This window comes from Halobaculum sp. CBA1158, from assembly GCF_021431925.1.
Taxonomy (GTDB): domain Archaea; phylum Halobacteriota; class Halobacteria; order Halobacteriales; family Haloferacaceae; genus Halobaculum.
On record NZ_CP090371.1, the window covers coordinates 1,488,747 to 1,544,302 of the forward strand.

53 protein-coding genes and 3 tRNA genes (1 of these 56 only partly in view) are annotated in these 55,556 nt (G+C 69.2%); 31 read left to right on the top strand and 25 right to left on the bottom strand.

All coding sequences use genetic code 11. From position 1 onward, the window contains the following. The first annotated feature begins 305 nt into the window (after nt 1-305). Nucleotides 306-593 carry a GYD domain-containing protein gene (locus tag Hbl1158_RS07820; RefSeq protein ID WP_234296160.1) on the top strand — a complete coding sequence of 96 codons (288 nt, stop codon included), beginning with the start codon at nt 306-308 and terminating at the stop codon, nt 591-593. 43 nt (nt 594-636) lie between these two features. On the opposite strand, the gene Hbl1158_RS07825 is transcribed toward Hbl1158_RS07820, so the two are convergent. The 4 genes from Hbl1158_RS07825 to Hbl1158_RS07840 form a co-directional block, all read right to left on the bottom strand. Then, nucleotides 637-2,571: an ABC transporter ATP-binding protein gene (locus Hbl1158_RS07825; protein WP_234296161.1), complete on the bottom strand. Its 1,935-nt coding sequence runs from the start codon at nt 2,569-2,571 to the stop codon at nt 637-639. Between the two features lie 90 nt (nt 2,572-2,661). Next, nucleotides 2,662-3,585 (bottom strand): AEC family transporter, encoded by a 924-nt coding sequence (locus tag Hbl1158_RS07830; RefSeq protein ID WP_234296163.1) that lies wholly within the window; start codon nt 3,583-3,585, stop codon nt 2,662-2,664. Nucleotides 3,586-3,766: 181 nt separating this feature from the next. Continuing rightward, nucleotides 3,767-4,687 (bottom strand): hypothetical protein, encoded by a 921-nt coding sequence (locus tag Hbl1158_RS07835; RefSeq protein ID WP_234296165.1) that lies wholly within the window; start codon nt 4,685-4,687, stop codon nt 3,767-3,769. 29 nt (nt 4,688-4,716) lie between these two features. Continuing rightward, entirely contained in the window at nt 4,717-5,913 is a 1,197-nt protein-coding gene (locus Hbl1158_RS07840; protein WP_234296179.1) for an ABC transporter substrate-binding protein, read from the bottom strand. Between the two features lie 172 nt (nt 5,914-6,085). Between Hbl1158_RS07840 and Hbl1158_RS07845 the strand changes: the two genes are divergently transcribed. Both Hbl1158_RS07845 and trkA read left to right on the top strand, forming a co-directional pair. Further along, nucleotides 6,086-6,628, top strand: coding sequence for an SRPBCC family protein (locus tag Hbl1158_RS07845; protein ID WP_234296182.1), 543 nt, complete (start codon nt 6,086-6,088; stop codon nt 6,626-6,628). A 68-nt stretch (nt 6,629-6,696) separates the two neighbouring features. Beyond that, nucleotides 6,697-8,034: a Trk system potassium transporter TrkA gene (trkA, locus tag Hbl1158_RS07850; RefSeq protein WP_234296188.1), complete on the top strand. Its 1,338-nt coding sequence runs from the start codon at nt 6,697-6,699 to the stop codon at nt 8,032-8,034. Between the two features lie 33 nt (nt 8,035-8,067). On the opposite strand, the gene Hbl1158_RS07855 is transcribed toward trkA, so the two are convergent. The 3 genes from Hbl1158_RS07855 to Hbl1158_RS07865 all read right to left on the bottom strand — a co-directional run bounded on the left by Hbl1158_RS07855 (nt 8,068) and on the right by Hbl1158_RS07865 (nt 10,131). Continuing rightward, entirely contained in the window at nt 8,068-8,535 is a 468-nt protein-coding gene (locus Hbl1158_RS07855) for a transcriptional regulator (protein ID WP_234296190.1), read from the bottom strand. After that, the gene (locus Hbl1158_RS07860; RefSeq protein WP_234296192.1) at nt 8,516-8,824 is read right to left on the bottom strand and encodes a DUF6516 family protein; all 309 of its coding nucleotides are present in this window, start codon (nt 8,822-8,824) and stop codon (nt 8,516-8,518) included. Before Hbl1158_RS07860 ends, Hbl1158_RS07855 begins: the two co-directional genes overlap by 20 nt. Nucleotides 8,825-9,033: 209 nt before the next feature. Beyond that, a complete protein-coding gene (locus Hbl1158_RS07865; RefSeq protein ID WP_234296194.1) occupies nt 9,034-10,131 on the bottom strand; it encodes an iron transporter in 1,098 nt (365 codons plus the stop codon). 115 nt (nt 10,132-10,246) lie between these two features. On the opposite strand from Hbl1158_RS07865, the gene Hbl1158_RS07870 reads away from it, so the two are divergent. After that, nucleotides 10,247-10,534: a hypothetical protein gene (locus Hbl1158_RS07870; RefSeq protein WP_234296196.1), complete on the top strand. Its 288-nt coding sequence runs from the start codon at nt 10,247-10,249 to the stop codon at nt 10,532-10,534. Nucleotides 10,535-10,613: 79 nt separating this feature from the next. Here Hbl1158_RS07870 and Hbl1158_RS07875 read toward each other — a convergent pair whose 3' ends face one another. The 3 genes from Hbl1158_RS07875 to Hbl1158_RS07885 form a co-directional block, all read right to left on the bottom strand. Continuing rightward, complete coding sequence (locus Hbl1158_RS07875) at nt 10,614-11,978, bottom strand: Tat pathway signal protein (RefSeq protein ID WP_234296198.1); 1,365 nt, start codon at nt 11,976-11,978, stop codon at nt 10,614-10,616. A gap of 84 nt (nt 11,979-12,062) precedes the next feature. Beyond that, nucleotides 12,063-12,599 carry an ArsR family transcriptional regulator gene (locus Hbl1158_RS07880; protein ID WP_234296200.1) on the bottom strand — a complete coding sequence of 179 codons (537 nt, stop codon included), beginning with the start codon at nt 12,597-12,599 and terminating at the stop codon, nt 12,063-12,065. Further along, a complete protein-coding gene (locus tag Hbl1158_RS07885; protein ID WP_234296201.1) occupies nt 12,596-12,919 on the bottom strand; it encodes a hypothetical protein in 324 nt (107 codons plus the stop codon). Before Hbl1158_RS07885 ends, Hbl1158_RS07880 begins: the two co-directional genes overlap by 4 nt. A 138-nt stretch (nt 12,920-13,057) precedes the next feature. Here Hbl1158_RS07885 and Hbl1158_RS07890 point away from each other — a divergent pair, with 138 nt between their 5' ends. Further along, the gene (locus tag Hbl1158_RS07890; RefSeq protein WP_234296203.1) at nt 13,058-14,680 is read left to right on the top strand and encodes a TrkH family potassium uptake protein; all 1,623 of its coding nucleotides are present in this window, start codon (nt 13,058-13,060) and stop codon (nt 14,678-14,680) included. 24 nt (nt 14,681-14,704) lie between these two features. Here the strand turns inward: Hbl1158_RS07890 and gatA are convergent, their stop codons facing one another. Both gatA and gatC read right to left on the bottom strand, forming a co-directional pair. Continuing rightward, nucleotides 14,705-16,165 carry an Asp-tRNA(Asn)/Glu-tRNA(Gln) amidotransferase subunit GatA gene (gatA, locus tag Hbl1158_RS07895; protein WP_234296205.1) on the bottom strand — a complete coding sequence of 487 codons (1,461 nt, stop codon included), beginning with the start codon at nt 16,163-16,165 and terminating at the stop codon, nt 14,705-14,707. After that, the gene (gatC, locus tag Hbl1158_RS07900) at nt 16,162-16,479 is read right to left on the bottom strand and encodes an Asp-tRNA(Asn)/Glu-tRNA(Gln) amidotransferase subunit GatC (RefSeq protein ID WP_234296207.1); all 318 of its coding nucleotides are present in this window, start codon (nt 16,477-16,479) and stop codon (nt 16,162-16,164) included. The genes gatA and gatC overlap by 4 nt, the downstream gene beginning before the upstream one ends. A gap of 358 nt (nt 16,480-16,837) precedes the next feature. Here gatC and Hbl1158_RS07905 point away from each other — a divergent pair, with 358 nt between their 5' ends. The 3 genes from Hbl1158_RS07905 (at nt 16,838) to Hbl1158_RS07915 (ending at nt 20,528) form a co-directional block, all read left to right on the top strand. Then, nucleotides 16,838-17,815: a transcription initiation factor IIB gene (locus Hbl1158_RS07905; RefSeq protein WP_234296211.1), complete on the top strand. Its 978-nt coding sequence runs from the start codon at nt 16,838-16,840 to the stop codon at nt 17,813-17,815. Nucleotides 17,816-17,962: 147 nt separating this feature from the next. After that, entirely contained in the window at nt 17,963-18,463 is a 501-nt protein-coding gene (locus Hbl1158_RS07910; protein ID WP_234296213.1) for an NUDIX domain-containing protein, read from the top strand. A gap of 139 nt (nt 18,464-18,602) precedes the next feature. Next, entirely contained in the window at nt 18,603-20,528 is a 1,926-nt protein-coding gene (locus Hbl1158_RS07915; protein ID WP_234296215.1) for a methyl-accepting chemotaxis protein, read from the top strand. 18 nt (nt 20,529-20,546) lie between these two features. Here the strand turns inward: Hbl1158_RS07915 and Hbl1158_RS07920 are convergent, their stop codons facing one another. Next, nucleotides 20,547-21,803 (bottom strand): asparagine synthase-related protein, encoded by a 1,257-nt coding sequence (locus Hbl1158_RS07920; protein WP_234296216.1) that lies wholly within the window; start codon nt 21,801-21,803, stop codon nt 20,547-20,549. Between the two features lies 1 nt (nt 21,804). After that, nucleotides 21,805-22,488 (bottom strand): PHP domain-containing protein, encoded by a 684-nt coding sequence (locus Hbl1158_RS07925; protein WP_234296217.1) that lies wholly within the window; start codon nt 22,486-22,488, stop codon nt 21,805-21,807. Between the two features lie 127 nt (nt 22,489-22,615). Here Hbl1158_RS07925 and purL point away from each other — a divergent pair, with 127 nt between their 5' ends. Beyond that, on the top strand, nt 22,616-24,802 hold the full coding sequence (gene purL / locus Hbl1158_RS07930) for a phosphoribosylformylglycinamidine synthase subunit PurL (RefSeq protein WP_234296220.1): 2,187 nt from the start codon (nt 22,616-22,618) through the stop codon (nt 24,800-24,802). 16 nt (nt 24,803-24,818) lie between these two features. Here the strand turns inward: purL and Hbl1158_RS07935 are convergent, their stop codons facing one another. Further along, nucleotides 24,819-24,977, bottom strand: coding sequence for a hypothetical protein (locus tag Hbl1158_RS07935; protein WP_234296221.1), 159 nt, complete (start codon nt 24,975-24,977; stop codon nt 24,819-24,821). Between the two features lie 155 nt (nt 24,978-25,132). On the opposite strand from Hbl1158_RS07935, the gene Hbl1158_RS07940 reads away from it, so the two are divergent. Then, nucleotides 25,133-25,459, top strand: a complete 327-nt coding sequence (locus Hbl1158_RS07940) for a hypothetical protein (protein ID WP_234296222.1) — start codon at nt 25,133-25,135, stop codon at nt 25,457-25,459. 198 nt (nt 25,460-25,657) lie between these two features. Continuing rightward, nucleotides 25,658-26,485, top strand: coding sequence for an imidazole glycerol phosphate synthase subunit HisF (hisF, locus tag Hbl1158_RS07945; RefSeq protein WP_234296226.1), 828 nt, complete (start codon nt 25,658-25,660; stop codon nt 26,483-26,485). 90 nt (nt 26,486-26,575) lie between these two features. Here hisF and Hbl1158_RS07950 read toward each other — a convergent pair whose 3' ends face one another. Together Hbl1158_RS07950 and Hbl1158_RS07955 are read right to left on the bottom strand one after the other, a co-directional pair. Then, nucleotides 26,576-26,881: a DNA-directed RNA polymerase subunit L gene (locus tag Hbl1158_RS07950; protein ID WP_234296228.1), complete on the bottom strand. Its 306-nt coding sequence runs from the start codon at nt 26,879-26,881 to the stop codon at nt 26,576-26,578. Nucleotides 26,882-26,967: 86 nt separating this feature from the next. Further along, a complete protein-coding gene (locus tag Hbl1158_RS07955; RefSeq protein ID WP_234296230.1) occupies nt 26,968-27,999 on the bottom strand; it encodes an MBL fold metallo-hydrolase in 1,032 nt (343 codons plus the stop codon). Between the two features lie 338 nt (nt 28,000-28,337). On the opposite strand from Hbl1158_RS07955, the gene Hbl1158_RS07960 reads away from it, so the two are divergent. Beyond that, nucleotides 28,338-29,546 carry a PAS domain-containing sensor histidine kinase gene (locus Hbl1158_RS07960; RefSeq protein ID WP_234296232.1) on the top strand — a complete coding sequence of 403 codons (1,209 nt, stop codon included), beginning with the start codon at nt 28,338-28,340 and terminating at the stop codon, nt 29,544-29,546. 42 nt (nt 29,547-29,588) lie between these two features. On the opposite strand, the gene Hbl1158_RS07965 is transcribed toward Hbl1158_RS07960, so the two are convergent. Both Hbl1158_RS07965 and Hbl1158_RS07970 read right to left on the bottom strand, forming a co-directional pair. After that, nucleotides 29,589-30,239 (bottom strand): uracil-DNA glycosylase family protein, encoded by a 651-nt coding sequence (locus Hbl1158_RS07965; protein ID WP_234296233.1) that lies wholly within the window; start codon nt 30,237-30,239, stop codon nt 29,589-29,591. Between the two features lie 136 nt (nt 30,240-30,375). After that, nucleotides 30,376-30,849 (bottom strand): DUF5793 family protein, encoded by a 474-nt coding sequence (locus tag Hbl1158_RS07970; RefSeq protein WP_234296234.1) that lies wholly within the window; start codon nt 30,847-30,849, stop codon nt 30,376-30,378. 105 nt (nt 30,850-30,954) lie between these two features. Here Hbl1158_RS07970 and Hbl1158_RS07975 point away from each other — a divergent pair, with 105 nt between their 5' ends. The 6 genes from Hbl1158_RS07975 to Hbl1158_RS08000 all read left to right on the top strand — a co-directional run bounded on the left by Hbl1158_RS07975 (nt 30,955) and on the right by Hbl1158_RS08000 (nt 37,658). Continuing rightward, on the top strand, nt 30,955-31,488 hold the full coding sequence (locus Hbl1158_RS07975; protein ID WP_234296235.1) for a hypothetical protein: 534 nt from the start codon (nt 30,955-30,957) through the stop codon (nt 31,486-31,488). Nucleotides 31,489-31,670: 182 nt separating this feature from the next. After that, the gene (locus tag Hbl1158_RS07980; RefSeq protein ID WP_234296236.1) at nt 31,671-33,383 is read left to right on the top strand and encodes a type II/IV secretion system ATPase subunit; all 1,713 of its coding nucleotides are present in this window, start codon (nt 31,671-31,673) and stop codon (nt 33,381-33,383) included. Between the two features lie 3 nt (nt 33,384-33,386). Next, nucleotides 33,387-35,552: a type II secretion system F family protein gene (locus Hbl1158_RS07985; RefSeq protein WP_234296237.1), complete on the top strand. Its 2,166-nt coding sequence runs from the start codon at nt 33,387-33,389 to the stop codon at nt 35,550-35,552. Then, nucleotides 35,549-36,265: a class I SAM-dependent methyltransferase gene (locus tag Hbl1158_RS07990; protein WP_234296238.1), complete on the top strand. Its 717-nt coding sequence runs from the start codon at nt 35,549-35,551 to the stop codon at nt 36,263-36,265. The genes Hbl1158_RS07985 and Hbl1158_RS07990 overlap by 4 nt, the downstream gene beginning before the upstream one ends. Before the next feature lie 125 nt (nt 36,266-36,390). Further along, on the top strand, nt 36,391-37,500 hold the full coding sequence (locus tag Hbl1158_RS07995) for an NAD(P)/FAD-dependent oxidoreductase (protein WP_234296242.1): 1,110 nt from the start codon (nt 36,391-36,393) through the stop codon (nt 37,498-37,500). An 86-nt stretch (nt 37,501-37,586) separates the two neighbouring features. Further along, a tRNA-Gly gene (locus Hbl1158_RS08000) sits at nt 37,587-37,658 on the top strand. Between the two features lie 111 nt (nt 37,659-37,769). On the opposite strand, the gene Hbl1158_RS08005 is transcribed toward Hbl1158_RS08000, so the two are convergent. Together Hbl1158_RS08005 and Hbl1158_RS08010 are read right to left on the bottom strand one after the other, a co-directional pair. Then, complete coding sequence (locus tag Hbl1158_RS08005) at nt 37,770-39,074, bottom strand: MFS transporter (protein ID WP_234296244.1); 1,305 nt, start codon at nt 39,072-39,074, stop codon at nt 37,770-37,772. A 124-nt stretch (nt 39,075-39,198) separates the two neighbouring features. Beyond that, complete coding sequence (locus tag Hbl1158_RS08010; RefSeq protein ID WP_234296246.1) at nt 39,199-40,128, bottom strand: HD domain-containing protein; 930 nt, start codon at nt 40,126-40,128, stop codon at nt 39,199-39,201. Between the two features lie 244 nt (nt 40,129-40,372). Here Hbl1158_RS08010 and Hbl1158_RS08015 point away from each other — a divergent pair, with 244 nt between their 5' ends. The 9 genes from Hbl1158_RS08015 (at nt 40,373) to Hbl1158_RS08055 (ending at nt 49,877) form a co-directional block, all read left to right on the top strand. Further along, on the top strand, nt 40,373-40,675 hold the full coding sequence (locus Hbl1158_RS08015) for a twin-arginine translocase TatA/TatE family subunit (protein WP_234296247.1): 303 nt from the start codon (nt 40,373-40,375) through the stop codon (nt 40,673-40,675). A 48-nt stretch (nt 40,676-40,723) separates the two neighbouring features. Further along, nucleotides 40,724-40,796, top strand: a tRNA-Arg gene (locus Hbl1158_RS08020). A 492-nt stretch (nt 40,797-41,288) separates the two neighbouring features. Continuing rightward, nucleotides 41,289-44,393, top strand: a complete 3,105-nt coding sequence (locus tag Hbl1158_RS08025) for an ATPase, T2SS/T4P/T4SS family (protein ID WP_234296249.1) — start codon at nt 41,289-41,291, stop codon at nt 44,391-44,393. Then, nucleotides 44,394-46,457, top strand: a complete 2,064-nt coding sequence (locus tag Hbl1158_RS08030; protein WP_234296251.1) for a type II secretion system F family protein — start codon at nt 44,394-44,396, stop codon at nt 46,455-46,457. It abuts the gene before it with no gap. Beyond that, complete coding sequence (locus Hbl1158_RS08035) at nt 46,454-46,981, top strand: hypothetical protein (RefSeq protein ID WP_234296253.1); 528 nt, start codon at nt 46,454-46,456, stop codon at nt 46,979-46,981. The genes Hbl1158_RS08030 and Hbl1158_RS08035 overlap by 4 nt, the downstream gene beginning before the upstream one ends. 2 nt (nt 46,982-46,983) lie before the next feature. Beyond that, nucleotides 46,984-47,568, top strand: coding sequence for a hypothetical protein (locus Hbl1158_RS08040; RefSeq protein ID WP_234299495.1), 585 nt, complete (start codon nt 46,984-46,986; stop codon nt 47,566-47,568). Next, the gene (locus Hbl1158_RS08045) at nt 47,556-48,626 is read left to right on the top strand and encodes a hypothetical protein (protein WP_234296254.1); all 1,071 of its coding nucleotides are present in this window, start codon (nt 47,556-47,558) and stop codon (nt 48,624-48,626) included. Before Hbl1158_RS08040 ends, Hbl1158_RS08045 begins: the two co-directional genes overlap by 13 nt. Beyond that, on the top strand, nt 48,619-49,131 hold the full coding sequence (locus tag Hbl1158_RS08050) for a hypothetical protein (RefSeq protein ID WP_234296255.1): 513 nt from the start codon (nt 48,619-48,621) through the stop codon (nt 49,129-49,131). The genes Hbl1158_RS08045 and Hbl1158_RS08050 overlap by 8 nt, the downstream gene beginning before the upstream one ends. Further along, a complete protein-coding gene (locus Hbl1158_RS08055) occupies nt 49,128-49,877 on the top strand; it encodes a hypothetical protein (RefSeq protein WP_234296257.1) in 750 nt (249 codons plus the stop codon). The genes Hbl1158_RS08050 and Hbl1158_RS08055 overlap by 4 nt, the downstream gene beginning before the upstream one ends. 60 nt (nt 49,878-49,937) lie before the next feature. Here the strand turns inward: Hbl1158_RS08055 and Hbl1158_RS08060 are convergent, their stop codons facing one another. The 4 genes from Hbl1158_RS08060 to Hbl1158_RS08075 all read right to left on the bottom strand — a co-directional run bounded on the left by Hbl1158_RS08060 (nt 49,938) and on the right by Hbl1158_RS08075 (nt 52,925). After that, a complete protein-coding gene (locus Hbl1158_RS08060) occupies nt 49,938-51,674 on the bottom strand; it encodes a hypothetical protein (RefSeq protein ID WP_234296259.1) in 1,737 nt (578 codons plus the stop codon). A 155-nt stretch (nt 51,675-51,829) separates the two neighbouring features. Then, nucleotides 51,830-52,249 (bottom strand): type IV pilin N-terminal domain-containing protein, encoded by a 420-nt coding sequence (locus tag Hbl1158_RS08065; RefSeq protein WP_234296261.1) that lies wholly within the window; start codon nt 52,247-52,249, stop codon nt 51,830-51,832. Between the two features lie 6 nt (nt 52,250-52,255). Next, on the bottom strand, nt 52,256-52,648 hold the full coding sequence (locus tag Hbl1158_RS08070) for a type IV pilin N-terminal domain-containing protein (RefSeq protein ID WP_234296263.1): 393 nt from the start codon (nt 52,646-52,648) through the stop codon (nt 52,256-52,258). A 205-nt stretch (nt 52,649-52,853) separates the two neighbouring features. Next, nucleotides 52,854-52,925 (bottom strand) — tRNA-Ala (locus tag Hbl1158_RS08075). 302 nt (nt 52,926-53,227) lie between these two features. Between Hbl1158_RS08075 and Hbl1158_RS08080 the strand changes: the two genes are divergently transcribed. The 4 genes in view from Hbl1158_RS08080 to Hbl1158_RS08095 are tightly spaced (at most 30 nt apart) and all read left to right on the top strand, a layout consistent with a single transcriptional unit that may run on beyond the window. Then, on the top strand, nt 53,228-53,698 hold the full coding sequence (locus tag Hbl1158_RS08080) for a 30S ribosomal protein S15 (protein WP_234296265.1): 471 nt from the start codon (nt 53,228-53,230) through the stop codon (nt 53,696-53,698). 30 nt (nt 53,699-53,728) lie between these two features. Further along, nucleotides 53,729-54,895: an exonuclease RecJ gene (locus Hbl1158_RS08085; protein WP_234296267.1), complete on the top strand. Its 1,167-nt coding sequence runs from the start codon at nt 53,729-53,731 to the stop codon at nt 54,893-54,895. Continuing rightward, a complete protein-coding gene (locus Hbl1158_RS08090; RefSeq protein ID WP_234296268.1) occupies nt 54,892-55,317 on the top strand; it encodes a KEOPS complex subunit Pcc1 in 426 nt (141 codons plus the stop codon). Before Hbl1158_RS08085 ends, Hbl1158_RS08090 begins: the two co-directional genes overlap by 4 nt. Next, on the top strand, nt 55,314-55,556 hold the 5' portion of the coding sequence (locus Hbl1158_RS08095) for a 30S ribosomal protein S3ae (protein ID WP_234296269.1). 384 nt of this gene lie beyond the right edge of the window; 243 of the gene's 627 nt are visible here — the first part of the coding sequence; the start codon lies at nt 55,314-55,316; its stop codon lies beyond the right edge, outside the window. The genes Hbl1158_RS08090 and Hbl1158_RS08095 overlap by 4 nt, the downstream gene beginning before the upstream one ends.

The following is a 55,556-nucleotide window of genomic DNA, read 5'->3' on the forward strand; positions in this document are numbered from 1 at the left end:
GGTGGGGTAGGAGGGTTCGGGTGGTAAATCCTCGCCGTGTGGTCGTCCGCGCCGTTGCCCAGTCCTCGCCCGCGACGATCACCGTCGCAAGGTCCGCCCGATCGAGAACCACCACGGCGGTGGGTCGGCGACGCCTCCGTCACGACGGGCGCGTCGTACTCGGCGTCGGCGTCGAGCGTGGTGTCGGTCACGGTCGACGGCGCTGTTCGCGACGGCTACAGTTCCGCGATCGATCCACCGAGGCAGATTCCACCGACCGTGGGAGCGTGACAACGCCTTTCGGGACCGCGGTCCAACCGTGCGCCATGCCGACGTACACCGTACTCGCGGACGCGGACGAGGCGCAGTTCCAGAACCCACAGGAGTTGGTGTCGATCTGGGGCGGTATCCGCGAGGACATCGACCGACTCGGAGGCGAACTGGAGGATAGCTACGCGCTCGTCGGCGGCCACGACTTCATGCTCACCTTCGAGGTCGACGAGGAAGACGCCGCCCTCCAGATCGCGCTGGCCATCGAGGGGCGCGGGCTGGACACCGAGACGCTGCGGTCGATCCCGATCGATCGAATGGGCGACCTCGTCGAGGACGTCTGACCGCCGGCTCCGGCGGTCCTGGAGAACCCCGCGTCGTCCCGCTTCAGTCGTCGTCCGGGTTGCCGACGAGCGTCTCGGCCTGTCGCTCGCGGGCCCGCTGGACGAACTCCTCCGGCAGCGACTCGATCTCGCCGGCCTGCACGCCCCAGAGCTTCGCGTACAGCCCGTCGGCCGCAAGCAGTTCCTCGTGGCCGCCGCGCTCGACGACCTCGCCGCCCTCCAACACGAGCACCTCGTCGGCGTCCTTCACCGTCGACAGGCGGTGGGCGATGACGAACGTGGTGCGGTCCTCGGCGAGGCGGTCGAGGCTCCGCTGGATGAGCATCTCGGTCTCGGTGTCGACGGCGCTCGTCGCCTCATCGAGCACGAGCACGTCCGGGTCCTGAAGGACGACCCGGGCGATGGAGAGGCGCTGGCGCTGCCCGCCCGAGAGCTTCACGCCGCGCTCGCCGATCCGGGTGTCGTAGCCGTCCGGGAGGTTCTCGATGAACTCGTGGGCCTCCGCGGCCGTCGCGGCCTCTCGGACCGCCTCGTCGTCGGCGTCGAATCGGCCGTATCGGATGTTCTCGGCGACCGTCCCGTCGAAGAGGTACGTGTCCTGGCTCACGTAGCCGATCGACTCCCGGAGCGAGCGCACGGTCACGTCGCGCACGTCGTGGCCGTCGATCCGAACCGCGCCCTCGTCCACGTCGTACAGCCGCAAGAGGAGCTTCAGCAGGGTCGACTTGCCCGCGCCGGTCGGTCCCACGAGCGCGACCGTCTCGCCGGCGTCGACCGAGAAGTCCACGTCCCGCAACACCGGTTCGTCCTCGTCCTCGTAGGCGAAGTCGACGTGGTCGTACGCGACATCGCCGTCGACGGCGGTCAGTTCGACGGCGTCCGCGTCGTCCGTGATCCGCGCGGGGATGTCCTGGAGGCCGAACACGCGCTCGCAGGACGCCTTCGCGTTCTCGTACTGCGAGACGATGTTCGACACCTCCGCCAGCGGCGTGACGAACCGCTGGGTGAGAAACAGGAACGAGACGAACGTCCCGGAGGTGAGCCCCCCCGTCAGCGGTCCCGGGGCGGTACCGGTGACGATCCACAGTCCGCCGACGACGAACGTCGTGACGAAGGAGATACCCGCGAACAGCTCCATCCCCGGCCGGTACACGTAGTTGAGCCGGAGCATCGCGAGCGTCTTCCGGAAGTACGAGTAGGAGGTGTCGGCGACGCGGTCGGTCTCGTACTCCTCCGTGCCCGTGGTCTTGACCAACTGCATCCCGCCCAGCGAGTTCTCCAGGCGGGTGTTGAGGTCGGCGACCGCCTCGCGCTGTGCGGCGTACCGGGGCTCGACGGCCTTCATGAACCAGTAGGTGAACAGCAGCATTCCGGGCACGGCGACGAGCGTGACCAGCGCCAGTTGGGCGTTCTCGATGAACAGGAACAGCCCGATGCCGAGCAGCATGACCCCGAGTCTGACGGAGTTCTGGAGCGCGTCGTCGAGGAACCGCTCGAGGTTCGTCGCGTCGTTGTTGAGGACCGACATGACCTCGCCGGTCTGCTTGTCGTCGAAGAACCACATGTCGAGGTCCTGCATCTTGGCGTAGGAGTCCGTCCGCACGTCGTGCATCACCCGGTGAGCGAAGTTGTTCGCGGCGACGCCGTACACCCACGTCAGCGCGGCCGACACGGCGAACGCGGCGACGATCAGCCCCGCGGAGAACCAGAACTGCGTCTCGTCGGGGGCGTTCGTCGGCAGCCACGCGTCCGGCACCAGCGACAGCCTGTACGGCTCGCCTCCGGTGAACGCGGCGTCGATGGCCGCGCCGAGCACGATCGGCGGCAGGAGGCTCGACACCCGGGCGATGACGTTCGCGGTCATCCCGACGACCAGCCACGGCCACTTGTCGAGCCCGTACTCGGTGAAGAGCCGGTACAACGGGCGCTCGACGCGGTCGCGGTAGACGTCGAACGCGCTCTCCTCCTCGACGCTCATTACGAATCGAAACCGCCGGGGGAGACTTAGTCGGACCGGTGTCGACCGACCGTCACGCGCCCGATCGTCCAGACGGAGCCGGGTCGAACCTCACCCGCCGACTCCGACCAACCACAGCACGGGCACCAGCGTCGCCACCGACGCGACCGTCGTCGCGAAGACGGTGACCGAGGCGAGGTCCGGGTCGCCCCCGAGGGCCGTCGCGTACACGAACGTGGAGACGGCCGTGGGCATCGCGAACATGACGACGCCCGTCCGGACCGTCGCGGCGTCGCCGCCCAGGGCCGTGAACACCGCGAGCGCGACGACCGGCATGGCCAGCAGCTTCACGGCGGCGACGGTCCCGAGCGTCGGCAGGTCGAGGTCGGTGGCCTCCAGCGACAGCGACGCGCCGACGCCGAGCAGCGCGACCGGGAGCGCGAGATCCGCCAACACGCCGAGCCCGGAGACGGCGAGCCCCGGCGGGCTCCAGCCGACGGCCGCCGAGAGGAGTCCCGCAGCGAGCGCCGCCAGCACCGGGTTTCCGGCGAGGCCGCGAAGCTCGCCGACGAGGTCCGTGTCGCCGCCGTTGATGACGCCCAGCAGCGTGACCGTCGCGGGCACCTGCACCAGCGCGCCGGTGCCGAGGACGACACTCGCCTTCCCGGCCTCGACCGCGCCGGCTCCGAACGTGGCGGCGACGATCGGCAGCCCGAGGAAGCCGAGATTCGTGTGGTACGACTGCACGACCGCGACGCTTCGCACGGCCGCCGGCTTCCGCCGACGATGGACGAGCAGGCTCACGGCGACGCCGACGGCGACGACGACGACCACGCCGCCGACGAGGCCGACGGACAGCACGTCACCCAGGGGCTGGGCGAACGTCGAGGTGTACACGAGCGCCGGGAGCGCGACGAGGAAGGCGGCGTCCGTGAGCGCGTCGCGTCGCGACGGCGTCAGCAGTCCGACGCGGCGGCCGGCGACGCCGGCGGCGAGGAGAACGAGCATGTACGCGAGGTTCGAGGCGACGGACACGGGGTTCGGTCGAAGTCGTCGCCCCCGGCGGTTGACGGTTGCGTTCGCGGCGAGCGAGCGTGGTGGCGGTGTCGTCGCGGGCGCGGTCTCATCGTCGACGCGGTGGCGGCGGCGTCGCCGTCTCGTCGCCGTCGCGGTCACGACTCGGACGGCGTCGCGAGACCGGCGAGACCGCGACGACCTACGACCTCGGAGTGACCCCGGTGAGTCCCGTCGGCTCGGTCACGCCGTTGGCCGTGAGTGCGAGCCGCCAGGTGCCGGCTTCGGGGCGACCGGCCGTCTCGATCGACAGCGACCGGACCGACGCGCGCCGAAACAGCGCGACGACGACCGGGAGAGTCACCACGCGGTCGCGGTCGGCGAGCGGGTATCCCTCCAGGGTCACTCGCCAGGTCCGCGCGTCGGCGTCGGCGTCGACGGCCGGCGACGTGACGGCGTACGAGCCGACCATCCCGATCGATCCCAACGCCGAGAGCACGCCCGCGACGGGGTCGGTCTCGTCGCGCGGGGGGGCCGGCATCCGCTCGCCCGCCCCGCGCAGCACCTCGGCGACCGCGTCGGCGTCGAGGCGGGCCGAAAGCTCGTCGGCGATGCTCCCCAACAGCCTGACGCAGAGCTCGTCGGGATCGTCCACCGCCTCGGCCGAGTCGAGGTATCGGTCCATGATCGCGTCCTGCAACTCCGTGTGTGTGGAGTCCGCGATCGACTCGAAGACGACGCCCGCGACCGTGTGACAGAAGTCGATCGACGACGCCGGCGGGCGGGCGTCGGCCGTCGAGACGTTCGTCGTCCCCGACGGTCGCGGTGCGACTCCGGGGTCGTCCGCGGTGGTCGGCTCGGCCGGCGGCGGCGTCGGGTCGGCGACCGCCTCGCAGGCGACGATATCGTACACCGGCACCTGCGGGTCGTAGCGTCGTAACGTCGCGCGGTACTGCTCGGTGCTTCGGACGGCAGCGCGCGCTGTCGGTCGGTCCGGAAACCCGAGTCCGTCCGCCGGCACCGGGCGCTCGCCGGTGCGCGCGCAGACCAGCCGGTAGTCGCCGTCGGGGTCGGCGAGCGATTCGATGTGGCGTCTCAGGTCGCCGAGGGCGGTTCCGATCATGGTGGTGGCAGGTCGGTCGACGGGCGGAGTTACACGTCGCCGCGGATCGCCGCGGACAGCTCCGCCCGCGAGAACAGCTCACCCGAGAACCGCTCGGGGAAGTACAGCGTCGCGAACCGCTCGAGGTTGAACAGGTGCTGGATCGGGCCCTGATAGATGGGACCGCCGCGGAACACTCGCCCCTCCTGCACCGCGGTGAGCTCCGAGGCAACCTCGTGGTCCTCCATGAACGAGACGACGGTGTCGCGGAACTCCGCCTCGGTCTTCGCCTCGTGTCCCCGCAGGAGGATCGAGTCGGGGTCCACCGACAGCATCGTCTCGTAGTCGATCTGTCCTCGCTCGTTCGTCGACAGCCCCGAGACGCCGGAGCCCGAGAGCGCGTCGGCGATCCCGAGGTCCCGGAACTGCTTTTTGTTCGTTCCGCGGTCCGAGAGCCGGTACGGGTAGAACCGCTCGGGGTCGTCGCCCGCGCCGAAACACAGCAGGGCGTTCGGCCGGTCGTCGGCGCTCGGGAGGCTCGCGCTCACCGTCGCGACGGCGTCGTCGTGTACCGCCTTCACCGCCTCGTAGCGGTCCTCCCGTCGGAACACCTGCGCGACCTTCTCGAACGCCTCGTACAGCGTGTAGTACCGGTACTCGTGCCAGCCGTCGGTGCGTCGGAATATCGTGTTGGCGACGAACGGTCCCACGTCCTCGGCGACGCCGTCCACGTCGGACTGCTCCAGTCCGAAGCCGTTGTTGACGAGCCATTGCGGGTCGATCAGGTGCACGTCGCTGTCCAGCTCGTAGAACAGCTCCCGGTCGACGGCGAACGAGTCGCCGAGCAACTGCGTCGGCTCGGCGGCGACCGAGACGCCGTCGAGCTCGTCGTAGTGATCGGTGTAGAACCGCGCCGCGTTCCCGACCGCAAGCAGGTCCTCGCCCTTCCCGAGAGCGACCGCCATGTCCGCGTAGCCCGACTCGTAGACGGAGAACGTCTCGGGCACCTCCTGAAACGTCACGTCGCCGGCGGGTGCCATCGTCACGGTGTAGCTGGTGTCCTCCGGCGTGGCCGTCCCGGTCGCCGTCGACTCGGGCGTCGATTCCCCGGAGGTGTCGGTCTCGGTCGGGTCGTCGCCGCCGCTTTGTCCCGAACAGCCCGCGAGGAGACCGCCCGCGACGAGCGCGCTTCCGTACTTCACGTAGTCACGTCGCGTGAACCGATCGGTCGGATCAGGATCCGTCATCGGGTTTCGGTTCGCCTAAACGAATAAAAGCGATCCGGAATTTAGGCGAGCCGAAACATGATTACTCTGCAACACGGCATCGACACCTGCCGCGTCGCTCCCCGTCGGTCGCGACGGACGGCTCGAACCCCCGAGACCGAATCCTTACGTCCTGGCCGTCGAATCCGTTGGCATGGACGAACTCGTCGTCTCGACGGACGTGTACGTCGCACCGACGGAGGCGTACGAGTTTCTCATCGAGTTCCCCCGGTACGAGCGCTACACGGAGTACCTCGAACGGGTGTCGCGCACGCACGGCGACGGCGGGCCGGGATCGCGGTACGCGCTCCGGTTCGCGTGGTGGAAGCTCTCGTACACCGCCCGCTCGGAGGTGACCGACGTCGACCCGCCGACGCGGATCGACTGGCGGATCCTGAAGGACATCGACGCACGCGGCGCGTGGGTGATCGAGGGGTACGACGACCTCCCCGCCGAGGCTCCAGCCGACGCGACGGCGGCCTGTCGGGTGACCCTTGAGATCCGCTTCGACGCCGACTCGGCGGACTCTTCGGCGGTGTCGCTCCCGCCGCTGGTGTCGTTCGGCGGGATCCTCGACCGGGTGAAGGGGCTGGTGGAGGAGGAGGCCGAGCGTGTGGTCAGGCGGGCGGTCGCCGACCTGGAGGGAAGCGAGCGCGAGGTGACGCTGACCGTCCGGTCCGACGGGGACTCGCTGTAACGGCGCGACTCCGGAACGCTCATTCCGTTCGGTCGAACACACGCGAGCATGACCGAGGTGGCCCCGCCGTGCGCGTCGTGATCATCGGGGCGGGACAGGTCGGCGAGAGCATCGCTGCGGACCTCGAGGATGGACACGAGGTCGTGATCGTCGAGCGCGACGCCGACCGGTGTGACGAGCTGACCTACTCGCTGGACGTGTTGACCATCAACGGGGACGGAACCGCCGTCTCGACCCTCGAGGAGGCCGGGATAGGAGACGCGGACATGGTGATCGCCTCCACCGACGACGACGAGACGAACATCGTCGCCTGCTCGACGGCGAAGGCCGTCAGCGACGCGTTCACCATCGCGCGGATCAAGAACACCGAGTACCTCAGGACGTGGGAGCGGTCGCGCTCGGCGTTCGGCATCGATTTCATGGTGTGTACGAACCTCCTCACCGCCGAGTCGATCGTCCGCGTCATCGGCCTGCCGGCCGCTCGCGACGTCGACCTCTTCGCCGACGGCGAGGTACAGATGGCCGAGTTCGAGGTGAGCGAGGGGAGCGCCCTCGTCGGAGAGACGGTCAGCGAGGCCGACCGCTTCGACTCGCTCACGTTCGCGTCGATCCTGCGCGACGACGAGGTCGTCATCCCGCGCGGGGAGACGCGCATCGAGGTCGGCGACCGCGCGGTCGTCATCGGTTCGCCCGGAAGCGTTCGGGGGTTCGCCGCCGACGTGGCACCCGACGAGCACGTCGGCACCGGCGAGGAGGTCGTGATCGTCGGCGGCTCTGAGATCGGCTATCACGCCGCCCGCCTGCTCGGCGAGCGTGGCTTCTCGCCCCGGCTGATCGAACGCGACCCTGACCGCGCCCGCGACATCGCCGAGGAGCTCCCCGAGACGTTCGTCATGGAGTCCGACGCCACCGACATCGGCTTCCTCGAGCGCGAGCACATCGGCGACGCCGACGTGCTCATCGCCGCGCTCGACTCCGACGAGAAGAACCTCCTGTCGTGTCTGCTGGCCACCCGCCTCGGCGTCGAACGAACCGTCGCGATCGTCGACCAGACCGCATACGTCGACATCTTCGAGACGGTCGGCGTCGACGTGGGCGTCAGTCCGCGGGCGGTCGTCGCCGAGGAGATATCCCGGTTCACTCGGGAGGGGAGCGCCGAGAACGTCGCGCTCATCGAGGACGACCGCGCGGAGGTGCTGGAGGTCGAAGTCACCGAGGAGTCGCTGCTCGCGAACCGGCCGATCAGCGAGTCGATCCACGACTTCCCGGACTGCCTCGTCATCGGAGCGATCACCCGCGAGGGGGAACTCGTCACCCCGCGGGGCGACACCGTGATCCGCCCCGACGACCACGTCGTCGTCTTCTTCGAGGAGAGCGTCGTCGACGAGGTCACGGGGAAGCTATGACGCTCTTCCCGTCGGTCACCGTGGGGGGAGACATCATGCCGATGCGGCCGACTCCGATCCGTCGCCGCGCGGCAGGCCGAACTCGACTTCGATCCTGACTGTGTCGTAGGGAACGTACGGCTTCTTCGCGCGGCCGCCCTCCTCGAAGTGAACGATGCCGTGATCGGCCAGCAGGTACAGATCGTCGTGCACGTCGTGCACGTCACGGTCGAGCCGGTCGGCCAGCGCGCGGATGCTCTCGGGCGGATGCTCCATCACCTCCTCAAGCAGTTCCATCCGGCGGTCTGTGAGCAGTTGACGGAGCCTCGAACGGTCCTCGAAGTTGACGACGTGGGGAACCTCCTCGCCTTGCTCCCACCGTTCTGCGCGCTCAATAGCCGCCGTCTGTGCCTGCTCGGCTGGGAGCGACGTGATGCGGAGGGTCGAGGGGTACTCGATCTCCTCCGGGTCGGTCGTGAACTCGTCGTGTGTGGGTTCGGTGTCAGTCGGTTCGTCGCTCATAGATCTCGTTCACCTCGGTTTGGAAGTCGTCGATCAGATCGGAGACCCCCGTGAACTCCAGTTCCGTGATGTCGTCCTCGGGTGAGTGACGATGGTGCCGGCCGACGTCCAGGTGGTACGGCGAGTTGTCGTACCGCAAGATCGTGTCGCCGTCAGCGTCCATGTACTGGAAGCTGTACTTCACCCCTTGCGGGAAGTTATCGCTCATCGGGACCTGCCACGCGACCATCTCGTACCGACTCCCGTCCGATCTCTCGTCACGGTCTCGGTACACGACCGTCGCGGGCATCGTCTCCTATGTTGGGAAAGAATCACAACAAACATAACTCTTACCGTTGGGATGGAACCTCAACAGTCTCGGCCGGTCAACCGAGTTTCGCGTGGACCACCGAGTCCGTGTAGAAGCTGCGGATAACGGACGCAAAACAGCCATCGAATCCACGAAGTGAACGCTCACAGATCGAACCGCTCCGGGCGAGGTGTACCGGCATCCCGCCGCTACTCGACCGTCAGTATCCGCTCGGGCATGCCGCCCAGCAGCCCGCCGAAGGCCGTCTCGTACCCCTCATGTCGGGCGATCTGCGGCCACACGGTCGGCGTCAGCGTCAGTTCGTCGCCCGACTCGACGCTCGCGCCCGCCAGCGCCGCGCCGTAGTGATACGAGAGGTCCGGGTCGAGCGTCCGCGTCAGTTCGCCCGAGAACACCGTCTCGCCGTCGCGCTCGTGGGTCGCCTCCAGCCCCATCGCGGGGATGAGCATCCGGTTATACGGCGTCCGCGCCGACACCGCGAGGTACGGGCCCTCGTCGTCGACCCCCGCGGGCGGCTCGTCCATCACGGTTGCGACGAGCACGGCGTCGTTGCTGTTCACCTCGCCGAGCACCTCGCCGGGGAGCGCCTCGACCGCCGGCGCGGTCCCGTCGGGGACCATGTCCATCTCCATGCGGTCGACAGCGCCGGCCTCGCCGGCGTCCGCGAGCGTCCGAAATGAGATGTCGTCGCGGTCGGACTGGCTGTACTCCATCTCGACGGGGATGTCAGCGGGGTCGCCGAAGCGGTCCCGGTAGGCGTCCGTTCGACGGGTGCGAACCCCGCCGACTGAGACGTTCACGGTGTAGGTCCCGTCGCCCTCGAGCCCGAAGTTCGCGCCGTAGTGGACGCCCATCGGCTGAGAGAGCATCGGGTAGATCACCTCCTGGGAGACGAGCGAGCCGTCGCGTTCGATCTCGACGGACAGCCCCGTCTCGGGGAGCACCTGCCCGGTGTCGGCGTCCCAGACGCTCGCCATCAGGTGCACGTCGTCGCCCTCGGCCACGTCGGTTCGCTCGACCGCCTCGCCGTTGACGTTCCAGAAGCGGTGGGCGTACGAGTAGAACACGCCGACCCGGTAGTCGCCGGACTCGGCCATCCCGCCCATCGCCATTCCCTCGACGTGCGTCGGGAGGTACACGCCGTCCGGACGGTCCTCGACGATCGGCGGCTCGCCGGCGATCCCCTCCTCGGAGCTGAGATCGAAGCCGAGACAGCCCGCGAGCCCGCCGGTCCCAGCGACCGCGCCGGCCGCGCCGGCGCTAGCGAGGAACGTTCGTCTGTCCATACCTCGGTTCGGGACCGCCCACGAAAGGGGGTTCTGGTACGCCAGTCGAACGCCGGAGGCGACCGCGAGCGATGTGCCGAAACCGAGTTATGCGACCGCCGCCTCGAGTCGATCGATGAGTCGGATCTCGGCCGCAGTCGTCGTCGGCTGGCTGCTCGCGTGGCTGCCGGGCGGTGCGCTCGCACACCCCGGCCACCCGGGCGGGACGCCGACGCCCACGGGTCCGATCGCCGGCGCGTCGCCGACGGGACTGGGCGTCGCCGTCGCCGGGGGCATCGTGCTCACCGGGGCGCTGTTGCTCGCGAACGAGAACGTCCTCACCGACCGTGCGCGGAGCGCCGGCGTCGGCGTCGGCGCGGCGCTCGTGGCGGCCGGGATCGTGCTCGCGTTCGTCCGCGTCTGACGCCGCCGCGAGCCCGGACACCGCTCCCGTCGCCGGCGACGACGCCGAGCGCCTCGACGCGGTCGTCGCGCCCGTCGAGTCACCCTTCGCTTCCGTCGGGCGTCGGCAGCGCACGGAGGCCCCGCGGCGGGACGAGGAAGTAGCCGCGGTGGCGGAGGAAGATGTACTCGAGGATGCCGTTGTTGACCCGCTGGCGGACCGCCGGGGTCGCGTCCGTGGCGTCCACGCCGTTCATCGCCCGACGGACGGCTTCGAACTGGTCGATCGACCGCTGGAGCGACGGGAAGTGCAGGCTCGCGATGTCGTCGTCGGCCGACTCGAAGTGGCGGCGGAGCAGGAGGGGGGTTCCCTCCTCGTCGCGGTTGGCGCGGGCGGCCTTCTGGGCGTGGCCGACGCGACCGTACTCCTCGGCGTCCTCGACGACCGTGTCGAGAAAGCGGTCGATCCCGGAGTCGTCGCCGAGGTTCGTCCCGACGCCCTCCACGAGGTTCTCCTCGGCGTGCCCCGGCGAGAACATCTCCGTCACCTGCTGCTCGAAGCTCTGCTCGCCGTACCAGTCGGCGAGGCGCTGTCGCCAGTTGCCCATCGACTCGGTGGTGCCCTCCGCGAACGGCCCCTCGCCGATGGCGACGGCGTCCTCGGTCGCCTGGTTGCCCCTGAAGCCGGCGGCGAAGCCCATGAACAGCGGGGCGTCCTCCGGCACGGGGTTGGGCTCCGGTACGCCCGCGAGGTCGTCGGCCTCCTCGTGGGGCATCCCTGGGTCGAAGAAGCCCGTCCGGCGGTCGTCCTCGGTCAGCGCGTCGGTCAGCGCCGACGGGAAGTCGACGCCGTTGGCCTCGCTCGCCTCCCCCGTGAGCGCCTCCTCCGCGGCGAGCACGGCGTCGGGGCGGTCAGAGGCGAGGTGGACGAGCACGTCCTGGGTGTCGAACTCGGGCGTCTCGTAGTCCGCAAGCGGCGTCGGCTCCGGAAGCGACACGTCCTCTGGGACCGACAGCTCTGCCTCGAAGCGGTCGAAGTACGCCGGCGAGTAGCCGACCGTGTGAAGCAGCCCCTCGTGGCTCCACTCGTACGCCTCGTCGAGCGCGTCGAGGGCCTCGCGGACGGCCTCGCGCTCGGAGTCGCTCGGCGGACCGTCCTCCGGGAGCGAGAGGTACAACAGGGTCTGGTGACGGGGAAGCTGCCAGTTTCCGGCGTCGTCGGTACGCACGAAGTCGTTCCAGGCGTACTGACGGTCGGGATGGGCGTCGGGGCCGTCGCCCCCGGGGACCGGATCGGGGTCGTCGAGTCGGTCGAGACACGCCGAGAGCCCGGCCGCGCCGCCGACGGCAACGGCGGCCTTCAGCGCGTCGCGTCGAGTCACGCCGTCGACGGCGCGTTCGCGGGAGTCGCGGGGGTCGCGACTCTCGCCTGCGTCGCCGGCAGCCTCGCCGTCCGCGTCGGTCATACCGCGACTAGCGGCGTGGCGGCCAAGGGGGTTGTGGTGCGGGCGTCGAACGCGGCGACGCGCTCGCGTCGCCGTGATCTCGCGTTACTCCAAGACCGCGTCCACCAGCCGGGTGAACCGGTCGAGCAGCCGGTCGGGGAGAGACGGCTCGATCCGCCGAAGCGACCGCGCGGCCGCCTCGGCGTCGACGAGCGCGAGCGTGACGCGACCGCGCGGGCCGCGCCGCTTCTCGACGACATCGGCGTCCACGAGTCCGTCGAGGTGGTGCTCTAACGTGCTGCGGGCGACGCCGACCGCGTCCGCGACCGCGTCGGGACGGGCCGGTCCATCGAGAAGTTCGACGACCGCGTCGCGGGCGGTCTCACGCCGAAACAGCGCCACCCGTCGCCGCTCTTCGGGGTCGATCGATGGGTCGAAGTAGTGCGTGCGTCCGGACACCGCCTCGCCGACGACGCGCTCGGCGCGCGCGAGCCGGCGGAGGTGGTACTGGGCCTGGCCGGGAGCCAGGTCGAGCCGGCGGACGAGTTCGTTGAAGTGGATCCCCGGATGCGCCCGGACGAACGCGGCGATGCGGTCGCGGGTGGAGGGGTCCCGGCGCTCGACGTTGCCTCCGCCGGTCACGATGTCGCCTCCGTCCGGATCGTTCGCGCGTAGTACACGGCCCCGAGCACCAGCCCCGCCATCACCACGTCGAGGAGGTGCTCGCCGAAGTGGTGCGCCTCCGCGCCGACGAGACCGACGGCCGTGGCGGTCGCCAGGCCCGCCCGCGCGACGAGCGTCCCGAGCGCCAGCGCGACGAGCAGGTACGACCGCGAGCGCCGGCGGGCGAACGCGGCGAGCGCGAGGCCGAGCAGTCCCGCTCCGGCGACGCCGCCGGCGACGACGACCAGGGCGTACGCGACGCCGTGTGCGCCGGGAGCCACGTGGAGCGGGCCGATCATACCCGGAGGTGGAGAGCCGCAGACTTCAGCGTTGCGCGAGCGGGTCGCCGGGAACGACGGCCCCGCCCGCCCGAGAACGACGGTCCCGTTAGCGGGAGAGCGATAACTTAAACACCCGAGCGCTCGCTCGCTCCGGGAGTGAGAGTCCGCGTCGAGTACCGAGCGAGCCTGAGCCTCGTCGGGAGCGTCGTGAAGTACCTCTCGATACCCCTGATCGCGCCGCTTCTCGTCTCGCTGTACTACGGCGAATCGATCGCGCCGTTCGTCGCGACGATCGCCGTCGCGGTCGCGGTCGGAACCGGGCTCGAACGCCTCGACTCTGATCCCGAGATCGAGGCTCGCGAGGGCTTTCTGATGGTCGCGCTCACGTGGTTCGCCGTCGCCCTCGTCGGCGCGGTGCCGTACCTGATCGAGGCGCACGGGATCCCCGGTGTCGTTCCCGCGGCCGCGCCCGACTCGACGCTCGCGAACCCGGTGAACGCGCTGTTCGAGGCGATGTCCGGATTCACGACGACCGGCGCGACCGTGCTCGGCGACATCTCCTTCGAGACGCACTCGCGGGGGATCATGCTGTGGCGACAGCTCACTCAATGGCTCGGCGGCATGGGGATCGTCGTCCTCGCGGTCGCGATCCTCCCGCAGCTGTCCGCCGGGGGCGCGCAGTTGATGGACGCCGAAGCCCCCGGCCCCGGCATCGAGAAGCTCACCCCGCAGATCGCCGAGACGGCGCGTCTGCTGTGGGGCGTGTACGCCGGAATCACCGCCCTGGAGATCGGGGTGCTGTACGGCATGCACCTCGTCGGCCCGGCGATCGGGATGCCGGAGTTGGCCCCGAACATGACCCTCTACAACGCCGTCTCCCACGGCCTGACGACGATGCCGACCGGGGGGTTCTCCCCCGAGGCGCGCAGCATCGAGGCGTTCTCGGCGGCCGTCCAGTGGGTGATCGTCCCGTTCATGGTCGCCGCCGGCGTCAACTTCGCGCTGTTTTGGAGCGTGCTCGCGGGCGACCCTCGGCGGCTCCTCGATGACGTAGAGTTTCGGACCTACGCCGGAGCGATGGGCGTGCTGGCGGCGGTGATCGCTGGACTGCTGTTCACGGGGAACTTCGTCGCCGCCGCCCCGGCGGGAGAGACGTACGACGCGGCCTACCTCGCGGAGGTCACCGCCGCCGTCGCCGGGAACCCGGAGCCGTCGCTGCGCCACGCCGTGTTCCAGACGGTCTCGATCGTGACGACGACGGGGTACGCGAGCATCGACTTCAACACCTGGAGCGCCCCCGCGCAGTACGCGCTGTTTTTCGCCATGTTCATCGGTGGCTCGGCCGGGTCGACCGGCGGGGGGATCAAGGTCATTCGGTGGGTCGTGATCCTGAAATCGATCCGGCGGGAGCTGTTCACGACCGCGCACCCCGAGGCGGTCCGGCCGGTCCGCCTGAACGGGCGCGCGCTCGACGAGCGGGGCGTCAGGGGGATCTTCGCGTTCACCGTCCTGTACATCGTGCTGTTCCTGGTGTCGACGCTCGTGTTGTTCCTCGACGCCACGAGGACTCCGGGGGCGATCACGGTGCTCGAGACGATGAGCGCTGTCGCCGCAACGCTCGGCAACGTCGGTCCGGGGTTCGGCGTCGTGGGTCCGATGGGGAGTTACCTGGGGTTCACCGACGCCAGCAGGCTGTACATGGTGTTCCTGATGTGGATCGGCCGCCTGGAGATCATCCCCGTGCTCGTCTGTTTCACGCCGGAGTACTGGCGGCGCTGAACGCGAGGTGCCGGAGGCGGAGGCTCACTCTTCGACGGCGCTGGCGGCCCGAACGATCGCCTCCTCGCCGAAGGCGGGACCGACGAACTGCATCCCGACCGGGAGCCCCTCGGTCTCCCCCGCGGGCACGGAGACGGCGGGGAGGTTCGCGAGGTTCACCGGGACGGTGTTCGCGTCCATGAGGTACAGCGACAGCGGGTCGTCGAGGCTCTCGCCGCGCTCGGGCGGAAGCACCGGCATCGTCGGCGTCGCGAGCACGTCCGCCTCGGCGAGCGCCTCGTCGAAGTCGCGTTTCACCCACGCCCGGGCGTCCTGGGCCTTCTTGTAGTACTTGTCGTGGTAGCCGGCCGACAGCGCGTACGTTCCCAGCAGGATCCGGCGTTTGACCTCCTCGCCGAACCCTTCCTCGCGGACGCGGGCGAACGCCTCGTTCCAGTTCCCGTCGCCGTCTGCGCCCCCGTCCGTGCCGTCTCCGTCGTCGCCGGCGGGACCGTACCTGACGCCGTCGAAGCGCGCGAGGTTCGAGGACGCCTCGGACATCGCGATCACGTAGTACGCCTGGACCGCGTGCTCGACCGACGGGAGCGACACCTCGACGGTCTCGACGCCCTGCGACTCCAAGTCCGCGAGCGCGTTCTCGAACACGTCGACGACGGCGTCGTCGGCACCGTCGACCAGTTCGGTCGGGACGCCGACGGTCATGCCGTCTACGTCGCCGTCGGCTGCCTCGGCGTACGTCGTCGCCTCCGCGGGGTGGGTGTCGTCGGGAACGTCGGCGGCGGCCGCGTCGGCCAGGCCGCCGTCGGCGGCGTCGTAGCGGGTGGTGGCGTCGCGCTCGTCCGGACCGGCGATCACGTCGAGGAACGCGGCCGCCTCCTCGACCGTCCGGGCGAACGGGCCGATCTGTTCGAGCGAGTTGGCGTACGCGACGAGGCCGTACCGCGAGACGAGGCCGTAGGTCGGCTTGATGCCGACGACGCCGCAGAAGGCGGCGGGGTTGCGAACGGAGCCGCCGGTGTCGGAGCCGAGCGCGAGGTCCGCCTCGCCTGCGGCGACGGCGGCCGCGGAGCCCCCCGAGGAGCCGCCGGGGACGCGGTCGGGGTCGACGGGGTTTCTCGTCGGGCCGAACGCCGACGTCTCGGTCGTCCCGCCCATCCCGAACTCGTCCATGTTCGTCTTCCCGACGACCGTCGCGCCGGCGTCGAGCAGGCGGTCGACGACGGTCGCGTCGTACGGCGGGACGTACTCGGCGAGCATCTCCGAGCCGCACGTCGTTCGGACTCCCGCCGTGGAGATGTTGTCCTTCACGGCGACGGTCGACCCCGAGAGCGGGCCGTCGGCGTCGCGCTCGATGCGGTCGCGGGTGACGAACGCGTTGAACTCGTCGACGTACTCCCCGTCGTCAGCGTCGCCGTCCACGTCGCCGTCGCGGTCCGCGTCGCCGTCGCGGTCGGCGGATCCGGGCTCGCCCGCGTCGGTGCTCATGAGACCCTCGGCCCCTTGAAGAAGCCCTCCTCGCTGTCGGGCGCGTTCGAGAGCGCCGCCTCCTGAGAGAGGCCCTCGCGGACCTCGTCGGCGCGCATCACGTTCACCAGGTCGGGCTCGCTCTCGACCTCGGGCACCTCGTCGAGCGCCTCGAAGTAGTCGAGCACGTCCGCGAACTGCTCGGCGAACGCCGCCGCCTCCTCGTCGTCGAGGTCCACGCGTGCGAGGCCCGCGACGTGGCGGACCTCCTCGGGGTCGACGCCGCCGGCGTCGGCGTCGCCGACCGCCTCCTCGCCGTCGTCGGTCGCTGTCATGTCCGAGGGGTGCCGCGGACCGGGAGTAAGGGTTTCGATACCCCGGACCCCGCCGCACTCGCGGTCCGCACCGGCGGCGGTCCCGGACCGAGCACACCGCTCGCGACGGGGGAAACCACTACCGCGTTCCCGCGCTTCGATCCGTCCCGAATCCCGTTGATTGAACCGATCGAATTGTCCGTGTAGGCGTCGTCTCCGCGGGGCTGAGCGACCCCAAATTCGATCCGTAGCCGTCGGGTAACCTTCGAGGAACCTGCCGACGGAATCCGCCAGCAGTTATAAGTAGATTCCGCCCGTGTAGAAGGTACAGAGAATCCGATTGGAGACGCCGGTCTCCCGTTCCTGTTAGACCCTAACAATGAGTGAGAACGTCCGAAGTTACACGGACGAGCGGACCCGGGACGATACGACTACCGAGGAAACCGACGGCGAGCGCGAGCAGGTGGAGTGCCCCGAGTGCGGCGGGCACTTGGTGAACGACTCCGAACGCGGGGAGACGGTGTGTCGCGACTGCGGACTCGTCGTCGAGGAGGACGAGATCGACCGCGGCCCCGAGTGGCGCGCCTTCGACGCGAGCGAGAAGGACGAGAAGTCCCGCGTCGGTGCCCCGACGACGAACATGATGCACGACAAGGGGCTGTCGACGAACATCGGCTGGCAGGACAAGGACGCCTACGGCAATTCCCTGTCGAGCCGCCAGCGCGAGAAGATGCAGCGGCTGCGCACGTGGAACGAGCGCTTCCGCACCCGCGACTCCAAGGAGCGCAACCTCAAGCAGGCCCTCGGCGAGATCGACCGCATGGCGAGCGCGCTGGGCCTGCCGGACAACGTCCGCGAGACGGCGTCGGTCATCTACCGTCGCGCGCTCGAGGAGGACCTCTTGCCGGGCCGCTCCATCGAGGGCGTCGCCACCTCCAGCCTGTACGCGGCCGCCCGACAGGCGGGGACCCCGCGGTCGCTGGACGAGATCGCGAACGTCTCCCGGGTCGACAAGGACGAGATCGCCCGGACGTACCGGTACGTGGTCCGGGAGCTGAACCTGGAGATCCAGCCGGCCGATCCCGAGAGCTACGTCCCGCGGTTCGCCTCCGATCTCGACCTCTCAGACGAGTCGGAACGACGGGCGCGTGGGCTCCTCCAGACGGCGAAACGGGAGGGCGTACACTCGGGGAAATCGCCCGTGGGCCTCGCCGCGGCCGCCGTCTACGCCGCCTCGCTGCTCACCAACGAGAAGGTGACCCAAAGCGAGGTCAGCGAGGTGGCGAACATCTCGGAGGTCACCATTCGAAACCGGTATCACGAACTGCTCGAGGCCGAAGAGCAGGTCGAAGTGTAGCGGATCGATCCGTCCCCGTTCGAGCCGTCTCCGATCGCCGAGAGTCACCACTCGACCGCCCCGACGCACCCGCCTGAATCAGGGTCTGTAGCACCGAAGCCGACACCCTTCCGTAAAGTCGAAGCCGACGCCCCCACAGCGACCGGTATGGAGACCACCCGGCACTTCACGGCCACCGTCTATCTGGTTCACGACGGCGCGACGGCGCTGCACCCTCACCCTCGGCTCGGGATTCGAATCCCGCCCGGGGGACACGTCGACCGGGACGAACTCCCCCACGAGGCGGCGCTCCGAGAGGCCCGCGAGGAGACGGGGCTGGATCCGACGCTCGTCGACGACACGGAGCCGGTCGAGGCCCCCGCCGGCGAGACGCTTCCGACGCCGCGACACACGATGCTGTACGACATCAACGTCAACGACGACGGGGAGGTGGGCCACCAGCACATCGACTCGGTGTTCTTCGCCGCGGTCGGGTCACGCGAGATCGACCCCGCCGGCGACGACGAGGTCGGTCCCGATGCGTGGGCGTGGTACACGCCGGCGGAGCTTCGCGCGGGCGACGTGGACGCCGACACCGTCGCGATCGGCGTCGAGGCGATCGACGCGGTCGCCGAGGCGGGCGGGACCGACTGGGGCGGCGGGCGGTGACACGCGTCCGGAGGGTGCGCACCGCTTATGGTCCGTTCGGGTCGTAGAGAACGAACATCTTCGTTCATTACACTCTTGGTTATCAGAATTCGTGTTTTGAGGACCGCCCTTATGTGAGTCGTGTCTCTGGTACCCTCCCATGGCACCGACGGCGGACGGCCCCGTGAGCGTGGGACACGCGACGGAACGGGTGAGAGAGCGGTTCGAACGAATCGTTCGATACACTCCCGACGGGACGACGATCCCAGAGGAGCGATGGCGGGGGAGACACCGCCGGATCCTCATCTCCCTGGCCGCACACGTTCCGTTCCTGCTCGCGCTCGGACTGTTCTCCGGGACCGAGTCGCTCGTCACGGGGGCGACGATCCCGGAGCTTCCGACGTGGCGGGTCGGGGCACAGCTCGGGGTACTCGTCGCGATCACGGCGCTCGCGACGTGGTCGCGGTTCGGTCGACGGACGCGGACCGCGCTGGCGTCGCTGGGGCTGATGTACAGTTCCGGCGTGTTGGTCCAGTTCTCGGGCGGGTACATCGAGGCCCACTTCCACTTCTTCGTCGTCATGGCCGTGATCGCGGTGTACGAGGACTGGATGCCGCTGGCGCTCGGCCTCGTCTACGTCGCCGGCGGTCACGTGATCTTCAGCATGATCGACCCGTCGACGGTGTACAACCACCCGGCGGCGATCGCGAACCCGTGGGCCTGGGCCGGGGTACACGCGGCGTTCATCCTCGCGCTGTCGGCCGCGCTGATGACGAACTGGTACTCGATCGAGGAGTCGCGCGAGGAGTCGCGCGAGCGCCTCGAACGCGTCACCGAGCAGAAAGAACAGGTCCGGGACGCCGAGGAGGCGATGGCGGAGGCCGAGGCCCGCCGCGAGGAAGTGGAACAGTTGAACGCCCACCTGAAAACGAAGGCCGACGACTACAGCACGGCAATGTCGCGAGTGGCCGACGGCGATCTCACGGTCAGGCTGGACGACGACAGCGAGAGCGAGGCGATGGAGCGGATCGCCGTCGCGTGCAACGAGATGCTCGCCGAGATCGAATCGACCGTCGCGGACGTGAAGTCCGTCTCGCAGTCGGTGGCGACCGCCAGCGAGGAGACGAGCGAGGGCGTCGACGACGCCGAGCGGGCCAGCGAGTCCGTGAACGAGTCCGTCACGGAGATCGCCGCGCGCGCCGACGAGCAGCGCGAACTACTCGACGAGGTCGCCGGCGAGATGAGCGACCTCTCGGCGACCGTCGAGGAGATCGCCTCCTCGGCTCAGACGGTCGCGGACACCTCCGAGGAGACCGCCGAGGTCGCCGACGACGGCCGCGAGGCCGCCGGCGAGGCGATCGACGGGATGGAGGAGGTGGAGGCGACGATCGACTCGACCGTCGACAACGTCCGGTCGCTCGACGAGCAGATGGACGAGATCGGCGAGATCGTCGACCTCATCGGCGACATCGCCGAGCAGACCAACATGCTCGCGCTCAACGCGAACATCGAGGCCGCGCGCGCCGGCGGGTCGGGCGACGGCACCAGCGACGGCTTCGCCGTCGTCGCCGACGAGGTCAAGCAACTGGCCGAGGAGACCCGCGAGGCCGCCGCCGACATCGAGGAACTGATCGAGCGGACGCAGGCACGAACCGAGCGCACCGTCGAGGAGGTCAGGGCCGCGGAGTCGGAGATCCACGACGGTGCCGAGGCCGTTGACGAGGTCGCCGACGCCCTCGCGTCCGTCGCGGACAACGCCGCCGAGACCAACCAGGGGATCCAGGAGATCAGCCGCGCGACCGACGATCAGGCCGCGAGCACGGAGGAGGCCGTGGCGGCGATCGAGCCCGTGGCCGACATGAGCGAGGAGACCGCCGCCGACGCGGAGGCCGTCTCGGAGACGGCCGACGAGCAGGTGTCGACCATGTCGCGGGTCAGCGCCGAGACGGACTCGCTGGCCGCCCAGGCCGAACGGCTCCGTCGGACCGTCCAGGCGTTCGAGGTCTCGGGCGTCGACGGCCGCGACGACCCGCCTGCCAATCCGGGGGACGCGGTCGCCCTCGGCGACGGCGGCCGACCGGAGTAACTGGCGATCCCCGGACGGCTACGCGGTCGATTCGTACTCCTCGTCGCACAGCGAGGCCACGTACCGGCCGACGTGGTCGTCCATCCGACGCTTGAAGCCCGCCCGTCTCGCGAGCCGGTCCAGTTCCCGTGAGACGTAGGTGCCATACTGGACGGCCTTCTTGTCCGTCGATCGGACCTCGTCGGGGACGAGACCGTCGGCCGCCGTCCGCAGCGCCACCTTCCGTTCGTCGCCGGCGACGAGCAGGTCACCCGGAAGCGACAGCGCCGCGGCGACGACGCGGTCGTGCAGGAGCGGCGCGACCGGCTCGACGCCCGCGGCGCGCAACGCGAGCACGTCCCGCTCCAACTGGTCTGGGAGCGTCAGAACGGTCTCGCGGCGCGCACCGCGGACTGTGTCGGCGTCGACGCGGTCGTCCGCCGACGGGTCGACGACCTTCGCGTACCCGCCGAACAGTTCGTCCGCCCCCTGCCCGACCGCGAGTCGGTCGTAGCCGTCGGCGGCGACGCGCTCGGCGACGAGGTACAGCGGGAGCGCGATGGACAGGTCCATCGGATTTCGACGGCCGGTCGTGGCGACGAGTTCCGGCACCGCCCGCCTCAGGTCGGCGTGCGAGAGCTCCACGACCCGGAGGTCGCCGCGGCGGCCCATCTCGTCGGCGGCGTCGCGGGCGGCGGCGACGTCGTGTGCGCCCTCGAACCCGACCACGTACAGCGGCGCGTCCGGGATCCCGGCGGCGACGACCGCCGAGTCGACCCCGCCGGAGAACGCCACCGCGACGCGCGCGTTCCCCGGATCGTCGCGGGTCTCGACGCCCCCGACGCTCGCGCGAACCGCCTCCGTCACGGCCGCCTGCGCGTCGGCGCGCGCGGCCGGTTCGGGATCCGGCAGCGACCAGATGGGTCGCTCGCGGTCCCCGCCGGAGGCGGCGGACGCGGCGAGGTCCCGGACCGTCCCAGCCGGCAGCGATCGGGGGGACTCGAGATCGGTCGGGTCGAAGCTCCACTCGTCGCCGGCTCCGTCACCGCTGTCGCCTCTGCCCACTCTGTCGCCTTCGTCACCTCCGCGGCTTCCCTCGTCTCTACCGCCGGCGGCCTCGTCGACGAACAGCGGTCGGCGACCGAGCGCGTCCCGAACGAGCAGGTCGTCGACGCGGCCGGCGAACCCGGCGGTTCCGGGGAGCGGGTCCCCCGACTCGATGGCCGCTCGGACGGTCGCCGGATCCGTCCCGTCGAGACGATCCTCCGAGGGGTCGCCCGCGTCGTCGGCCGACATCTCAAAACAGGTCGTCGACGCGGCGACCGATCCGGCGCTTCGCCCCGCCGGCGGCCTGCCGGAAGGAGATGTACCACGGCGTGCGCTTGCCGACGACGCTCGTGCGCCCCTCGCGGATCGCCTCGAGGATCGACGCGACCGAGCGCTCGTCCGCACCGACCTCCGTGACCGCCTGGCCCACCATTTCGGCGATGTGCGCGTCGCTGCCGGCGGTCATCGGCACGCCGTGGTTTACTGCGAACGACTCCGCCTGGCGGTTCGAGCGACCGGTCAAGAGTCGGGAGTTGTACACCTCGATGGCGTCGGCGCTGGCCAACTGCTCGTCTGTGATGTGGGGCGCGACGCCGTGGCGCGAGGACTGAAACGGGTGCGGGATCACCGCCAGCCCACCCTGATCGCGGATCCGGTCGAGCGTCTCGTCGTACTCGAGGCCGGCGGGGATCAGCTCCTCGATGCCGAACGCGAGGACGTGGCCCGCGGCGCTGGTGATCTCCATGCCCGGGATGCCGACGAGTCCGTAGTCGTCCGCCAGGTCGACGGCCTCGAGGCTCGCGTCGAGTTCGTCGTGGTCGGTGACCGCCAGGGCGTCGAGGCCGACTGCGGCCGCCTGTTCGAGGAGCATATCGACGGGGTCGCGGCCGTCGTGCGAGAGCGCGGAGTGACTGTGCAGCTCGACCGATAGCACGCCCTGAGCTTGTCGTGGCTCCTAAAAAGGAGTCCGGTCCGGTCGGTGTCGCCCGGGACCGAGACGGTGTATCCATATCCGTGCGCATAGAAAGCCATTTGAGACCGACCGATCACCGTACACGTGAATGCCCCTCGCCGACGCGGACCGCGAACTGGTGGAGGCGGAACTCGGACGGGAGCCGACCCGGGCCGAGTCCGCGCTGTTCGAGAACCTCTGGAGCGAGCACTGCGCGTACCGGTCCTCCCGGCCGCTCCTCTCGGCGTTCGACAGCGAGAGCGACGACGTGGTGATCGGCCCCGGCGACGACGCCGCGGTCGTCGCGCTCGACGGCGACACCTACGCCACGCTCGGCATCGAGAGCCACAACCACCCCTCCTACGTCGACCCGTTCGACGGGGCGGCCACGGGCGTGGGCGGCATCGTCCGCGACACCATGTCGATGGGCGCGTACCCGATCGCGCTGGCGGACTCGCTGTACTTCGGCGGCTTCGACCGCGAGCACTCGAAGTACCTGTTCGAGGGCGTCGTCGAGGGGATCAGCCACTACGGCAACTGCATCGGGGTCCCCACCGTCGCCGGTTCGGTCGCCTTCGACGAGGGCTACGAGGGGAACCCGCTCGTCAACGTCGCCTGCGTCGGGCTCACCACTCCCGATCGGCTCGTCACGGCGACCGCTGAGACGCCCGGAAACGAGCTGGTGCTCGTCGGCAACGCCACCGGACGCGACGGCCTCGGGGGCGCGTCCTTCGCCAGCGAGGACCTCGCGGAGGACGCCGAGACCGAGGACCGTCCCGCCGTCCAGGTGGGCGACCCGTACGCCGAGAAGCGGCTTATCGAGTGCAACGAGGCGCTCGTCGACGAGGGGCTGCTCGTCGCCGCCCGCGACCTCGGGGCGGCCGGGCTCGGCGGCGCGTCCTCCGAACTCGTCGCGAAGGGCGGACTCGGCGCGGCGATCGAACTCGACCGCGTCCACCAGCGCGAGCCGAACATGAACGCCATGGAGATCCTGCTGGCCGAGAGCCAGGAGCGCATGGTGTACGAGGTTCGCCCGGAGGACACGGACCGCGTCGCCGAGTTGGCCGAGCGCTTCGACCTCGGCTGCTCGGTCATCGGCGAGGTGACCGACGGCAACTACGTGTGCACCTTCGAGGGCGAGACGGTCGTCGACGCCCCGGCGGAGTACCTCGCCGACGGCGCGCCGATGAACGACCTCGCGCGCGAGGAGCCCGAGCAGCCCGAACGCGACCTGCCGGGTCTCGTCGCCGGCGACGACAGCGGCGTCGACGCTGACGACACCGACGCGGACCCCGACGGCGACGCGCTTCGCGAGGCGTTCGAGGCGGTCGTCGCCGACCCGAACACGGCGAGCAAGCGCTGGGTGTACCGCCAGTACGACCACGAGGTCGGCGTCAGGACGGCCGTCCGCCCGGGCGACGACGCCGCGGTCATGGCGATCCGCGAGGCCGAGACCGAGTCGGGCGAGCCGCTGGGACTCGCACTCTCGTCGGGGGCCGAGCCCCGCTGGACCGCCGTCGCGCCGTACGAGGGCGCGCGCGCCGTCGCGCTGGAGAACGCGACGAACCTCGCGGCGAAGGGCGCGACCCCGCTGGCGGCGGTCGACTGCCTCAACGGCGGCAACCCGGAGAAGCCGGACGTGTACGGCGGCTTCGCCGCGGCGGTCGACGGCCTCGCGGCGGCGTGTGCGGACCTCTCGATCCCGGTAGTCGGCGGCAACGTCTCGCTGTACAACGACTCCGTCGCGGGACCGATCCCGCCGACGCCGACGCTCGCGGTCATCGGCACCCGCGAGGGCGTCGACGCCCCGCCGGCGTCGGTGTCGGGGGAGGGAACGCTCCTGCACGTCGGCGCACCCGGCGGCGCGCTCGGCGGCTCCCGATACCTCGCACACGCCGGCGGCAGCGACCGGTTCCCCGACCTCCCTGACGACGCGCCCGAGGTGGTGGAGGCGCTCTCGACCGTCGCCGACGCCGACGCCACCCGCGCGGTCCACGACGTGAGTCACGGCGGGCTCGCCGTCGCGCTCGCGGAGGTGGTGACCGACGAGACCGGCGCTGACGTGGCCGTCGACGACGCCCTCGCGCTGTTCGACGAGACGCCCGGCCGGGCGGTGATCGAGACGACCGACCCCGGGGCCGTGCGGGCGGCCTTCGACGGGATCGCTCCCGTCTCGGAACTCGGGACCGCGACCGACGACGGGTCGCTGTCGCTGTCGGTCGACGGCGTGGAACTGACGTACGACGCCGACGCGATCCGCGACCTCCGTGGGGTCATCGAGCGAGAGCTCGTCTGAGGGGTCGCGACGCCGCTCAGATCAAAAGCAGCGGGACGACGAACGCGACGACGACGCCCGCGAGGGCGATGAGCGCCCCGATTCCGACCTGGCGGCCGGTCGCGTCCTGCATCGGCGAGGTGACGCGCTCGTAGTCGAACTCCTTGAAGTGGTCGTGATCGTGGTGGTCGGCCATGCTCGGCGGTGGGTGTGCGGACGGGAAAAAATCACCTATCCGTCGGGTCGCAGACGACGACGAGGGATGCGATCGGCCGGTCGTGGCAGACGCCCCCGATCAGGTCGTCACAGACGGCCACAATCACTAAGTGACGGACAGGCGCGAGGTGTGGCATGTCCCTCCCCGGCCGCGAGGCCGCGCTACGGCGCGTGCAGCGTGCCGCCCGACGAAACGAGTACGTCGCCGAGACGGTGTGGTGGAGCGTGTTCGTCTGTTACGCGATCGCGGTCGGAGCCGTCGGACTCGGCGGCGTCGTCGGTGGCGTGTACGTCTACCTCAGATACGTGTTCCCGATGGTCGCCGAGGCCGTCGGCCTCGAAGCGCAGGTGGTGATCGGTCTCGGCTACGTGTTCGTGCTGTTCTGTGCGCTCCACTCGGTGGTAAGCCGGATCCGACGGTGGGTGTACGGTGACGCGACGGACGCGCGCTGGAAGCGATAAGCGGTCCGTCGAACCGACGCGACACGCCGTCGACTGTGACGTACGGTCGCGGGCGTCGGCGACTCTGACGTACGGTCGCGGTCGTCGGCGACTCTGACGTACGGTCGGGCGACGCCGGCGTCGACCCGCGGTCCGCGGTCGTGCGACGCCACCGGCGACAGGCGAAACGGTGAAACCGCGTTCGGGGCTATCGGGGGTATGACTCTCACGAAACGGATCATCCCCTGTATCGACGTCGACATCGATGACGAGGGGGACGCCGCCGTCTACACCGGGGTCAACTTCGAGGACCTCAAGTACTCCGGTGACCCCGTCGAGATGGCGAAGAAGTACAACGAGACCGGGGCAGACGAGTTCGTCTTCCTCGACATCACGGCCAGCGCCGAGGGGCGCGAGACGATGCTGGACACCGTATCCGCGGTCGCCGACGAGTGTTTCATTCCCCTGACGGTCGGCGGCGGCATCCGCACGAAGGCCGACATCAAGGAGACGCTCCGGGCCGGCGCGGACAAGGTGTCGATCAACTCCGGGGCCATCGCGAACCCGGACCTGATCACCGACGGAGCGGACGCCTTCGGCAGCCAGTGCATCGTCATTTCGGTCGACGCGCGCCGCCGCTTCGACGACGAGGGCGACCACTACGTCGAGGTGGAGCGCGACGGCGAAACCGTCGAGTGCTGGTTCGAGTGCACGATCAAGGGCGGGCGAGAGGGAACCGATATGGACGTGGTGACGTGGGCGAAGGAGGCCGAGGAACGCGGCGCTGGCGAGCTGTTCGTCAACTCCATCGACGCCGACGGCACCAAGGACGGCTACGACATCCCCCTCACGAGGGCCGTCTGCGACGCCGTCTCGACGCCCGTCATCGCCTCCTCCGGTTGCGGGGGCCCCGAGGACATGGAGGAGGTGTTCCTCGAGGCGAACGCGGACGCCGGCCTCGCGGCCAGCATCTTCCACTTCGACGAGTACGGAATCGACGAGGTGAAGCGCTATCTCGACGAGCGCGGCGTTCCCGTGCGACTCTGAGACGAGAAGTTCGGTCGGCTACGGGGGGATTCGTTCGACGACGGAGTGATTCGTTCGGTTACGGAGCGATTCGCCGTCGCGGGTCCTGATTCAGGCCGCGGCGTCGGCCTCGTCGAACGCGGCCTCGACGTCGCCGTACAGCGTTTCGAGCCGGCCGGAGATACCGTCGGCGGCCTCCGAGAGCGCGTCGAGCGGGTCGAGTCCCTCCTCGGTCTTGATCGAGAGGATCGGCTCGGTCTGACCGCCGGACTGCTCGGGGTTCATGTCGTAGGTCGCCGCGACGACGCCGTCGGCCTCGAGGAGTTGCCCCTTCAGCACGTTCATGAAGGTGTGGTCCTCGCCCGCGACCTCGATGCGGAGTTCCTCGTCGGTCTTGTCGATGACGCGAAGTTCCATTGCCTGAGGATTCGCCCGAGGCGGGTTTCAACCTTGTGTTCCGGGCGCTCGCGGGAGGCGAACGACGCGTCGGACCGTCCGACTCCTCACGTCTCCGATTCCTCCCACTCGACGACGCGGTCGATCCCCGACTCCGGGAACAGCGCGTCGACGGCAACCCCGTCGGCGGGTTCGGTCAGCGCGTAGGCGTCGTCGTCACGCTCGACCACGCCCGCGCTGGCGAGGTGTTCGAGGTGGGCGAACGCCTCGCCGGGACCGTGGAGCACGTGGATGCCGTGGAGGTCGCCGAACAGCGCGGCGCTGACCTCCCACGGCGTCGACGGACCCCGGTCGGCGAGCACGTCGACGACGTTCTCGGTCCGCTCGACGTGGTGTCGGAGGATCGTCGCCGCGCGACCCGCCGGGTCGTCGATGCGGTCGCGGTGGCCCGGCCACGCGACGGCCGGATCGAGGTCGATCAGCCGCGTGAGACTGTCGACGTAGCTGGCGAGCGGATCCTCGACGCGCACGTCCGCACCGCCGACGTTCGGAGTGTACTTCGGGAGAATGGCGTCGCCGACGAACGCCCCGTCGGTCGCGGGGTCGTGAAACGCGGTCAGCCCGGCGGCGTGGCCCGGGAGGTGGACCGCCTCGAGAGTCCGGTCGTTGACCGCGACGGCGTCGCTGTCGGCGAACGGCGTCACGTCGCAGGGCTCGCCAGAGAGATCCGCGTGGTCGTCCATGTACGCCACCAGTTGCTCGCGAGTGTCGTCCGGCATCCCCCACTCGCGAAACGCCGCCGCTTGGAGGTCGCGCATCTCAGACAGGCTGTCCTCGTCGCCGGACACCAGCGGAGCGTCGGCCTCGTGGGCGTGAACCGTCGCACCGGACTCGGCCTGGATCGCGCCGGCGAGGCCGGCGTGGTCGTAGTGCCAGTGGGTCAAGAGCACCCTGTCGACGTCGCCGACGGCGTAGCCGAACTCGTTCAGCCCCGCCGCGAGGTCGTCGCGGACCGCCGACGTGGCGACGCCGGCGTCGACCAGGACGAGCTCGCCGGTCTCGTCCTTCTCGGAGCCGTCGAGCACGTAGACGTTGTTGAGGCCCTCGAAGACGGTGTTAGTGAGACGGATCCGCTTCATGCCGGGAGTGGTTCCCCGCGGGTGAAGAAGCCTTCCGACTCGGTCGCGTCCGCGTCGTTCGACGGAGCGCGTGCACACGGTCGCGGCGGAACCGCGGACTGGGACAGTTTGATACGGTGTCGGTACGATGATCAGTCCGTAATGTCAGCCGGGGAGTGGTCCCACCGGCGGCGTCGCCACCGAGAGAAAGCCGGGGGAGGCGCGTGAGCTGGCACGCGGTAGCGTTCGTGGCGGCCGGGGTTCTCGGGGGCGTTGCCGCCGGAGTAGCCTCGTTCGCGCTCCGACGACGCCGGGCCGACTCCGGCCCGAGCGGGGAGGCCGATAGCGACGGACGTGCCGTGGGCGACAGAGCGGGCGTGGGAGACGGCGTGACCGTGGGAGACGGCGGGACCACAGATCCCGCAGAACGGGCCCGCAGCGTCGCGCTCGCGGAACTCGATGACGGGGTCGTGATCCTCGACGACGACGGAACCGTCGTCGACTGCAACGTCGCGGCGGCGACCGCGCTCGGGACCGACCGTGAAGATGTCGTGGGCCGATCGCTCGCGGCTGTCGACTCCGAACTCGCGGAGATCGTCGGCGAGACCGACCCCGAAGCGGCGACGGATCCCGCGGAGCCGGCGGACATCGGAACCCCGACCGAGGATCCGACGGACGACGCGAACCCGTCGACAGACGGACCGCAGTACGTCAGACGGATGGAGGGTGGCGACAGGCACTACGAGGTCCGGGTGTCGGCGGTCGACCGCGACGCGCCCGCCGGGCGGATCGTGACGCTCCGCGACGTGACCCGTCGACACCGTCACCGCCGCCGGCTGAGCGTCCTCAACCGGGTGATCAGACACGACCTCCGTAACGAGATGAACGTCGTGTTGGGATACGCCGAGATCCTCGAGGAGGAGATCGGAAGGCTGGACGGACACGGACGCGACGCCCGCGTCGGCGAGGAGCGCGACGAGGGATACGACCGGAGGAGCGAGAGCGACGGCGACGGAACCGGTCCTCGGGCGGCGGTCGAGCGGATCACCGAGGCGGCAGAGTCGATGCTCGAGTTGTCAGGGCAGGTCCGCGAGGTGGAGGCGACGCTCGACGCACGGGTGTCCGGGAACGCCCGCCTGGACGTGGCGGCGCTCGTTCGCGTGCACGCCGAGTCCCTGCGCCGTAACGAGCCGGCGGCGACGATCACGCTCGAGGCTCCGGAGGAGGCGTGGGTCAGCGCCAGCGACCTGATCGACGCGGCCGTCGAGAACGTCCTGTCGAACGCTATCGAGCACAGCCACCGCACGGAACCGCGGGTGGACATCGCCGTCCGCGAGGCCGACGACCGCGTCGAGGTCGTCGTCGCCGACGACGGGCCCGGGATCCCCGAGCAGGACCTGGAGACGTTCCGCGCCGACGCGGAGACGCAGATCACGCACTCCTCAGGGTTCGGACTGTGGCTCGTCGTGTGGCTCGTCGAGGAGTCCGGCGGCGACGTGGCCTTCGACGTGACCGAGTCGGGGACGACGGTGACGCTCAGGCTCCCCGCCGCCGAGCCTCCGGAGTGAGATCGCCACCGACGCGGGTCAGGCACCGCCGCGATCGGGATGCTACCGGACCAGATACGGGTCTGACCCGGCGATGAAACGGCCGAGGTCGGACTCCCGACGGTAGTCCGTCGACTGGAGCGTGTCGAGGCCGGCGACGAGGCGGTCGGCGTCGCCGTCGACCCACTCGGCGGGGTCCTTGATCGGAACCACGAGCCAGCCGGAGCCGCGGATCTCCGTCCCGTGGAGGGCGTCCATGTCGACCTCGGTGTCGGCGATGCGCGCGGTGTAGTTCGCCAGGACGTGACGGGTGGTCCGCGCGCCGACCGGGAGAAGGACGTGGGCGGCGATGGCGCGGAGTTCGGCGTCGAAGAAGCGCTCCATGTCGTCGTAGGAGGCCGGCGTCGGGTCACCGTCCTCGCCCAGTCGGTCGCCCTCGGCGACGCACATGTGGAGGTACGAGAGGAAGGTGGACGCCACGTCCGGTTCGTGGCCGGCGGCGTCGAGGAGTCCCGCCCGGACGAGCGCCCCGAGCAAGCGGTCGCCGGCGTCGGAGCCGGTGAACGGCACGCCGGTCTCGACTCCCCCGTGGACCCCCGGGTGGTCGCCCGCGACGTGGAAGTCGGCGTTGGCGTCGCCGTAGCCGGGGACGAACCGCTCACAGTCGGGGGTCATTCCGAAGGGATTCGAGACGCGGTCGGTGACGTTCTTCACGCACCCTCGTAGGCGACGAGCGGGGCAAGGCACTTGCGGTTCCCGCGGTGTCGCTGGAAGTCGAGATCGACCGGGGGCGAGATCCGAGACGGCGACAGAGAGGGAGAAGGGCCGTGGGCGTGAGACCCAGAGCCGGCTACAGTTCGACGCCGGAGGGGATGAGGCTCTCGCGGCGCAGGAGGTTTCCGTTCGCGTCGTACACGAGGAACGTCTCCTTCTCGTAGGTGACGAGCGGTTCCCCGTCGAGTTCGATGTCGACGCGGTAGCTGCCGTCGCCGTCGTCGGCGCGGCCGTACTCGCGGGCCGCGCGGATAAATCGGAGCACGTCGTCGGCGCGCTCGTTGAGTTCGAGCACGAAGTCGCCGGTGATCCGGTTGGTGACGCCGACGACGCCCTCGGCGTCGGGGTCGCGTTCGTGATCCGAGCGCAGGCGGAACGCCACGTCGGTCTCGCCGGCCGAGAGGAGTTCGTCGTCCGTGCCCGTGAGCCGCTCGCGAAGCGTGTCCTCGGGGCCGTGGAAGTCGATGGAGACGGTCGGTTTTTCCGGGTCGCCCTCGTCGTCGACCCAGTCGATGTTGTCGACCTTCAGCTCGAAGTGATCGCGCCTCATTCCGTTGGCTGTGCTTGGGGATCGGTGTGTAAGTACGTAACGCCCGGGGCGATTGTCGGGAACCGGTCCCGGCCATTTATCCCGGCGCGACGTGGGTCGAGGTACATGGTCTGGGTACGCTCGGAGTACGCGGGGGAGCTGGCGGTGTTGTCCACCTGGGTCACGGCGCTGCTCCCGTGGAACGTCTTCTACGGCGTCGTCGGCGGGGGGACGGCCCTGTTCATCCGGTTTCCGCTCCTCCAGATCCGCTACACCACGGGGATTCCCCTGGTTCAGGCGACGACGCTGTCGGATCCGGTCTCGGCGTATCTGCTCCAGGCGGGTACGTCAGTTCAGGTCGCGTACGGCCTCTGGGTCGTCGGCGCGGCGGTCTACCTCGTCGCGCTCGCGGCCTCCGTGTACTACTATCGCAACGAGGCGGCCGCCGAGTCGTGGTCGGTCGACCCCGTCTCGCTACTTGGCGGCCTCCTCGTCGCCAGCGCGGTCGCGTTCCTGGCCTCCTCGGCGCTGTTCCCCGAACGACTGTTCGGGCTCTCCCTCGGCCTCGGCGGCGGACTGCCGGGAGTGTCTGTCCCCGTCGGCGCGGTGATCCAACTCGCGCTCGGCGGGGTGCTCCTCCGCGCCGAACGGGTCGCGTGAGGCCGTGATCGGGTCGGCATCGGCGTCTCCCGATCCGCGACCGCGACGATACCAGAAACCGCAACCGCGACCGCGACGCCGCCGCCGTCGTGACGAAGCCGATCGGGACGCGACGCGTCGCACGGCCGCGGAACTGGTGGTGAAGTTAAGTACCGGACCTCCCTACGAGGCGTAACTGCGCCATGTCCGGGGACACCGTCGAGCCGAGGTCGGGTGAGAGTCGCCTCGACGCGCTCCGTCGGCAAGTCTCGCGGACGATCGAGGTGCTTCGCGGCACCGACATCGACGTGCGCCCGTTTCGCCCCGGAGAGGACGGCCCGCTCGCGGGGTTCGATCCCGATCCGGACCACGAGGAGATCGACCGCTACTGGGTGAACGCCCCGTACGCGTACATCGTCGTCACCTACGATACCGTCGAGGACAAACACCTGTACAACGTCGTCGAGCCCGAACTCGACGACTTCGAGTTGTCGCTGCTCCAGCGCATCGTCGACGACATCCGCGACCCGCTCCTCTACAGCGGCGACGTGGAGCGCGCCGACGAGGACACCCTCCGCCGGGAGCTGGAGGCGCTGCTCGAACAGTACGGCGTCGACGCGGACATGTCGACGTATCACACGCTGCTATACTACCTGCGGCGCGATTTCCGCGGCTTCGGCAAGGTCGACGCGCTGCTGTCGGACCGTCACATCGAGGACATCTCCTGTGACGGCTACGACCTCCCGCTGTTCGTCTATCACGACGACTACACCGACATCGAGACGAACGTCGTCTTCGGGGAGGAGGAGCTCGACAACTACGTCATCAGGCTGGCCCAGCAGTCCGGCCGGCACATCTCCGTCGGCGACCCCATCGTCGAGACGACGCTTCCGGACGGCTCCCGGGCGGAACTCGCGCTCGGCGAGGAGGTGACGCCGCGGGGGTCGGCGTTCACCATCCGGCAGTACGCCGAGGAGCCGTTCACGCCGATCGACCTGATCGACTACGGGACGTTCTCGATCGAGCAGATGGCGTACTTCTGGCTCTGTATCGAGCACAACAAGAGCCTCATTTTCGCCGGCGGCACGGCCTCGGGGAAGACCACCTCGATGAACGCCGTCTCGATGTTCATCCCCCCGCGCTCGAAGGTGCTCACGATCGAGGACACCCGCGAGCTGTCGCTGTATCACGACAACTGGCTCTCGTCGGTCACCCGGGAGCGGACGGGAGAGGGCGAGGACATCGACATGTACGACCTCCTGCGCTCGGCGCTGCGACACCGGCCGGAGTACATCATCGTCGGCGAGGTGCGCGGCGAGGAGGCGCTCACCCTGTTCCAGGCGATGAACACGGGCCACACCACCTTCTCGACGATGCACGCCGACTCCATCGAGACGGTGATCAACCGCCTGGAGAACGAGCCGATCAACGTCCCGCGGGCGATGGTGCGCTCGCTCGACATGCTGTCGGTGCAGACGCTCACCCGCTTCGGGGGCGACCGGGTTCGGCGCGCGAAGACCGTCGGCGAGATCGGCGACATCGACCAACGGACCGGGGAGTTGGACTACTCGTCGGTGTTCAGTTGGGACGCCGAATCGGACAGCTTCCGGCGGAACGACTCGGTCCTCCTCGACGAGATCCAGGCCGAGCGCGGGTGGAGCCGGAGCGAACTGCTCTCGGAGATGCGTGACCGGCGGCGCTTCCTCACCCACCTGCGCGACCAGGGCGTGACCGACTACCGCCGGTTCACGGCGCTGGTCAACGAGTACTACGCCGACTCGGACCGCGTGATGGACCGGATCGAGGCGGCCGAGGACGCCGACGAGACTGTCGAGGCGGACGAGGCGCTCGTCGATGCGGGGGGCGCATCCGTCGAAACCGAAGACGAGTCGACCGGGGACGACGGCGGGGGCTGACGGATGGTGCTCTCGTACCTCCCGTTGGTGGCGGCGCTGGCGCTGCTTGCCCCGCCGGTGGCGGCCCCGTGGAACCGACGGGCGAACCTCGTCGTGACCCGGGTCGCCGTCCTGGTGTTCGGGACGTACGTCGCCGAGTCCAATCCGCGCAAGCACGACCAGCAGGAGCGGATCCGCGCGACGCACATGGGCGTCACCCATCGGATGTACACCTCGAAGACGCTGCTGTACGCTACGATCTCGGGGGTCTCCGGGAGCGTGATCGGGGTGTACGCCGCGGCGGCGACGCTCGCGCTGCTCCGGATCGGCGGGGAGACGATCCGGGCGATGGTGCCGCCGCAGTTGGGATTCCTCGCGGGGTTGACGCAGATCGGTGCCCTCGGCGTCGGAGAGCTGTTCCCGTTGCTGTTGATCTCCTCGGCGACCGTCGGGGCCGGATCGGCCGTCGCCGTCTACCTGTTCCGGTGGAAGATCCTCGACCAGCGGGCGCAGGCGCGCGCCGGTCAGGTGGAGGCGACGCTCCCGCGGACGGTCGCGTTCGTGTACGCGCTGTCGCGCTCGGGCATGTCGTTCCCCGTCGTGTTGAACACGGTGACGCGGAACGAGGACGTGTACGGCGAGGCGGCCCGCGAGATCGGCGTCGCCGTGCGCGACATGAACACCTTCGGGACGGACGTGCTCACGGCCTTAGAGCGGATGTCGTCGCGTACTCCCTCCGAGAACATGTCCGAATTCGGTGAGAACCTCGCGTCTGTGCTCGGTAGCGGTCGGAGCCTCACGGAGTTCCTGCGCGGCCAGTACGACCGATACCAGGAGGAGGCGGAGTCACAGCAGGAGCAGTACCTCGAACTCCTCTCGACGTTCGCGGAGGCGTACGTGACCGTGTTGGTCGCGGGGCCGTTGTTCTTCATCACGATCCTCGTCGTCATCGGGCTGGTGCTTCAGGACACGGTTCCGATTCTCCGAGTCGTCGTCTACGCCGGGATCCCGCTCGCGAGCGTCGGCTTCGTGGTCTACATCGACTCGATCACCCGCTCGGAGGGCGAATCCGGCGGACTCGACCGGAACGTGCGCGACCCGCGGGTCGTCGGCGCGGCGAACGCCAGGATCGGGACGAGCGCGACGACGGAGGGAGCGCGCACGGACGGCGGCGTCGCCGATGCGGGCGACCTCGGGTCGACCGTCGGATCGCCGGGCGGGAACGACCGATGGACCGCCAGCAGGGAGCGACTCGCCGTCTACGATCGGCTGGAGCGACTCATCGACGTCGCGGGGCGACCGCTGGAGATGATGCTGGTCCGGCCGTCGCTGACGGCGACCCTGACCGTTCCGTTCGGGCTGTGGTGGGTGTGGGCGCGGACGGGGTCGATCCCGCTGTCGCCGCTCCCGCTGGCGCGACTGTTCGACTCGCCGGTGATCGAGGCGACGCTGTTCGCGCTTCTGGCCTACGGGATCGCCTACGAGATAGACAAGCGTCGGACGCGGGCGATCGAACGCGCGGTTCCGGACTTTCTCGACCGGATGGCGAGCATTAACGAGGCGGGCATGACGGTCGTCGAGAGCATCGAGCGACTCACCCGGTCGGACCTCGACCGGCTCACGCCGGAGGTGCAGCGCGCGTGGCGGGACATTCAGTGGGGAGCGGACGCCTCGACGGCGCTGGAGCGACTCCGGGATCGCACCGGGTCGCCGATGGTGTCGCGGTCGGTCGCGCTGATCACGAACGCGATCGCCGCCAGCGGCGAGGTCGCGCCCGTTCTCGAGATCGCCGCCGACGAGGCGCGCGCGACCAGACTGCTTCGCAAGGAGCGCCGGCAGGTGATGATCACGTACCTGATGGTGATCTACATCTCCTTCGCGGTGTTCATCGGCATCATCGCGGCGCTGACCGTGGCGTTCATCCCGGCGATCGAGGGGGCACAGCTCTCGGGCGCGACCGGGGGGATCAGCAGCCCGGTCGGAGGGTCGGTCTCCACCGGCGGGATCGGCGACCTGGGCGGCGTCAACATCGACCAGTACATCGTGTTGTTCTATCACGCCGCCGCGATCCAGGGCGTCTGTTCGGGGCTCATCGCGGGCCAACTCGGCGAGGGGAGCGTCAGCGACGGGGTGAAACACGCCGCAGTCATGCTGTTGGCCGCGTACATCACGTTCGTCTTCATCGGATGACCGGCGACGCAGAGGCCGACGGCGACACGATCGAAGCGGGCGATACCGACGGCACCGACGGCGAGAGCCGCGCCGGCGACGTGGCGGCGACGTACGACCGCATCGCCGAGCACTTCTCGAAGACCCGCGAGTACGCCTGGCCGGAGGTGTCCTCGTTTCTCGACGCTCGCACCGGGAGGCTCGGACTCGACGTCGGATGTGGAAACGGTCGACACAGCGGGCCGCTCGCCGACCGCGTCGATCGGGTCGTCGGCGTCGACGCGAGCGTCGCCCTCCTCCGGGAGGCTCGCGACCGGGCCGCGCGCCGCGGGTACGCGGATCGAGTCTCGTTTCTCCCCGGGGACGCCGCGCGGGTGCCGATTCGCACGGACGCTGTGGACCTCGCGGTGTACGTCGCGGCGGTGCATCACCTCCGACCGCGCGAGCGTCGCGTGGCGTCGCTCGCGGAGGTCGCCCGCGTGCTCACCACCGACGGCCGCGCGGTCGTGAGCGCGTGGAGCACGGCCCACGACCGGTTCGACGCCGACGCGGACGCGGCGACGGGGTTCGACACCGAGGTCGACTGGACGCTCCCGGGCGGAAAGACTGTCCCGCGATTCTACCACATCTACGCCCCCCGCGAGTTCGAGGCGGACCTGGCGAGCGCCGGACTCGAGACCGTCGAGTCGTTCGTCTCCAGCGGGAACTGCTACGCCGTCGTCGCGCCCGAGTGAGTCGGTCCCGGCGTCGCCCGCGACGCGGCCGACGCGCGTGATCCGTGCTACCGGACTCCGGGGAAGTGCGTCCCGCGCACGACCGGACGCGTTTTTATACTACGGAGGGACCTAACCACGGACAGATGACTACTGACGGTGAGTTCGATTTCGACGTGACGGTCGTGGGCGGCGGTCCCGCCGGGCTGACGAGCGCGCTGTATGCGACCCGATTGGGGCTGGACACGCTCGTCGTGAACCGCGGCGGCGGCCGGGCGGCGATGATGCGCGACACCCACAACGTCATCGGCGTCACCGAGGAGACCTCCGGCAACGAGTTCCTCCAGACGGCACAAGAGCAGGTGCAAAGCTACGGCGGGGAGTACCGCCGCGGCTTCGTCGAGGACGTCGAGGCGCTCGGAGCCGCCGTCGCCGCCTCCGACGCCGGCAGCGACGACGCGCCGACGGGCTTCCGCGTCGACACCGCCGACGAAGAACTGACGACCCGCCGGGTCGTCCTCGCGACGGGATTCTCGGACGAACGGCCGGACCCGCCGCTCCCGCGGACGGGGATGGGCCTGCACTACTGCCTGCATTGCGACGCGTACATGTTCGTCGACGAGCCGGTGTACGTGATGGGCGCGGGCGACTCGGCGGCGTACGTCGCGATGATCATGCTGAACTTCACCGACGAGGTGGACGTCCTCCTCCGCGACGAGGAGCCGGAGTGGTCCGACGACACCGCCGAGATGCTGGAGAACCACCCGGTCGACGTGATCCGCGAGGAGATCACCGGGATGGAGAAGGACGACGACGGGTGGTTGGAAAGCTTCGAATTCGAGGACGGCACCGTCCGCGAGTACAAGGGGGGATTCCCGATGTACGGCTCGGACTACCACGCCGAACTCGCCGGCGGACTCGGGCTGGAGCGCGAGGACTCCGGGGAGGTCGCCGTCGACGACCACGGCCGGACCTCCGTCGACGGCGTGTACGCCGTCGGCGACCTGACGCCCGGTCACAACCAGATTCCGGTCGCGATGGGCGAGGGCGCAAAGTGCGGCATCGCGATCCACATGGACCTGCGGGCGTTCCCGCGCTCGACCGACGAGATCGAGGAACTCGGCCCGGTGTCGGAGTCGGAGGTTCCGGCAATCTCCCCCGAGCTGATGGCCACCGCCGTCACCCACGAGGGCCACGCCGCGGGGGCGCGCGAGGGAGTCGACGGTATCGAGAGCGAGGCGTCCGCCGACGACTGAGGCCGGGACGACGCGGAGTCGTCCCCCCGACCGCGAACGGTAAGCCCCTTATTCTTCGACGCAGTAGCGTGAGGTGACGATATCGAGCGCTGGTGGTCTAGTTGGTATGACAATGGCCTTCCAAGCCATCGACCCGGGTTCAAATCCCGGCCGGCGCATACCGTCTCGAACGAATGTGAGAGGCGTGTGTCCGCCTCGACGGCGATTTGAATCAGGGAGCGTCGAGCGAGGCGAGCGGTGCTTGTGCTGGTACTCGGAACCGAATCCCGTCAGTCGTCGGCCAGGTCGGCGTCCACGTCGATCGCTTCCGCCCGCGCCGACGCGCGACGGAAGACGAACCAGAACACCATCGAGGCGACGACGATGAACCCGGCGGCGGTGTAGAACGCGACGCTCGTGGAGACGTATTCCTTGATCGCCCCGATCCCGACGGGACCGGCGACCTGTCCGACCTTCCAGGAGATCGACCGAAGACTCATCGCCGAGGCGACCGAGTCGTAGCGTTCGCCCTCCTCGACGAACAGCGCCATGCTGGCGGGCAGCCGGATCGAATCGGCGATCCCGAGGATCATGTACGCCGCAAAGAGGCTGAAGAACGCTCCGCCGAGCACCTGTTCGCCGCCGAAGGCGGCGAATCGGACCGGATCGATCGTCCCCTCGAAGTAGTAGCTCAGCGGGATGAGCGCGGTGCCGAGGCCGTACAGGAGCGCGCCGGCGACGACGAAGTACTCCTTTTTCCCCACGCGGTCCGTGAGGTCGCCGACGTACCCCTGGGTGAGCGCCTTCGTCAGCCGTCCGCCGGCGAGGATCCACCCGATCGCGAAGGCGGTCGTGCCGAACTCCGTGCGGGCGAGGATGGGGAGGAAGATGATGACCGCCATCTTCCCGACCGAGAACGCCAGCCTGAACACGACGAGCGCGCGGATCATCGGGAGATTCAGCAGCGCCTTCAGCGTGTCCAGTCCGCCGCCTGCGTCGTTCTCGGTGCCGCCGCCGGGGTCGTCCCGAAGCGCGCCGAACACGAGCACGAACGCGCCGAGCGTGACCCCCGTGAGCACGAGGTAGGTGAGGGTGAACCCCTGGGTGAACAGGAGGTAGCCGCCGACCACGTCCCCCGCGAGACTGGAGAACGCCGCCACCTGGTTGTACGACCCGAGCCAGCGGCCGTTCTGGTCGTCGGGGGCGATCGTCCCCACGACCGTCGAGCCGGTGATCCACAGGATCGACGCGCCGATCCCCTGGAGCATCCGAACGAGGATGACGTGGGTGGCGCTGTCGACGAGGATGAAGCCGAAGAACACGACGACGTTGACCAGCAGGCCGCCCAGGAGCCACCGCTTGGCGTTGCCGGTGTCGATCTTCCGGCCCAGGGGGAGGACGATGAGCAGTTGGACGACCGCGAACGCGGTCCCGAACAGCCCCTCGACGGTCCCGGTCGTGTCGTACTGCCCGGCGTACAACGCGAGGGCGATCAGCACGGTCGAGTACGCCTGACTGCGCGCGAACGCCGTGCCTGCCAGCGCCGCGAACTCCCTGTCACGGAGGAGCGCGACGGAGCTACCGAACTGCGCCACTGTTACGTTCCGAAACACACAGCGGTCGCTTAAACTTCGTCATCCCGGACGGCTTCGTGGTGGACTCACACGACGCGAATCGCGACCCGGCTGTCGCTCCGGTCGACTCAGAGTCCGACCGATCTCACAGCTCGATACGTTCGACCAACTGGTCGTCGCTTTTCGTGTTGATCGCGACGATGCGGACCTGATCCTCGATGAGCGAGTCGCGAAGCTTCGCTTTGAGAAGCCCGTCGACCTGATAGACGCCGGCGGCGTTCACCATCTCGATCTCCACGAGGACGGGGACCGCGTCGCCGTCCCGCCCGTCGTCGCCGGGCTTGAGTTCGACGCTGTCGATCGCACGCGACGAGAGGGTGTTGATCCCGCGCCCGCCCTTCTCGTAGGGGATGCGCGAGCGCCCTCGCTCCATGTCGAGGGCGTCGGCGACGCGGATGACGCCGGCCTCCCGCGTCAGCGGCGTCTCCTCGGTGTGGTGACAGAGGATCGCGTGCAGCACCTCCGCTTTGACGCGGACGCGTTCGTCGACGCCGTAGTAGTCGAACTGCTGGAGAATACGGTCGAGCACGTCCGCAGCCAGCGGGATCGAGTAGTACGCGTGGTCGTCGCGGTGGACGACGTGGCCGATGTCGTGGAGCGTCGCCGCGAGCGCGATGATCACCGGCTCGTCGGCCTCCGCCAGCCCCTGATCGCTCGCGCCGTTGAACGCGACGCCGCCGCGTTTGAGCAACTCGTAGAGGCGAAGCGCCCGATTGCGGACGATCTCGATGTGCTTCGCGCCGTGGTCGTTGTACCCCTTCCGAGTGACGGCGTTGACGTTCTGCGCGCGGAGGTACGTCTGGATCTCGGAGTCGGACTCGATCGCCGCCAACACGTCGTTGAGGCGCTCGTCCGGGAACGAGTGGTCACTGTCGGGACGGTACTTCCGGCTCTCGTCGGCGTCGTCGCTGCCGGTGTCATCGGTGTCGTCGCTGTCGACATCATCGGTGTCCTCGATGGCCCCGTCGTCGTGCGTGCTCGCGTCGCTCGCGCCGGGTGCGTCTGCGTCATTCATGCGCCGGGAGACGAGGCCCGGTCGCAAAAGCCCTCCCTTCGGGCCGCTGGCGGCCGCCTCGGTTGGGGAGGGACGGATCGAGATCGGTCGCCCCCGATCGCCCCTGGTCGCGGAGGATTCGGGGGCGTGGGCGGAACGCCTGAAGACTGCGTTTCGGCGGCGTTCGGAGTCGTGAGCCGCTGTGTCTGCGATCCCGCTCGGTCCAAAAAGCCTATAATCGGCAGCGGGTAAGCCGCAGGTAGAGATGTTCACCACCCTACCGCTGTTCGGTGCCATCCCGGGCGGGCCCGAGATGCTCATCATCCTGCTCGTGTTGGTGCTGCTGTTCGGCGCGAACAAGATCCCGAAGCTCGCTCGCTCCACCGGGCAGGCGATGGGCGAGTTCAAGAAGGGCCGCGAGCAGGTCGAAGAGGAGCTTCAGGAGATGCAGGAGGGCGAACTCGACGAGGACGACGAGGAGTTCGTCGCCGACGCGGATTCGACGGTCGCCGACACGGACTCGACGGTCGCCGAGACCGAAACGGAGACCGACACCGAGCGGAACTGAGCCGGCATCCCGGACGGTTTTTACTCTCCGCCCGACCACGCCCACGCGGGGCGTGTGGCCAAGCGGATACGGCGAGCGGTTCCTAACCGCTAGATCGCGGGTTCGAATCCCGTCACGCCCGTCTTCGTTCGCTTCGCTCACTCGACGGTCGCGACGTAGTCACACTCGCTCACTCCGTTCGCTCGCGTGACTCCCGTCACGCCCGCTATCGTGTCGAGCGAAGCGAGACCGATAGTGTCTCGTGCGGGATTCGAAGTAGACGAGTCGTAGCCCGCGCAGCGAAGCGAGCAGGACCGTCTCGGCGTGGTTCGAATCCCGTCACGCCCGTCTTCGTTCGCTTCGCTCACTCGACGGTCGCGACGTAGTCACACTCGCTCACCCCGTTCGCTCGCGTGACTCCCGTCACGCCCTCGACGCGACACCGCGACGAACGAAGCGAACAGGTCTGACCCCGGTTCGAGTCCCGCAATCCGTCTTCGTTCACTCGGTTGAATCGATACGGCCCAGATTTCGGAATCAGCCGTCTCGAACGTGCTACTCGGCCGTCAGGAGTATTTTCATCGATGATACGGAGGGCAAGCATTTAACGTAGTCCCGGAAGTGGTCATGGGTAATGGCAACCGACGACGCCGAGGTGTCCCCTCACGCCGGCCCCGACGAGTCGCCGGGTGAGGAGACGCCTTCGGGGGATGCGGCGGTCGTCGGGGAGTACACGTGGGACGACTTCCTCGCGGAGCACGGTCACGAGGACGCGGCCGAGGCCCTCGCCGAGCGCCTCAGGACCGAGGTAGTCGAAGAGGACGAGGACGGCGAGGAAGTCGTGCGGATCGAAGTCCGCGCGGCGACCGTCGAGGACCTCGACGCCGTCGGCGTCACCGACGCCGTCGCCGACGCGCTGGGGATCGACCCCGGCGACGTGTCGTCGGTCGTCGGTTCGGCCGGCGCGCTCGGCGAGTCGATCGCGGCCCGCTCCCCGCTGCTCGCGTACGACGAGACCCCGGTCTGGAAGGACATCTACACCTGGGACGACTACCGCGAGGAGTACTTCCTCGACGAGAACGGCGACCCCCCGACCGACGACGAGGACGAACCGCTGGAGTTCACCGACGAGGACAAGGCCGAGGCCCTCGGCTTCGACCCGAACCGCGTCGAGGAGACGCTCGGGCACCTCGCGAGCCGAACGCCCGAACTCGAGGCGGTGATCGACGAACGGACGGTGAACGTCGCCGAGGACGTGGACGAGGACGCCTTCTTCAGCGACGCCGCGGGGACGACGACGGTGGCGAACCGCTACGACCTCGAAAAGGCGGTCCCGATGGACAAGAAGCCCACCTTCCGCGAGGAGGACCGCTACTGGGTGAACGAGCCGTACTCGTTCGTCATCGTCTTCCACTCGACCAAGGAGAACGAGAAGAAGTACTACGTGGTCGAGCCGTACCGCAACCCCATCGAGACGGACCTGGTGGAGTTCCTGGAGGGGAAGCTCCGGTCGGCGATCAAGTACGCCGACGAGGGCGAGGTCGCCGGCGACGAGGACCACCGGCGGTCGGTCATCCGCGAGGAGACGTACGACCTGCTGGACCGGTACGACCTCTACGCGAACGACGGCGGCCCCGAGCTCGGCGACAAGTTCGCCGACCTCCTCGGCATCGACGCCGAGGGCGGCGGCGCGGCGGCCCGCCTGGTCCGCGCGCTCGGGGTCGCGCCGCGGGAGTCCGACGGGGAGATCGAGGGGATCGCCGCCCGGCCGGAGCCGGCCGTCCTCGCGGAGGACCCCGACACGCTCACGGAGTACACAGTAACGAAGGCGCTGTACTACCTCGAACGCGACTTCGTCGGCTACGAGCGCATCGACGGGATCAAACACGACATCAATGTCGAGGACATCTCCTGTGACGGCTACAACTCCCCCGTCTTCGTGTACCACTCCGACTACGAGCAGATCATCACGAACGTCTACCACGGCGAGCAGGAACTGGACGACTTCGTCGTCAAACTCGCCCAGCGATCGGGGAAGGGCATCTCCAAGCGGCGGCCGCAGGTCGACGCCACCCTGCCGGACGGGTCACGGGCGCAGTTGACCCTCGGAAAGGAGGTGTCCGACCACGGGACGAACTACACGATCCGTCAGTTCAAGGACGTCCCGTTCACGCCGATCGACCTCATCAACTGGAAGACGTTCAGCCTCGACGAGATGGCGTTCCTGTGGCTCTGTATCGAGAACCACAAGTCGCTGATCTTCGCGGGCGGTACCGCCTCCGGGAAGACGACCAGCCTGAACGCGGTCTCGCTGTTCATCCCCTCGAACTCGAAGATCGTCTCCATCGAGGACACCCGGGAGGTCGAACTGCCCCAACGGAACTGGATCGCCTCCGTGACGCGACCCTCGTTCGCCGACGACGACGGCGGGGACGTGGACGAGTTCGACCTGCTGGAGGCCGCGCTGCGCCAGCGCCCGGACTACATCGTGATGGGCGAGATCCGCGGCGAGGAGGGTCGCACCCTGTTTCAGGTCATGTCGACCGGGCACACCACCTACACAACCTTCCACGCCGACAACGTCGGAGAGGTGCTCAAGCGGTTCACGACCGAGCCGATCAACGTCTCGAAGACGATGTTCACGGCGCTGGATCTCGTCTCGGTCCAGACGCAGACTCGCGTGCAGGGGCGGAAGGTTCGCCGGAACAAGTCGCTCACCGAGATCAACCACTACGACGCCGAGAACGACGAGATCAACGTCCAGGACGTGTATCAATGGCAGGCGGAGACGGACGAGTTCCTGAAGATGGGCGACTCGAACACCCTCCAGGAGATCATGTTCGACCGCGGCTGGGGGGTGGACAGACTCAACGACGAGCTGTTGAAGCGCCGGACCGTCATCGCGTACCTCATCGACCGCGGCCTCAACACCTACACGCAGGTCGCGGCGACGCTGCAGGCGTTCATCAACGACCCGGAGACGATCCTCTCGCTCATGGCCAACGAACGGCTGGAGGAGAGCCTGGAGGACCTCCGCGAGATGGAGTCAGTGCTCATCGACGTCGACCCCGAGAAGGAGGAGATGGTCCCCAGGCCGGAGCCCGACGAGGCGCAGTTGGACGAGGTCGAGGCGATCCTCGAGGAGGCCGAGCCGCTGCTTTCGGAGTTCCGCGGCGCACGGACAGAGGGCGTCGCGGACGCGCTCGGAAGCGTGACCCCCGCCGGCGACGTGGCGGCCGAACCCGGGGACGGCGACGAGCTATCGATCGATCCCGAAGCGGTCGAGAATGCGGATCCGTCCGGGAACAATACCCCGGCGAACGACACGGCCCGGGCGGAGACCGCCGACGGCCTGGACGCCGTGGGCGATGACCCCGTCGCCGGCGACGGGGACGCGGGCCGAGGCGATCCTGACGGCGACGTGTTCTCGGCGGTCGACCAGTTCGAGGACGCCGCCCCCGACGTGGACGGGGATCCCGAACCCGATCCCGATGCGGATTCGGCTCCCGACACCGACATCGATACCGACGAAGGTGCTGATCACGGGGGCGACGACGGAGACGCGGTCGGCGATGTCGCCGCCGGCGACGGGGAACGCGACACCGACGGAACCGGCCGAACCGACGGTACCGAATCCGATCCGGCGGACGACTCGGTCGACGAGGAGGTGATCGACGACTGGGGGTTCGGCGAGGTCGAGTCCGACGGCGACGACACGGCGGGGGCCGAGGAGGAGTAGATGAGTCTCGACACCGACGACGGCGGCTTCGGAAGCGCGCAGGGGTTCGCGGACGCCTTCTACCCTCTGTTCCAGCGGATCTTCGACGAGGACGGCGACTTCGTCGGCACCGTGAGCGAGAAGCTCACCGAGGCCCGGATGAACCAGCCCGTAGAGCTGTACGTCTCGCGGGCGCTCGGCGTCGGCGTGCTCGCGGGACTGGCGCTGTGGCTCGTCGGAACGGCCGTCGGCTGGGGCGTGTTCGCGTTCGGACTCGTCAGCCCCGAGACGTTCAGCCTCGGGATTCCCATCCGATCGCCGGAGATCGCGGCGGTGCTGGAGTCGCTACGGGAGCCGGCGGCCGTGCTGATAAGCGGGCTGGTGTTCGGGAGCGTCGGCTTCGGACTCGGCTTCGGCACGCTGATCGCGATCCCGTATCAGCGGGCCGACGCCCGCGAGCGGGAGATCAACATGTTGCTCGCGGACGCCGTCTCGTTCATGTACGCCCTCTCGGTCGGCGGATTGAACCAACTCGAGATCCTGGAGTCGATGGCGGAGGCCGAGGACACCTACGGCGAGGTGTCCCGGGAGTTCCAGAGCATCGTCCAGGAGACGAACTACTTCGGCACCGACTACCGGAACGCCGTCCGCCAGCAGTCGATAGAGACCCCCAGCGAGGAGTTCTCGCAGTTCCTCACGGACATGCTGTCGATCATCAACTCCGGCGGCGACATGGAGCGGTTCCTCTACGACAAAAAGGAGAAGCACCTCCGCACGGCCAAACAGCAGCAGGAGCTGACCCTGGAGACGCTGGAGCTGTTCGGCGAGATGTACATGACGCTGTCGCTGTTTCCCCTGCTACTCATCATCATCCTCGTCATCATGTCGATGTTGGGTCAGGGCGAGGAGTTCCTGCTGACGGCGACAGTGTACATCCTCACGCCGCTCATCGGCGTGGGCTTTCTCGTGCTCGTCTCGACGGTGAAGCAGGACGAACCGGGCGACGGCTACCTCGACCCCGGAGGCGTCGACGACCAGTTCGCAGAGGAGCAGCGCGAGGGGCTGCTCCACCTGGGTCTCATCGAGGTGTTCACCGGGGAGTTCGCGCTGTTCGACCGCGTCCGCGACCGCGAGGGGACGCACAAGACCGCGGAGCTGCTGAAGGCCCCGCACGTCTTCTTCCGGGACAATCCGCTGTTCACGCTGGCGCTGACGGTCCCGGCCGTGGTCGTCCTGCTCGCCATCGCGCTGGTGGCCGGTCGGGCACCGACCAGTTGGCAGGGGTTCGTCGACGCCCCCGTCTGGGGGACGTTCATCTGGGTGTACGTCCCCGCGTACATCACGCTGATCCCGCTGGTGATCTTCTACGAGTGGCAACAGCGCCGCCGGGCGGGCGTGACCGGTAAGCTCTCCGACAACCTCCGGAAGCTCTCGTCGGCGAACGACACCGGGCAGACCCTGCTCGAGTCGATCCGGACGACGGCGGACACCTCGACCGGGACGCTCGCCGAGGAGTTCGAGGTGATATACGCGAAGGTGAACTACGGGATGAGCCTCAGGGAAGCGCTCGTCGAGTTCAACAACAAGTACCACATTCCGCGGCTCGCGCGGACGGTGAAGCTCATCTCCGAGGCACAACAGGCGTCGAGCCAGATCACCGAGGTGTTAACGACGGCCGCACAGGCCTCGGAGAACCAGGACGACATCGAGCGCGAGCGGGTCTCCCGGACCCGGATGCAGGTGGCGATCATCCTGATGACGTACCTCACCCTGCTGGCGGTGATGGCGATCTTGAAGCTCCGGTTCCTCGACGTGCTCGCTGGGCTGACCGAGCAGGCCGCCGGTGGAGGAGGCGGCGGAGCGACCGACCAGGTGTCCGGGGGGAGCGGCCTCGGCGCGGGCGGATTCGCTGAGGGCGTGAACGTCGACCGGCTGTCGGTGCTGTTCTTCCACGCGGTGACGATCCAGGCGGTGCTGTCGGGGATCATCGCGGGCTACATCCGCAACGCCGACATCATCTCCGGAATGAAGTACGTGGTCGCGCTGTTGACGATCGCGCTCGGCGTCTGGGTGGTGGTGGCGTGAGCGACGACTTCGACCGCGACGCCGGCGGCGACGTCGACAGAGGACAGACGACCATCGACTACGCCATCGGCGTGAGCGTGTTCCTGCTGGTCGTCGCGTTCGTGTTCGCGTTCTCGCCGTCGCTGACGGCACCGTTCACCGGCGACGCGACGGACGCGGTCGTCGTCGCCGACCGGTCCGCCGACCGGCTGGCGAACGACCTGCTCGTCGCCGACCCCGCGCGTCCGGCCGCACTCGACGCCGCCTGCACCGCGGGGTTCTTCGACACCACCGAGCCCGTCGGCGACTGTCGGTACGAGACCGACGCGAGCGATCTCACGGGCGCGCTCGGGATCGGATCCCCAGTTCGGACGGCGAACGTGACCCTCGTCGACGGCGACGAGATCCGGACGCTCGGCGACGGCGGGAACGCGGTCCGACTCGCGGCCGGCCCGTCGCCGCCGCGCGGCGCGGACGTGTCGGTCGCGCGGCGGGCGGTCCTGCTCGACGGCTCGGACGCCATCGTGGTCGTGAGGGTGTGGTAACCATGCGCGCGCAAGCACACACGCTGGAGGGGTTCGCGGCGGCGGTCATCCTGCTGAGCGGCGTCGTCTTCGCCCTGCAGGCGACCGCCGTCACGCCCCTGACCGCGAGCACGTCGAACCAGCACATCGAGAACCAGCAGGCAGCCGTCGCCGAGGGGACGCTGGCGGCGGCGGAGGCGAACGGAACGCTCGCGCCGACGCTGTTGCACTGGAACGCGACCGACGGGCAGTTCATCGGAGCCGGGTCGAACGGGGTGTACACCGACGGTCCCTCCACGGCGTTCGGGGCGACGCTGAATCGGACGTTCGGGGCCGACCGGATCGCGTTCAACGTCGAAGTCGGCTATCGGACCGCGGACGGCGAGCGCGCCCGCGAGCGGATCGTCAACATGGGCGAGCCGAGCGACAACGCCGTCGCGGCCGAGCGGACCGTGGTGCTGTTCGACGACGACCCCGTCGGCGACGGATCGGGGACCCTCGGGGAGGTCGAGGACGACCCGAACCGGGGGTTCTACGCGCCGGACGCGGATCCCGACGGGCCGCTGTACGGCGTCATGGAGGTGCGCATCGTCACATGGCGGATCTGACTGGGGCGTTCGCGTGCGACGCCGATCGCCCGCCGTACCGCGGCGGTGGCCGTGGCGGCGGTGGCGACAGCGACGGCGGTGGCGACGAGCGCGGCGACGACCGGGCACAGCTCGTGCTCGTCGCCGGACTCGCGCTGGCGGTCGTGCTCGTCGCGTTGGTGTTGCTGACGAACACCGCGATCTACACAGAGAACCTCGCGACCCGCGACAACGGCGTCGGCGAGCGCGACGCGCTCGGATACCGCGCGTCGGTCGTCGACGGCGTCGGGGGGATCGTCGATCGCGAGAACGCCGCCGAGTACGACGACCCCGCCGACGTTCGGGAGAACGTCTCCGACGGGGTCGCCGAGTTGGACGTGGCGCTGCGCGGGTCGGCCGCACGGAGCGCAGCCAGCGCCCGGGTGAACCGCTCGGCCGCTACCTACGTCGAAGGCGTGCTCGTCCGCCACCGGAACGACAGCAGGGAGTTCACCTCCGCCGCGGAGACGGCCGACTGGACCATCGCGTACGACACGAACCGGACCCGGGCGTTCGCGGCGACCGTCGAGCGGTCGTCGCTGGCGAGCACGAACGACAGTGCCCTCGACGGCGCGTTCACCGTCGAGGTGGCGGCCAACTCGAGCGCGGACACGTGGGCGGCGTTCGTCTACCGAAACCAGTCGACCGGCGACATCGCCGTCGCGACCAGCCCGGCGGGGGGCACCGGCGCGACGGAGGTATGCTCGGTCGACGCGCCGAACGCGACGGTCGGGTTCACGACCGGGACGCTCGCGGGCGAGGAGTGTCCCGGACTGGACTGGCGCGAGGGGATCGACTCGTCGTACGACCTGTCGTTCCGGAACGGGACGAACGCCGCCGGCACCTACGACATGACTGTCAGGGGAACCACGGGCCTGCTGAACCTCGTGACGCTCAACGACGGCACGGTGACCGACGATCCCGACTCACCGTACCACGTCCCCGCGGTGTATGCGGTCGAGGTCCCGATCCGGTACGAGACGAACGAACTCACCTACCGAGCGGACGTTCGGGTCGCCCCGGGTGAACACGATGACTGACGCCGACGCCGCGGGGGCGGGATCCGGTGAGGCGCTCAAGGCGGAACCTGGTGAGGCATTCGAGGCGAGCACCCGAGCGGATCGGGCGACAGCGACGACCCTGTCGTACGTCTTGACGCTCGGGATCACGGCGCTGTTGATCAGCGGCCTGCTCATCGCGGCCGGCGGGGCGGTCGAGCAGCAACGGGAGGACACGAGTCGCGAGGCGATGGAGGTCGTCGGACAGCAGCTCTCCTCGCGACTGATGGCCGCCGACCGCCTCGTCGGTGCCGGCGGGAGCGAGGTCGTCGTCAGGGGGTCGTATCCGGAGACGATCGCCGGCGACACCTACTCGATCGCGGTCCGATCCGGGTCGCCCGCGACGATCGAGGTGACGGGCACCGGCACGCGGGTCTCCGTCTCCGTCACGGCGGCGACGAACACGCCGGTGGCCGACACGACCGTTCCCGGCGGCGACGTGGAGATCGTCTACGCCGGCGGCCAACTGGAGGTGCGCGACGCGTGAGCCGCGGACAGAGCGACGCGATCGGGTTCGTGTTGGTGTTCTCGCTGATCGTGCTCACCGTCGGAACCGTGTACGCCGCGGGATACCCCGCGCTCGAAGCGTTCCGGACGAGCGAGCAACTCGAGAACATGGAACGGGCCTTCGACGTGCTCGACGACAACGTCGACGACATCGTGCGCGAGGGCGCGCCGAGTCGGGCGACCGAGATCAAACTCAACGGCGGGACACTCGCGGTACGGGAGCGATCGACGGTGACGATAACGGCGGTCAACGAGGAGACCGGCGAGAACTTCACCGTCCCGGCCGCCACCCGTCCCATCACCTACACCGACGGGGACACGACCGTCGCGTCCTCCTTCGGCGCGGTGTTTCGCTCGGACGACGGTGCCGCGGTGATGCGAGACGACCCCGGATGGCTGGTCGACGATGACCGCGCGGTGATCCCGCTCGTGGTCACCTCTCGATCCGGCGAACGGGGGGCGATCGGTGGACAGTCCACGGTGCTGGTCGCGATGGAGGCGACGAGTCGGGGCGTCGCCGACGAGATGACCGCCGGCGACGGGCACGTGGTCCGGGTGAACGTCACCGTCGAGTCGCCGCGCGTCGACGCCTGGAAACGCTACTTCGAGTCGCTGGACATGACGCCGGTCGACGGGGACGCCTCCGACGGGGAGATCACCTACCAGGTCGAGGTCGACCGCGTCGTCGTCCCGCAGACGACGGTCCGGGTGCGACTCGACAGGTGAGGGCGTCGGCCACCTGGGGATCGTTGCCGGCTGTGGGCGATCGGCGGTCGACCGGCGCGGTCAGTCCTCGTCGACCTCGATCTCGGTGACGGAGACGTGGAGGTACGTTATCCGGGGGACCGACGCGTCGACCGGGACGACCTGTTCGGTCGCCAGCGCGGTGTCGTAGTGGATCGTGCCGCCGTTCTGGACGTCCATCTCGCCGGCGACGACGCCGCCGTACACGTCGGACTGCGAGATCGAGAAATCGTTGTCGTCGCTCTCGCCCGTCGCGTGAAGGACGCCGACGAACCGAGTTCCGTCCGAAAGCGAGATGTCGGTGTCGCTGGCCCCGTACATCCAGAGTTGTCTGGAGCGATCCTCGGGGACGGATACGTTCGCGCCGTCGAGCGCGATGTCGTCACCGACGAAGAACCGGACCACGCCGCCGCCCGTGACCCTGATCGCGGTCCCGTCGAGACCGACGTCCTCGGCGACGGCGATCTCGATCTCGGGTCGGCCCGCGGTATCGATCACCAGCTCCTCCCCGTCGCCGAGATCGATCTCGGAGAGGAAGAACTCGGTCCCGTCGTCGCCCGACAGCGTCACCGTCTCGCCGCCGGAGACGTTCAGCGAGTACTCGCCGTCGTCATCGCGGATCGCGTCGGTCGCGTCGTTGTCGTTGCTCGACGCCAGCGCGGTGAGCCGGGAGTCGACGTACGGCGAGAGGTCGTCGCCCGCGTCGACCCCGTCGATCTGGCTGACGCGTTCGGAGTCCGGTTGCGGGTCGGCGTTGGGGTTCGCGCTGTAGCCGGTCGTGTGTTCGACGGTTCCGGTGATGTTCCCGTTGGCGCTCCCAAGAGAGACCGATCCCCCGGCGCGGACGTTCCCGAGGATCTTCCCGTTGCCCCCCACGTCGACGCTCCCGGCGGTCACGATCGTCCCGTTGTCGGTCTGGGAATCGGCGTACGGCCCGTCCGAGGAGTTGTAACTGTCGATCCAGACGTTGTCGTTCCCGGTGCCGTCGAGTTCGATCTCGTCGCCGACGGCGCGCGAGGTCAGCGCCGCTCCCACCGTCGACACGTCGGCCGGCGTCCGCAGTTCGATCGTCGCTGTGGAATTGGCGTGGTCGACTTCGACTCCGCCGCCGGTGCGCTGCTCGAAGAACCGACCCCACGCCTCGTAGTACTCGCTCCCGACGGTGATCACGACGATCCCCTCGTCGAGGGGGTTCGCGCGCCCGTTCGACTCGTCGGGATACACTCCCGTCGGCTCGCCCGAACGCCGAACGAGCACCTCGCCGTCGAGGCGCTCGTCGCCGCCGACCCGGACGAGCGGGAGCGTCAGCGTCGTCCCCCGGTAGTGGAACTCCGGCGGCGACACCATCGCGCTGCCGTTGCCGGTGCGCCGCCAGACGCCCCCGCCCTGATAGGCGATCGAGGTGTCGCCGTCCTCGTAGACGACCGCTCCGAGGGTCGCGTTCGTGATCTCGTACTCGAACTCCTCGGTCGAGGCGTTGTACACCGAGACGTTCATCCACCCCGCGTCGGCGTCGATCCGCCGCGTCGCGCCGGGGCTGCCAGCCAGGCGCACCCGCTGGGAGTCGCTGTCGCCGTGGGCCACGAGGCTCGCCTTCGAGTCGAACTGCGTCATCGACTGCTCGGCCGCGCCCGTCGTCGCGGACTGCTGGATGCCGCCGAGCGCCTCGCCGCCCAGCGTGACGATCGCCGTCGCGCCGGCGACCGTGATCACCAACAGGAGGACGACGCTGATCACGTCGCCCTGCCCGCGGCTGTCGCCGGTCCCCCCGGATTGCATGCGAGGGAGTAGAGAAACCAACGGCATAAGGGTTCGTTCCGGAGTATCAGAACCGAATCGGCGGGGCGCTCACGCAGTCGTGGTTTGGTACTGAAATGGGGTGACGCCCGTGTGCGTGGCGTCAAAACGATTCGAGAACGGAACCGTCGAGCCGTTTAGGCGGGCGTCTCGCCGGTCGCGAGCGCCTGCGAGGTGTCGCCGTTCTCTGAGGTCCAGATCACCCGGACGGTAGTTTCAGATCCAACACCGCTCAGGGTGACGCTGTCCCCGGCGGAGACGGAGTCACCCGAGGGGAACTGCGTTGAACCACCGCCCGCAGCCGTGAGGTTTACCGCATCCGTGGCGGGGATCGTGTCACCGCCGGTGTGCGTCGCGGTCACGTCGTAGGGTGCGGTATCGTTTTCGTAGTCAAACTGGAAGTTCGCGTTCGGTGCCGTCTGCTGGACGCTGTTCCCCAAGCCGAGGACAAACGAACCGATGACGGCCGCCAGGATCACCGTGATCGCCACCATCAGGATCACACCGATCACCGGGCTGACTGCGCGGTCGTCGTCGAATAGCTGTCTGAAATTCATTGTCGATTATGCGTCCGCTTCAGCCAGGGTCTGAGAAGTTTCCCCGTTCGCGGACTCCCAGACTACTGATGCACCGTCGCTAGCGGAGACGCTTGCTGAAATTGTGTCTCCCGCGCTAAACGGCCCGGATTGTGACGTCTCCTCAGAACCGTCGACGAATAGCTTGAGCGTCTCATCGCTCCCGATGGTGTCACCGCCGGTGTGTGTCGCGGTAGTCTCGCTCCCTCCGAAATCGAACTCGAAGTTCGCGTTCGGTGCCGTCTGCTGGACGCTGTTCCCCAAGCCGAGGACGAACGAACCGATGACGGCCGCTAGGATCACCGTGATCGCCACCATCAGGATCACGCCGATCACCGGGCTGACCGCACGATCGTCGTCGAGTAGTGCGCTGAAGTCCATGATTTGCTCTCTCACAGCCCCCCGGGATCGCGCCCGGCCGGTACTGTACATTCCTAAGGGATCCAAGCTTCGTAATAAACGTTCTCTCTAGAGTATCAACGTTGATATCGGTAGGAGCTGGATCTGAGAGGTCCGACCGTCGCTCCGAGAAACGAGGCAAAGGGTCATCCGCTCGGAGACGCCACTCGAGAATATAGCGTCTTAGTGGACTCGGTGGGATTTGAACCCACGGCCTTTCCCCTGCCAAGGGAACGATCTACCACTGATCTACGAGCCCGCCTGCACTCCAGAGTATCGCGGTTCGGTAGTTAAGGCCTTCGACTGCGAGCCTCCACGGCAGTCACGGGCACGGAGCCGTGTGGGACTCGACGACGGCCCGCGACGGATGGAAAGCCCTTAGACCCGCGAGCGAGAGGTGTCGACTGGGAACAGCACGGCCGCAACTCCGACTCGCCCGCTGTGGGCTTGGGATTGCGGATGTGCCCCCGTCGGGTGCCCGCTCGCGCCGCGTGGCGCGCTCGGGAGCGACAGCCGGCGGTGGCTCGCTTCTGCGGCCGACGTTCCAACTCAGAGAACACAATGGCACGAATGCACACCCGCCGTCGAGGGTCGTCCGGATCGGACAACCCCGCGGCAGACGAACCCCCGGAGTGGAGCGACGTGGACGCCGAGGACATCGAGGCGCGCGTGGTCGAACTGGCCGAGCAGGGCCACGACCCGAGCGTCATCGGCCTGAAGCTGCGCGACGAGGGCGTGAAGGGCACGCCCGTCCCGAACGTCAAGCGCGCGACCGGCAAGAAAGTCACCGAGATCCTCGAGGAACACGACGCGGACAACGACCTGCCCGAGGACCTCCGTAACCTCATGGCCCGCGCGATCCGCCTGCGCGAGCACATGGAGGATAACCAGCAGGACGCGCAGAACAAGCGCGCGCTTCAGAACACCGAGTCGAAGATCCGTCGCCTGGTGGACTACTACCGCGGCGACGAACTCGACGAGGAGTTCTCGTACACCTACGACGCCGCCGTCGACCTGCTCGACGAAGAGTAAACCGCCGACACGACACGAGATCCACAACCGATGTCCACCGCCGCCGACGCGCCGACCGAGGCCGACCCCGAACGGGTAGCCTCGGCGCTGTCGGCCGCGGGGTTCGTCCGCGTGTACGCCCGACCGACGGGCGACGCGCTCGCGGCCGCAGGGCTGCTCGCGCGCGTCCTCCGCGACCGGAACACGCCGTTCCAGGTGCGGACGACCCGCGACGGCGTCGCTCCCGACGGCGACGGCACGGCGCTGTCGCTCGGGTGGGACGCCCCGAACGCGACGGGCGTCGCGCCCGACTCGCGTCCGGTGTCGTCGCTCGCGGCCGCGGTCGTCGACGCGATGGGCGCGGAGCCGGCCCCGCTGGTCGGACTCGCCGGCGTCGTCGCCGCCGGGACGGTCCCCGGCGACGGCGGCAGCGGCGGCATGCTTGAGGAGGCCGAGCGCCGCGGCGTCGTCGATCGACGCCCCGGCGTCGCGGTTCCGACGGCCGACCCGGCCGACGGGCTCGCCCACTCGACGCTGGTACGCGCGCCGTTCTCGGGCGATCCCGAGGCCGCACGCGCGCTGCTGGCGGAGGTCGGCGTGCCCGCCGAGCCGGACGACGACGACCGGCGGCGACTCGCCTCGGCGGTCGCGCTCGACGCGACCGCGGACGCGCCCGACCGCGCGGTCGGGGCCGTCGAGCGACTCCTCCGGCCGTACGCGACGCCGACCGGACCGTTCGAGACGCTCGGCGGCCACGCCGACGTGTTGGACGCGCTCGCTCGCGACCGCCCTGGCCTCGGAGTGTCGCTGGCGCTGGGAGCCGACGCCGCCGACGAGGCGATCTCCGCCTGGCGCGAGCACGCCGCCCGCGCGCACGACCTGCTCGCGGAGCCGACGACCGGGCGGTACGACGGCGTGTTCGTCTGTCGCGTGGAGACCGACGACGCGAGCGCGTCGACCGTCTCGACGGCCGCGCGGCTCGTCCGCGACTTCGCGTCGCCCGAGCCCGTGGCGCTCGTCGTCTCCGACGACGCCGCGGCCGCCGCCGGCGACGGCACGGTCGACGCGACCGCCGCGCTCCGCGCCGCCGTCGACGCGGCAGACGGGGTGGCCGACGGCGACGCGGACGTGATCGGCGACGCTCGCGCGGGCGACGCTCGGTTCGCCGGCGGCGACGTACAGGCGTTCATCGGCGCGTTCAGGGAGGCCCTGCGATGACGGGAGCCGACCGCGCCGGCGACGCCGCCGACGGCGACGCTGAGTCGCCGGAGCCGCGCACGGCCGTCGTGGAGACGACGCACGCGGACGACGACGCCGCGGCGACCGTCGCCGCGGCCGTCTCGCCGGACAACACCGACGACATTCGGACGATCGCGAACGGGTCGACGGTCCGAACCCGCCTCACGCGGGAGACGACCGGCGGCCTGCTCGCCTCCGTGGACGACTACCTCGTGAACCTCGACGTGGCCGACGACGTGGTCGCGACGGGGAGGGATGCGGACGCGACGGCACCGAACACGGCGGAGACGACGAGCGATACGAGGTCGGCGGCCGACGCCGAGTCGGCGGCCGACACGCGGACGACAGACATCACCGACGACGCAGACGACGCAGACGACGCGAACACACACGACACATGAGCGAACGATCAGTCTCACGACAACGACAGGGGAAACGCTGGTACACCGTCCTCGCGCCCGAGGAGTTCGACCGAGCCGAGCTCGGCGAGACCATGGCCGAGGAGCCCGAGCAGGTCGTCGGCCGCACGGTCGAGACGACCCTCGGCGAGATCACCGGTGACCAGGGACAGGACAACATCAAGCTGATCTTCAAGATCACCGACGTCGGGTCGGACGCCGCCTATACGGAGTTCATCCAG

Bases quoted from the DNA above. Each gene is read 5' to 3' on its own strand.
- hisF (WP_234296226.1), top strand. From the start codon at position 25,658: ATGACTCTCACGAAACGGATCATCCCCTGTATCGACGTCGACATCGAT.
- Hbl1158_RS07980 (WP_234296236.1), top strand. From the start codon at position 31,671: ATGTCCGGGGACACCGTCGAGCCGAGGTCGGGTGAGAGTCGCCTCGAC.
- Hbl1158_RS08080 (WP_234296265.1), top strand. From the start codon at position 53,228: ATGGCACGAATGCACACCCGCCGTCGAGGGTCGTCCGGATCGGACAAC.
- Hbl1158_RS08050 (WP_234296255.1), top strand. From the start codon at position 48,619: ATGACTGACGCCGACGCCGCGGGGGCGGGATCCGGTGAGGCGCTCAAG.
- Hbl1158_RS07920 (WP_234296216.1), bottom strand. From the start codon at position 21,803: ATGTCGGCCGACGACGCGGGCGACCCCTCGGAGGATCGTCTCGACGGG.
- Hbl1158_RS07910 (WP_234296213.1), top strand. From the start codon at position 17,963: ATGGAGACCACCCGGCACTTCACGGCCACCGTCTATCTGGTTCACGAC.
- Hbl1158_RS08040 (WP_234299495.1), top strand. From the start codon at position 46,984: ATGCGCGCGCAAGCACACACGCTGGAGGGGTTCGCGGCGGCGGTCATC.
- gatA (WP_234296205.1), bottom strand. From the start codon at position 16,165: ATGAGCACCGACGCGGGCGAGCCCGGATCCGCCGACCGCGACGGCGAC.
- Hbl1158_RS08070 (WP_234296263.1), bottom strand. From the start codon at position 52,648: ATGGACTTCAGCGCACTACTCGACGACGATCGTGCGGTCAGCCCGGTG.
- Hbl1158_RS07955 (WP_234296230.1), bottom strand. From the start codon at position 27,999: ATGAAGCGGATCCGTCTCACTAACACCGTCTTCGAGGGCCTCAACAAC.
- Hbl1158_RS08060 (WP_234296259.1), bottom strand. From the start codon at position 51,674: ATGCAATCCGGGGGGACCGGCGACAGCCGCGGGCAGGGCGACGTGATC.
- Hbl1158_RS07970 (WP_234296234.1), bottom strand. From the start codon at position 30,849: ATGAGGCGCGATCACTTCGAGCTGAAGGTCGACAACATCGACTGGGTC.
- gatC (WP_234296207.1), bottom strand. From the start codon at position 16,479: ATGACAGCGACCGACGACGGCGAGGAGGCGGTCGGCGACGCCGACGCC.
- Hbl1158_RS07950 (WP_234296228.1), bottom strand. From the start codon at position 26,881: ATGGAACTTCGCGTCATCGACAAGACCGACGAGGAACTCCGCATCGAG.
- Hbl1158_RS07985 (WP_234296237.1), top strand. From the start codon at position 33,387: ATGGTGCTCTCGTACCTCCCGTTGGTGGCGGCGCTGGCGCTGCTTGCC.
- Hbl1158_RS07845 (WP_234296182.1), top strand. From the start codon at position 6,086: ATGGACGAACTCGTCGTCTCGACGGACGTGTACGTCGCACCGACGGAG.
- Hbl1158_RS07840 (WP_234296179.1), bottom strand. From the start codon at position 5,913: ATGACGGATCCTGATCCGACCGATCGGTTCACGCGACGTGACTACGTG.
- Hbl1158_RS07865 (WP_234296194.1), bottom strand. From the start codon at position 10,131: ATGGACAGACGAACGTTCCTCGCTAGCGCCGGCGCGGCCGGCGCGGTC.
- Hbl1158_RS07915 (WP_234296215.1), top strand. From the start codon at position 18,603: ATGGCACCGACGGCGGACGGCCCCGTGAGCGTGGGACACGCGACGGAA.
- Hbl1158_RS07935 (WP_234296221.1), bottom strand. From the start codon at position 24,977: ATGGCCGACCACCACGATCACGACCACTTCAAGGAGTTCGACTACGAG.
- Hbl1158_RS07860 (WP_234296192.1), bottom strand. From the start codon at position 8,824: ATGCCCGCGACGGTCGTGTACCGAGACCGTGACGAGAGATCGGACGGG.
- Hbl1158_RS08030 (WP_234296251.1), top strand. From the start codon at position 44,394: ATGAGTCTCGACACCGACGACGGCGGCTTCGGAAGCGCGCAGGGGTTC.
- Hbl1158_RS07995 (WP_234296242.1), top strand. From the start codon at position 36,391: ATGACTACTGACGGTGAGTTCGATTTCGACGTGACGGTCGTGGGCGGC.
- Hbl1158_RS08025 (WP_234296249.1), top strand. From the start codon at position 41,289: ATGGCAACCGACGACGCCGAGGTGTCCCCTCACGCCGGCCCCGACGAG.
- Hbl1158_RS08010 (WP_234296246.1), bottom strand. From the start codon at position 40,128: ATGAATGACGCAGACGCACCCGGCGCGAGCGACGCGAGCACGCACGAC.
- Hbl1158_RS07825 (WP_234296161.1), bottom strand. From the start codon at position 2,571: ATGAGCGTCGAGGAGGAGAGCGCGTTCGACGTCTACCGCGACCGCGTC.
- Hbl1158_RS07855 (WP_234296190.1), bottom strand. From the start codon at position 8,535: ATGAGCGACGAACCGACTGACACCGAACCCACACACGACGAGTTCACG.
- Hbl1158_RS08065 (WP_234296261.1), bottom strand. From the start codon at position 52,249: ATGAATTTCAGACAGCTATTCGACGACGACCGCGCAGTCAGCCCGGTG.
- Hbl1158_RS07940 (WP_234296222.1), top strand. From the start codon at position 25,133: ATGTCCCTCCCCGGCCGCGAGGCCGCGCTACGGCGCGTGCAGCGTGCC.
- Hbl1158_RS07870 (WP_234296196.1), top strand. From the start codon at position 10,247: ATGAGTCGGATCTCGGCCGCAGTCGTCGTCGGCTGGCTGCTCGCGTGG.
- Hbl1158_RS07990 (WP_234296238.1), top strand. From the start codon at position 35,549: ATGACCGGCGACGCAGAGGCCGACGGCGACACGATCGAAGCGGGCGAT.
- Hbl1158_RS07875 (WP_234296198.1), bottom strand. From the start codon at position 11,978: ATGACCGACGCGGACGGCGAGGCTGCCGGCGACGCAGGCGAGAGTCGC.
- Hbl1158_RS07905 (WP_234296211.1), top strand. From the start codon at position 16,838: ATGAGTGAGAACGTCCGAAGTTACACGGACGAGCGGACCCGGGACGAT.
- Hbl1158_RS07820 (WP_234296160.1), top strand. From the start codon at position 306: ATGCCGACGTACACCGTACTCGCGGACGCGGACGAGGCGCAGTTCCAG.
- Hbl1158_RS08090 (WP_234296268.1), top strand. From the start codon at position 54,892: ATGACGGGAGCCGACCGCGCCGGCGACGCCGCCGACGGCGACGCTGAG.
- Hbl1158_RS07835 (WP_234296165.1), bottom strand. From the start codon at position 4,687: ATGATCGGAACCGCCCTCGGCGACCTGAGACGCCACATCGAATCGCTC.
- Hbl1158_RS08085 (WP_234296267.1), top strand. From the start codon at position 53,729: ATGTCCACCGCCGCCGACGCGCCGACCGAGGCCGACCCCGAACGGGTA.
- Hbl1158_RS07975 (WP_234296235.1), top strand. From the start codon at position 30,955: ATGGTCTGGGTACGCTCGGAGTACGCGGGGGAGCTGGCGGTGTTGTCC.
- Hbl1158_RS08045 (WP_234296254.1), top strand. From the start codon at position 47,556: ATGGCGGATCTGACTGGGGCGTTCGCGTGCGACGCCGATCGCCCGCCG.
- Hbl1158_RS08015 (WP_234296247.1), top strand. From the start codon at position 40,373: ATGTTCACCACCCTACCGCTGTTCGGTGCCATCCCGGGCGGGCCCGAG.
- purL (WP_234296220.1), top strand. From the start codon at position 22,616: ATGCCCCTCGCCGACGCGGACCGCGAACTGGTGGAGGCGGAACTCGGA.
- Hbl1158_RS07885 (WP_234296201.1), bottom strand. From the start codon at position 12,919: ATGATCGGCCCGCTCCACGTGGCTCCCGGCGCACACGGCGTCGCGTAC.